At 66.6% G+C, this 54,879-nt stretch carries 57 protein-coding genes and 1 tRNA gene (1 of these 58 cut by a window edge); 25 read left to right on the plus strand and 33 right to left on the minus strand.

Translation table 11 applies throughout. The features are described 5' to 3' along the window. A protein-coding gene (locus tag GH815_RS05790) for a helix-turn-helix domain-containing protein (RefSeq protein ID WP_153747812.1) crosses the window boundary here: on the minus strand, positions 1–1,003 show its 5' portion. Its footprint begins 401 nt before the window's first position; 1,003 of the gene's 1,404 nt are visible here — the first part of the coding sequence; its start codon is at positions 1,001–1,003; its stop codon lies off the left edge, out of view. Positions 1,004–1,181: 178 nt separating this feature from the next. Here GH815_RS05790 and GH815_RS05795 point away from each other — a divergent pair, with 178 nt between their 5' ends. The 5 genes from GH815_RS05795 to GH815_RS05815 all read left to right on the plus strand — a co-directional run bounded on the left by GH815_RS05795 (position 1,182) and on the right by GH815_RS05815 (position 6,927). Beyond that, on the plus strand, positions 1,182–2,159 hold the full coding sequence (locus tag GH815_RS05795; protein ID WP_153747813.1) for a Bug family tripartite tricarboxylate transporter substrate binding protein: 978 nt from the start codon (positions 1,182–1,184) through the stop codon (positions 2,157–2,159). Between the two features lie 79 nt (positions 2,160–2,238). Continuing rightward, complete coding sequence (locus tag GH815_RS05800; RefSeq protein ID WP_153747814.1) at positions 2,239–2,730, plus strand: tripartite tricarboxylate transporter TctB family protein; 492 nt, start codon at positions 2,239–2,241, stop codon at positions 2,728–2,730. A gap of 12 nt (positions 2,731–2,742) precedes the next feature. Next, a complete protein-coding gene (locus tag GH815_RS05805) occupies positions 2,743–4,260 on the plus strand; it encodes a tripartite tricarboxylate transporter permease (protein ID WP_153747815.1) in 1,518 nt (505 codons plus the stop codon). 50 nt (positions 4,261–4,310) lie between these two features. Then, complete coding sequence (locus GH815_RS05810; RefSeq protein ID WP_343030675.1) at positions 4,311–5,843, plus strand: acyl--CoA ligase; 1,533 nt, start codon at positions 4,311–4,313, stop codon at positions 5,841–5,843. Between the two features lie 103 nt (positions 5,844–5,946). After that, positions 5,947–6,927 (plus strand): 2-dehydropantoate 2-reductase, encoded by a 981-nt coding sequence (locus tag GH815_RS05815; RefSeq protein ID WP_153747817.1) that lies wholly within the window; start codon positions 5,947–5,949, stop codon positions 6,925–6,927. A 63-nt stretch (positions 6,928–6,990) separates the two neighbouring features. On the opposite strand, the gene GH815_RS05820 is transcribed toward GH815_RS05815, so the two are convergent. The 7 genes from GH815_RS05820 to GH815_RS05850 form a co-directional block, all read right to left on the minus strand. Next, the gene (locus tag GH815_RS05820) at positions 6,991–8,469 is read right to left on the minus strand and encodes a DegQ family serine endoprotease (RefSeq protein ID WP_343030676.1); all 1,479 of its coding nucleotides are present in this window, start codon (positions 8,467–8,469) and stop codon (positions 6,991–6,993) included. A 149-nt stretch (positions 8,470–8,618) separates the two neighbouring features. Next, positions 8,619–8,813 carry a DUF2065 domain-containing protein gene (locus GH815_RS05825; RefSeq protein WP_153747819.1) on the minus strand — a complete coding sequence of 65 codons (195 nt, stop codon included), beginning with the start codon at positions 8,811–8,813 and terminating at the stop codon, positions 8,619–8,621. Further along, positions 8,810–9,718, minus strand: a complete 909-nt coding sequence (gene hflC / locus GH815_RS05830; RefSeq protein ID WP_153747820.1) for a protease modulator HflC — start codon at positions 9,716–9,718, stop codon at positions 8,810–8,812. Before hflC ends, GH815_RS05825 begins: the two co-directional genes overlap by 4 nt. A 2-nt stretch (positions 9,719–9,720) precedes the next feature. Then, a complete protein-coding gene (hflK, locus tag GH815_RS05835; RefSeq protein ID WP_153747821.1) occupies positions 9,721–10,845 on the minus strand; it encodes an FtsH protease activity modulator HflK in 1,125 nt (374 codons plus the stop codon). A 92-nt stretch (positions 10,846–10,937) separates the two neighbouring features. Continuing rightward, positions 10,938–12,296: a glutathione-disulfide reductase gene (gor, locus tag GH815_RS05840; protein WP_153747909.1), complete on the minus strand. Its 1,359-nt coding sequence runs from the start codon at positions 12,294–12,296 to the stop codon at positions 10,938–10,940. A 7-nt stretch (positions 12,297–12,303) separates the two neighbouring features. Then, on the minus strand, positions 12,304–13,086 hold the full coding sequence (gene rpiA, locus GH815_RS05845; RefSeq protein ID WP_153747822.1) for a ribose-5-phosphate isomerase RpiA: 783 nt from the start codon (positions 13,084–13,086) through the stop codon (positions 12,304–12,306). A 92-nt stretch (positions 13,087–13,178) separates the two neighbouring features. Beyond that, positions 13,179–13,610, minus strand: a complete 432-nt coding sequence (locus GH815_RS05850) for a MarR family winged helix-turn-helix transcriptional regulator (protein WP_153747823.1) — start codon at positions 13,608–13,610, stop codon at positions 13,179–13,181. A 241-nt stretch (positions 13,611–13,851) separates the two neighbouring features. On the opposite strand from GH815_RS05850, the gene GH815_RS19155 reads away from it, so the two are divergent. Further along, the gene (locus GH815_RS19155; protein WP_246176337.1) at positions 13,852–14,139 is read left to right on the plus strand and encodes a hypothetical protein; all 288 of its coding nucleotides are present in this window, start codon (positions 13,852–13,854) and stop codon (positions 14,137–14,139) included. A gap of 125 nt (positions 14,140–14,264) precedes the next feature. Continuing rightward, positions 14,265–15,641 (plus strand): L-serine ammonia-lyase, encoded by a 1,377-nt coding sequence (locus GH815_RS05860; protein WP_153747824.1) that lies wholly within the window; start codon positions 14,265–14,267, stop codon positions 15,639–15,641. 134 nt (positions 15,642–15,775) lie between these two features. Here the strand turns inward: GH815_RS05860 and GH815_RS05865 are convergent, their stop codons facing one another. The 11 genes from GH815_RS05865 to GH815_RS05915 all read right to left on the minus strand — a co-directional run bounded on the left by GH815_RS05865 (position 15,776) and on the right by GH815_RS05915 (position 24,832). Beyond that, on the minus strand, positions 15,776–17,107 hold the full coding sequence (locus tag GH815_RS05865; protein ID WP_153747825.1) for a glutamine synthetase family protein: 1,332 nt from the start codon (positions 17,105–17,107) through the stop codon (positions 15,776–15,778). After that, positions 17,104–17,943, minus strand: coding sequence for an ABC transporter permease (locus GH815_RS05870; RefSeq protein WP_153747826.1), 840 nt, complete (start codon positions 17,941–17,943; stop codon positions 17,104–17,106). Before GH815_RS05870 ends, GH815_RS05865 begins: the two co-directional genes overlap by 4 nt. Then, positions 17,940–18,821 carry an ABC transporter permease gene (locus tag GH815_RS05875; protein WP_153747827.1) on the minus strand — a complete coding sequence of 294 codons (882 nt, stop codon included), beginning with the start codon at positions 18,819–18,821 and terminating at the stop codon, positions 17,940–17,942. The genes GH815_RS05870 and GH815_RS05875 overlap by 4 nt, the downstream gene beginning before the upstream one ends. A 41-nt stretch (positions 18,822–18,862) precedes the next feature. Beyond that, on the minus strand, positions 18,863–19,582 hold the full coding sequence (locus GH815_RS05880; protein ID WP_153747828.1) for a transporter substrate-binding domain-containing protein: 720 nt from the start codon (positions 19,580–19,582) through the stop codon (positions 18,863–18,865). A 31-nt stretch (positions 19,583–19,613) separates the two neighbouring features. Further along, positions 19,614–20,393: an ABC transporter ATP-binding protein gene (locus tag GH815_RS05885; protein WP_343030678.1), complete on the minus strand. Its 780-nt coding sequence runs from the start codon at positions 20,391–20,393 to the stop codon at positions 19,614–19,616. 145 nt (positions 20,394–20,538) lie between these two features. Next, complete coding sequence (locus GH815_RS05890; RefSeq protein ID WP_153747829.1) at positions 20,539–20,985, minus strand: tellurite resistance TerB family protein; 447 nt, start codon at positions 20,983–20,985, stop codon at positions 20,539–20,541. A 41-nt stretch (positions 20,986–21,026) separates the two neighbouring features. Then, complete coding sequence (locus tag GH815_RS05895; RefSeq protein WP_153747830.1) at positions 21,027–21,320, minus strand: DUF1330 domain-containing protein; 294 nt, start codon at positions 21,318–21,320, stop codon at positions 21,027–21,029. Between the two features lie 5 nt (positions 21,321–21,325). Then, the gene (locus GH815_RS05900; protein WP_153747831.1) at positions 21,326–22,108 is read right to left on the minus strand and encodes a 23S rRNA (adenine(2030)-N(6))-methyltransferase RlmJ; all 783 of its coding nucleotides are present in this window, start codon (positions 22,106–22,108) and stop codon (positions 21,326–21,328) included. A 4-nt stretch (positions 22,109–22,112) separates the two neighbouring features. Continuing rightward, entirely contained in the window at positions 22,113–23,756 is a 1,644-nt protein-coding gene (locus tag GH815_RS05905; protein ID WP_153747832.1) for a CTP synthase, read from the minus strand. 208 nt (positions 23,757–23,964) lie between these two features. Then, the gene (secG, locus tag GH815_RS05910) at positions 23,965–24,348 is read right to left on the minus strand and encodes a preprotein translocase subunit SecG (RefSeq protein ID WP_153747833.1); all 384 of its coding nucleotides are present in this window, start codon (positions 24,346–24,348) and stop codon (positions 23,965–23,967) included. Between the two features lie 64 nt (positions 24,349–24,412). Then, positions 24,413–24,832 (minus strand): DUF6524 family protein, encoded by a 420-nt coding sequence (locus GH815_RS05915; protein ID WP_153747834.1) that lies wholly within the window; start codon positions 24,830–24,832, stop codon positions 24,413–24,415. Positions 24,833–25,093: 261 nt separating this feature from the next. Between GH815_RS05915 and GH815_RS05920 the strand changes: the two genes are divergently transcribed. Beyond that, a complete protein-coding gene (locus GH815_RS05920; protein WP_153747835.1) occupies positions 25,094–26,386 on the plus strand; it encodes an adenylosuccinate synthase in 1,293 nt (430 codons plus the stop codon). After that, positions 26,386–26,658 carry a DUF2842 domain-containing protein gene (locus tag GH815_RS05925; RefSeq protein WP_153747836.1) on the plus strand — a complete coding sequence of 91 codons (273 nt, stop codon included), beginning with the start codon at positions 26,386–26,388 and terminating at the stop codon, positions 26,656–26,658. The genes GH815_RS05920 and GH815_RS05925 overlap by 1 nt, the downstream gene beginning before the upstream one ends. Positions 26,659–26,699: 41 nt before the next feature. On the opposite strand, the gene GH815_RS05930 is transcribed toward GH815_RS05925, so the two are convergent. Beyond that, entirely contained in the window at positions 26,700–28,646 is a 1,947-nt protein-coding gene (locus GH815_RS05930; RefSeq protein WP_153747837.1) for a hypothetical protein, read from the minus strand. Positions 28,647–28,786: 140 nt separating this feature from the next. Here GH815_RS05930 and GH815_RS05935 point away from each other — a divergent pair, with 140 nt between their 5' ends. Then, the gene (locus GH815_RS05935; RefSeq protein WP_153747838.1) at positions 28,787–29,464 is read left to right on the plus strand and encodes a thiamine diphosphokinase; all 678 of its coding nucleotides are present in this window, start codon (positions 28,787–28,789) and stop codon (positions 29,462–29,464) included. Here the strand turns inward: GH815_RS05935 and GH815_RS05940 are convergent. Next, positions 29,436–30,350, minus strand: coding sequence for a DMT family transporter (locus GH815_RS05940; protein WP_153747839.1), 915 nt, complete (start codon positions 30,348–30,350; stop codon positions 29,436–29,438). The genes GH815_RS05935 and GH815_RS05940 overlap by 29 nt on opposite strands. Before the next feature lie 121 nt (positions 30,351–30,471). On the opposite strand from GH815_RS05940, the gene GH815_RS05945 reads away from it, so the two are divergent. The 4 genes from GH815_RS05945 to GH815_RS05960 all read left to right on the plus strand — a co-directional run bounded on the left by GH815_RS05945 (position 30,472) and on the right by GH815_RS05960 (position 35,090). Beyond that, positions 30,472–31,149 carry a type 1 glutamine amidotransferase gene (locus GH815_RS05945; protein ID WP_153747840.1) on the plus strand — a complete coding sequence of 226 codons (678 nt, stop codon included), beginning with the start codon at positions 30,472–30,474 and terminating at the stop codon, positions 31,147–31,149. Between the two features lie 4 nt (positions 31,150–31,153). Then, positions 31,154–32,509 (plus strand): glutamine synthetase family protein, encoded by a 1,356-nt coding sequence (locus GH815_RS05950; RefSeq protein ID WP_153747841.1) that lies wholly within the window; start codon positions 31,154–31,156, stop codon positions 32,507–32,509. Continuing rightward, a complete protein-coding gene (locus GH815_RS05955; protein WP_153747842.1) occupies positions 32,506–33,810 on the plus strand; it encodes an NAD(P)/FAD-dependent oxidoreductase in 1,305 nt (434 codons plus the stop codon). Before GH815_RS05950 ends, GH815_RS05955 begins: the two co-directional genes overlap by 4 nt. A gap of 77 nt (positions 33,811–33,887) precedes the next feature. After that, positions 33,888–35,090 carry a DegT/DnrJ/EryC1/StrS family aminotransferase gene (locus tag GH815_RS05960; protein ID WP_153747843.1) on the plus strand — a complete coding sequence of 401 codons (1,203 nt, stop codon included), beginning with the start codon at positions 33,888–33,890 and terminating at the stop codon, positions 35,088–35,090. Between the two features lie 6 nt (positions 35,091–35,096). On the opposite strand, the gene phaR is transcribed toward GH815_RS05960, so the two are convergent. From phaR to GH815_RS05975, 3 genes are all read right to left on the minus strand, one after another. Beyond that, positions 35,097–35,651: a polyhydroxyalkanoate synthesis repressor PhaR gene (gene phaR / locus GH815_RS05965; RefSeq protein WP_343030682.1), complete on the minus strand. Its 555-nt coding sequence runs from the start codon at positions 35,649–35,651 to the stop codon at positions 35,097–35,099. 145 nt (positions 35,652–35,796) lie between these two features. Beyond that, positions 35,797–36,246 carry a phasin family protein gene (locus GH815_RS05970; protein ID WP_153747845.1) on the minus strand — a complete coding sequence of 150 codons (450 nt, stop codon included), beginning with the start codon at positions 36,244–36,246 and terminating at the stop codon, positions 35,797–35,799. Between the two features lie 127 nt (positions 36,247–36,373). Beyond that, positions 36,374–38,173: a PHA/PHB synthase family protein gene (locus tag GH815_RS05975; protein ID WP_343030683.1), complete on the minus strand. Its 1,800-nt coding sequence runs from the start codon at positions 38,171–38,173 to the stop codon at positions 36,374–36,376. Positions 38,174–38,273: 100 nt separating this feature from the next. On the opposite strand from GH815_RS05975, the gene phaZ reads away from it, so the two are divergent. Next, entirely contained in the window at positions 38,274–39,542 is a 1,269-nt protein-coding gene (gene phaZ, locus GH815_RS05980; RefSeq protein ID WP_153747846.1) for a polyhydroxyalkanoate depolymerase, read from the plus strand. 75 nt (positions 39,543–39,617) lie between these two features. Here phaZ and GH815_RS05985 read toward each other — a convergent pair whose 3' ends face one another. After that, the gene (locus tag GH815_RS05985; protein ID WP_153747847.1) at positions 39,618–40,367 is read right to left on the minus strand and encodes an alpha/beta hydrolase; all 750 of its coding nucleotides are present in this window, start codon (positions 40,365–40,367) and stop codon (positions 39,618–39,620) included. A 97-nt stretch (positions 40,368–40,464) separates the two neighbouring features. On the opposite strand from GH815_RS05985, the gene GH815_RS05990 reads away from it, so the two are divergent. The 3 genes from GH815_RS05990 (at position 40,465) to GH815_RS06000 (ending at position 43,030) form a co-directional block, all read left to right on the plus strand. Beyond that, positions 40,465–41,583: a pyridoxal phosphate-dependent aminotransferase gene (locus GH815_RS05990; RefSeq protein WP_153747848.1), complete on the plus strand. Its 1,119-nt coding sequence runs from the start codon at positions 40,465–40,467 to the stop codon at positions 41,581–41,583. Positions 41,584–41,653: 70 nt separating this feature from the next. Then, positions 41,654–42,046 (plus strand): DUF6858 family protein, encoded by a 393-nt coding sequence (locus tag GH815_RS05995; protein WP_153747849.1) that lies wholly within the window; start codon positions 41,654–41,656, stop codon positions 42,044–42,046. 150 nt (positions 42,047–42,196) lie between these two features. Then, a complete protein-coding gene (locus GH815_RS06000; RefSeq protein ID WP_153747912.1) occupies positions 42,197–43,030 on the plus strand; it encodes a TIGR00282 family metallophosphoesterase in 834 nt (277 codons plus the stop codon). A gap of 272 nt (positions 43,031–43,302) precedes the next feature. Here the strand turns inward: GH815_RS06000 and GH815_RS06005 are convergent. Together GH815_RS06005 and GH815_RS06010 are read right to left on the minus strand one after the other, a co-directional pair. Further along, positions 43,303–43,379 (minus strand) — tRNA-Arg (locus tag GH815_RS06005). Positions 43,380–43,542: 163 nt separating this feature from the next. Next, the gene (locus tag GH815_RS06010; RefSeq protein WP_153747913.1) at positions 43,543–43,854 is read right to left on the minus strand and encodes an ETC complex I subunit; all 312 of its coding nucleotides are present in this window, start codon (positions 43,852–43,854) and stop codon (positions 43,543–43,545) included. 156 nt (positions 43,855–44,010) lie between these two features. Here GH815_RS06010 and uvrB point away from each other — a divergent pair, with 156 nt between their 5' ends. The 4 genes from uvrB to GH815_RS06030 all read left to right on the plus strand — a co-directional run bounded on the left by uvrB (position 44,011) and on the right by GH815_RS06030 (position 48,449). Then, the gene (uvrB, locus tag GH815_RS06015; protein WP_153747850.1) at positions 44,011–46,194 is read left to right on the plus strand and encodes an excinuclease ABC subunit UvrB; all 2,184 of its coding nucleotides are present in this window, start codon (positions 44,011–44,013) and stop codon (positions 46,192–46,194) included. A 489-nt stretch (positions 46,195–46,683) separates the two neighbouring features. Continuing rightward, positions 46,684–47,187 carry a hypothetical protein gene (locus GH815_RS06020; RefSeq protein ID WP_153747851.1) on the plus strand — a complete coding sequence of 168 codons (504 nt, stop codon included), beginning with the start codon at positions 46,684–46,686 and terminating at the stop codon, positions 47,185–47,187. A 268-nt stretch (positions 47,188–47,455) separates the two neighbouring features. Beyond that, positions 47,456–47,962 carry a hypothetical protein gene (locus tag GH815_RS06025; protein ID WP_153747852.1) on the plus strand — a complete coding sequence of 169 codons (507 nt, stop codon included), beginning with the start codon at positions 47,456–47,458 and terminating at the stop codon, positions 47,960–47,962. A 22-nt stretch (positions 47,963–47,984) separates the two neighbouring features. Further along, entirely contained in the window at positions 47,985–48,449 is a 465-nt protein-coding gene (locus GH815_RS06030; RefSeq protein ID WP_153747853.1) for a YdcF family protein, read from the plus strand. Here GH815_RS06030 and GH815_RS06035 read toward each other — a convergent pair. From GH815_RS06035 to parA, 4 genes are all read right to left on the minus strand, one after another. Continuing rightward, on the minus strand, positions 48,427–48,819 hold the full coding sequence (locus tag GH815_RS06035; protein ID WP_153747854.1) for a hypothetical protein: 393 nt from the start codon (positions 48,817–48,819) through the stop codon (positions 48,427–48,429). The genes GH815_RS06030 and GH815_RS06035 overlap by 23 nt on opposite strands. Before the next feature lie 82 nt (positions 48,820–48,901). Next, complete coding sequence (locus GH815_RS06040; RefSeq protein ID WP_153747855.1) at positions 48,902–49,222, minus strand: antibiotic biosynthesis monooxygenase family protein; 321 nt, start codon at positions 49,220–49,222, stop codon at positions 48,902–48,904. Between the two features lie 27 nt (positions 49,223–49,249). Further along, a complete protein-coding gene (locus GH815_RS06045; protein WP_153747856.1) occupies positions 49,250–49,657 on the minus strand; it encodes a universal stress protein in 408 nt (135 codons plus the stop codon). A 64-nt stretch (positions 49,658–49,721) separates the two neighbouring features. Continuing rightward, complete coding sequence (gene parA, locus GH815_RS06050; RefSeq protein WP_153747857.1) at positions 49,722–50,357, minus strand: ParA family partition ATPase; 636 nt, start codon at positions 50,355–50,357, stop codon at positions 49,722–49,724. A gap of 184 nt (positions 50,358–50,541) precedes the next feature. On the opposite strand from parA, the gene GH815_RS06055 reads away from it, so the two are divergent. Further along, a complete protein-coding gene (locus tag GH815_RS06055) occupies positions 50,542–51,261 on the plus strand; it encodes a hypothetical protein (RefSeq protein WP_153747858.1) in 720 nt (239 codons plus the stop codon). Positions 51,262–51,482: 221 nt separating this feature from the next. After that, positions 51,483–52,259 carry a Hint domain-containing protein gene (locus GH815_RS06060; protein ID WP_170290300.1) on the plus strand — a complete coding sequence of 259 codons (777 nt, stop codon included), beginning with the start codon at positions 51,483–51,485 and terminating at the stop codon, positions 52,257–52,259. Between the two features lie 9 nt (positions 52,260–52,268). Here GH815_RS06060 and GH815_RS06065 read toward each other — a convergent pair whose 3' ends face one another. Then, the gene (locus GH815_RS06065) at positions 52,269–52,769 is read right to left on the minus strand and encodes an Lrp/AsnC family transcriptional regulator (RefSeq protein WP_153747860.1); all 501 of its coding nucleotides are present in this window, start codon (positions 52,767–52,769) and stop codon (positions 52,269–52,271) included. A 196-nt stretch (positions 52,770–52,965) separates the two neighbouring features. On the opposite strand from GH815_RS06065, the gene trxB reads away from it, so the two are divergent. Beyond that, complete coding sequence (gene trxB / locus GH815_RS06070; RefSeq protein ID WP_153747861.1) at positions 52,966–53,907, plus strand: thioredoxin-disulfide reductase; 942 nt, start codon at positions 52,966–52,968, stop codon at positions 53,905–53,907. A gap of 48 nt (positions 53,908–53,955) precedes the next feature. On the opposite strand, the gene GH815_RS06075 is transcribed toward trxB, so the two are convergent. Continuing rightward, on the minus strand, positions 53,956–54,738 hold the full coding sequence (locus GH815_RS06075) for a histidine phosphatase family protein (RefSeq protein WP_153747914.1): 783 nt from the start codon (positions 54,736–54,738) through the stop codon (positions 53,956–53,958). Positions 54,739–54,879: the final 141 nt, after the last annotated feature.

The following is a 54,879-nucleotide window of genomic DNA, read 5'->3' on the forward strand; positions in this document are numbered from 1 at the left end:
TGACCCGCTTCGTGACATTGCCCGCCCGGTCGATGCGCAACAGGAAGAACCCGATCCCCCGCGCCCCGTCACGTTGCAGCGTGGTCAGCCGGTGGCAGACCTGCTCGAAGCTCATGCCGAAGGCGGCGGCCAGCCGGTCGATGTCATAGGCCGATTGCTCGGCCAGATCGAGGAAGGGCCGATAGGGCATCAGCAGCGCCGCGGCGAAGTAATTCGCCAGTTCCACCCGGCAGCGCGCGCGGGCAGGTTCGGTCGCGATACCGCTTTCGCCAACCAGTGCGTCCAGCAAGTCGGGCAGTTCGACCAGCGCCAGAACATGGGCGATCTGGAAGACCCGGTTGGGATGGTCCAGCGCCTCGGACAGCAGCACGCAGCCCGCGCGGTCGTCGAACAGCCGCAGCGTGTCGGGCATCTCGTCCAGGCCGACCTGGCGCACGTCGATCTGGAACTTCATCCGCAGGTAGCGCTTGAGCAGCGCATACATGTCGTCGGGCGCCCCCACGATCTGGCGACGGATGTCCTCGGCGGCGGTTTCGAGCGCGTCGAAATGATTGGCGTTGTCGCGAAAGAAGTCGTGAATCGCCGTCTCGGGCGAGGCACTCAGGATCTCGCCCGCCGAATCGCCCAGCCGCGACAGCCGCTCGACCGCGCTGCGATGGCCGCGGTAAAGCTGAAGGAACAGGTCCACCAGCCGCGGCGCATGATCGACCGCGGCCCGCAATTCCGCCAGATCGGGGCGGTCGCGGTCGAAGGCCGGATCGGCCACCGCGCTGCGCAACTCGGCCAGCCGCGCGGCATCGCGGTCGCTGAGCAACTCGCGCATGTCCACGCCATAGGCTTCGGTCAGGGCCATCAGCACCGGCACGGACAGCGCACGCTGGTTGTTCTCGAGCAGGTTCACATAGGCCGGGCTGACCTTCAGCCGCCGGGCCATCTCGGCCTGGGTGTGGCCGTGGTCGCGGCGAAGCTGCCGCAATTGCGATCCGATCAGGGCCTTCCGCATATTTACAACATTACAAGATGACACCTCTGTTACGTTCAGCTTTATCACAACAACCCTTTTCGGTGTGGAATTTTCCGCCCGCTCCGCGATTTTCAGGACCATGAGATGGCATCGGCCGAAGCGATCCAGGGAGGATCAGGCGCTGCGGACCGGGCCGTATCGATCAGGGAGGACAACAATGACCAACATCTTCACGCGCCGCGGCGCGATGGCTCTCATGGCGTCGGCAGCAATCGCGGTTGGCAGCCCGGGACTGGCCGACGAGTGGAAACCGATCAAGCCCGTCGAAATGGTCATCATGGCCGGCCAGGGCGGCGGTGCGGACCGGCTGGCGCGGCTGTTCCAGACCATCATCCAGAAGGAAAAGCTGGCACAGATGCCGTTCCTGCCCGTGAACAAGGGCGGCGGATCGGGCGCCGAGGCGCTACGCTATCTCAAGGACAAGCAGGGCGATGCCCATGTCATCATGGCGACGCTCAACAGCTATTACACCACCCCGATCCAGACCGAGATCGGCGTCAATATCGAGGAATTCACCCCACTGGCGCGGATGGCGGTGGATACCTTTGCGCTGTGGGTCAATGTCGACAGCGGCATCGAGACGATCGAGCAGTATGTCGAGGCGGCAAAGGCCGCGGGCGGGTCGTGGCGCATGGGCGGCACCGGCACCGGCCAGGAAGACAGCCTGGTGACGGCGCTGCTGGAACGCGAATTCGGCATCAGCCACACCTATGTCCCGATGGGCGGCGGCGGCGAGGTGGCGACCGCGCTGGTCGGCGGCCATATCGACGCCACGGTCAACAACCCCTCCGAGGCGATGAGCTTCTGGCAGGCTGGCCGGGTGCGCCCCATCGCGCTCCTGACGGCCGAGCGGCTGGACAGCATGCCCGGCGTGCCCACCTTCGCCGAACTTGGCCATGACCTGGAATACTACATGCAGCGCAGCTTTGTCGCCCCGGGCGGGCTGACCGAGGCGCAACAGGCCTATTACGTCAACCTTCTGCAAAGCCTGCATGAATCCGAAGAGTGGCAGACCTATGCCCGCGATCAGGCGCTGTTGACCGACTTCCTCGCGGGGGACGAGCTTCAGGCCTATTTCCTGTCCGAACGCGAAAAGCACCGCGAAATCCTGAAGGGTCTGGACACGCCGTCCTGATCCTTTCGCAGACCTTCGCAGGCGGGCGGGCCCAAGGGTCCGCCCGTGTCGTCGAACGCGCAACCGGATGGGAGGAACCATGCTCGCCGCGGACCGACTGATCGCCCTCGCGCTGATGGGGCTGTCGATTTACTTCATGTGGCATGCCAAGGCCCTGCCGATCGGCTGGGTTCCAAACGCGGGGCCCGGCGGCGGGGCGTTTCCGTTCTGGCTGTCGGCGATCATGCTGGCGGCCTCGACGCTGATCCTGTTGCGCAGTTTCGTCAGTCACCCGCATGAGGGCGAGAAGTTCTTTCCCGATGCCGACGCGATCCCGCAGATCGCGGGCGTGGTGGGGCTGTTCGTTGCGACCATCGCGGTCATTCCCTTCATCGGCACCTATCTGGCCTTGATGGCGTTCCTGTTCATCTACCTGAAATTCTTTGGCCATCACGGCTGGCTGCTGATCGGCATCCTGACGCTGGCCACCCCGGTCGTCGTGTTCTTCTTCTTCGAGGTGACGCTCAAGATCCTGCTGCCCAAGGGCTGGACCGAGCCGTTCTTCTTCCCGCTTTACGCGATGTTCTTCTGAGGAGGGCCGATCATGGAAGTTCTTGGCCTTCTTGCCGACGGTTTCGCGACCTCGCTGACACCGCTGAATATCCTGATCGTCATCCTTGGCGTGACCGCGGGCCTGTTCATCGGCGCGATGCCGGGGCTGGGGTCGGTCAACGGGGTGGCGCTGGTGCTGCCGCTGACCTTCATCGTGCCGCCGACCTCGGCGATCATCCTGCTGGCGGCAATCTATTACGGCGCGATGTATGGCGGCGCGGTCAGTTCGATCCTGCTGGGCATACCCGGCGCCTCGACCGCGGTGGCCACCACCTTCGACGGCAGGCCCATGGCGTTGCAGGGCAAGGCGGGGCTGGCGCTGATCGCGGCAGCGGTGGCGTCCTTCGTGGGCGGCACGATCTCGGTCCTGCTGTTCACTGCCTTTGCCGCACCGCTGGCCGAACTTGCGCTGAAATTCGGCCCGGCCGAGGAATTCGCGCTGGTGCTGCTGGCCTTCACGACCTTTGTCGGGTTGGGGGGCGATGACACGCTCAAGACCATCGTGATGATCTGTCTCGGGCTGGTGCTGTCCACCGTGGGGCTCGACATGATCTCGGGCCAGCCGCGGCTGGTATTCGGCGACATCCCGGGGTTCTATGCGGGCATCAGCTTTCTGGTGCTGGCCATCGGCGTCTATGGCGTGGGCGAGGTGCTTTACACCATCGAGACCGCGCGCACCTCGCCCGCCGTCTCGACCGCGCGGCTGCGCATGCGCGATCTGGTCGAGGGCATCCGCGAGATGAACAAGATGTGGAAGACCATGAGCTTCGGCTCGGTGCTGGGCTTCTTCGTCGGCATGCTGCCGGCGGCAGGTGCAACGCCTGCCTCGCTGATGAGCTATGGTCTGGCCCGGACCTTCTCGAAGAAGCCCGAGACCTTCGGCAAGGGCAATATCGAGGGCGTGGCCGCCCCCGAAACCGCCAACAACGCCGCCTCGACCGGCTCGCTGCTGCCGATGCTGACGCTGGGCATCCCCGGTTCGCCCACCACCGCGCTGCTGCTGGGCGGCATGGTGATGTGGGGGCTGATGCCCGGGCCGATGCTGTTCATCGAGCAGAAGGATTTCGTCTGGGGCCTGATCAGCTCGCTCTACACCGCCAATCTGGCCGCCGTGCTCATTAACATCGCGCTGATCCCGCTGTTCGTCTGGGCGCTGCGGATGCCGTTCTCGGTGCTCTGCGCGATGGTGCTGGTGCTCTGCATCCTGGGCGGCTTTGCCCCCAGCCAGAAGCTGCATGACGTGTGGCTGATCGCGGGCTTCGGGGTGGCGGGCTATCTGCTGCGCAAGGCCGATTATCCGCTGGCGCCGCTGGTTCTGGCGCTTGTGCTGGGCCCGCTGATGGAGAAAAGCTTCCGCCAGGCGCTGATCAGCACCCAGGGCGATCCGATGATCTTCTTCTCGCGGCCGCTTTCGGCAACCTTCATGGTGCTGGCGGCCATCTTCTTCGCGCTGCCGCTCCTGAAGATGCTGCGCCAGCGCCTGAGCAAACGTCCCGCCCCGGCCGAATGACCGGAAGGCTGCGCAGGGACAGGACACGGACCCAAGGAAAGGATTACGAGGTGACGACCATCAAGGCATTCCTTCAGGGACATGACGACACGAGCCCCGCCATCGGGGCGCCCGGCCGCGACTGGCTGAGCTATGGCGGGCTGCGCGCGCTGGGCGAGCGGGTCGCAGACCATCTGCACGCCGCGGGCGTGGGCCGCGGCGACCGGGTGGCCATCGTCCTGCCGAACGGGCCGGAAATGGCCACGGCCTTCGTGACGATCGCCCAGACCGCCACCACCGCGCCCCTGAACCCCGCCTATCGCGAGGATGAATATGCCTTTTACCTCGAGGATCTGAAGGCCAAGGCCATCGTTCTGGCCGAAGGCTATGACGGCCCCGCGCTGGCGGCCGCCAACCGCTTCGGGCTGACGGTGCTGCGCCTGCGCGTCGATCCGGCCGCGCCTGCGGGGGAATTCGACCTTGTGGCCGAAGGCGACGGCGGGGCCTGCGACAAGGGGGAACCGCAGTCCGGCGATGTCGCGCTGATCCTGCACACTTCGGGCACCACCTCGCGGCCCAAGATCGTGCCGCTGCTGCAATCGAATGTCGCCGCCTCGGCCGCGAATATCCGCGCCTCGCTGGACCTGACGCCTGCGGATCGCTGCCTGAACGTGATGCCGCTCTTTCATATCCACGGGCTTCTGGCCGCGGTCAGCGCGTCGCTTTCGGCGGGCGCCTCGATCTGGTGCGCGCCGGGCTTCGACGCGCTGAAATTCTTCGGCTGGCTCAAGGACGCGGATCCGACCTGGTATACCGCGGTACCGACCATGCATCAGGCGATCCTGTCGCGCGCCAGCCGCAACCGCGACGTGATCGACGCCGCGCGGCTGCGCTTCCTGCGCTCCTCCTCGGCCTCGCTGCCTGCGCAGGTGATGATGGAACTGGCAGAGACCTTCGGCGCGCCGGTGATCGAGGGCTATGGCATGACCGAAGCCACCCACCAGATGTGTTCCAACCCGCTGCCGCCGCGCGCGCAGAAACCGGGCTCGGTCGGGGTCGAGGCGGGGCCGATGGTGCGCATCGCCCACGAGATCGAGGACCGGCTGGTTGACGGCACGGGCGAGGTGGTGATCTCGGGGCCCAACGTGACCCCGGGCTATGAGGGCAACCCCGAGGCAAACGCGAAAAGCTTCTTCGAGGCGGAAGGCCAGCGCTGGTTCCGCACCGGCGATCAGGGCGCGTTCGACGAGGACGGCTATCTGCACCTCACCGGGCGGCTGAAGGAGATCATCAATCGCGGCGGCGAAAAGGTCAGCCCGCTGGAGGTGGATGGCGTGCTGATGGAGCATCCCGCGATCGCGCAATGCGTGACCTTCGCCCTGCCCCATCCCAAGCTTGGCGAGGAAGTCGCGGCCGCCGTGGTGCTGCGCGAGGGCGCGAGTGCCACCGAGCGCGAGATCCGCGAATTCGCCGCCGCGCGCATGGCCGATTTCAAGGTGCCGCGCAAGGTGGTCATCCTTGACGAGATCCCGAAAGGCGCGACCGGCAAGCTGCAACGCATCGGCCTGGCCGAGAAGCTGGGACTGGCGGAAAGCGCGGCCTGAAAGGGAGCCCGGCCCCTGGCCGGGCTGCCTCCGGCGGGGATATTTGGGGCCAGAAGAAGACAGGGCGGCGGGCGCGGGTCCGCGGCAAGACGAGGGATTGTGCATGAAGATCTGTGTGTTCGGTGCGGGGGCCATCGGCGGCTATATGGGGGCAAAGCTTGCGCAGGCGGGCGCCGAGGTCAGCCTGGTGGCGCGCGGCCCGCATCTGGCGGCGATGAAGGACCGGGGCCTGCGGCTGATCGAGGAAGAAACCGGGACGGATGTGACCGTGCCGGTCACTGCCTCGGACAATGCGGCCGATCTGGGGGTGCAGGACTATGTCGTGGTCACGCTCAAGGCCCATTCGGTGCCGCCGGTGGTGGACCGGATGACGCCCCTGATCGGTGAACACACGACCATCGTTTCCGGCGTCAACGGGGTGCCGTGGTGGTATTTCCACAAGATCGGCGGCCCGCTGGAAGGCACGCGGCTGGCCTCGGTCGATCCGGGCAACGCACAATGGAACGGGTTCGGGCCCGACCGGGTGCTGGGCTGCGTCGTCTATCCGGCGGCCGAGGTGATCGAGCCAGGCGTGGTCAAGCATATCGAGGGCAACCGCTTTTCGCTGGGCGAACCCGACGGGTCGAAATCCGAGCGCGCGGTGCGGCTGTCCGAGGCGCTGGCGGCGGCGGGGCTGAAGGCGCCGGTGCGGCCCAAGCTGCGCGACGAGATCTGGGTCAAGCTGTGGGGGAACCTGTCGTTCAACCCGATCTCGGCGCTGACCCATGCGACGCTGGATGTGCTGTGTACCGATCCGGGGACGCGGGCGGTGGCGCGCAACATGATGCTGGAAGCGCAGGAGATCGCCGAAAAGCTGGGGGTGAAATTCCCCATCGATGTCGACCGCCGGATCGAGGGCGGCGCGGCGGTGGGGGCGCATCGCACCTCGATGTTGCAGGATCTGGACATGGGCCGGCCGATGGAGATCGACGCGCTGGTGGGTTCGGTGCAGGAACTGGGCCGGGTGACCGGCACGCCCACCCCCACCATCGACGCGGTTCTAGCACTGGTGACGCTGCGCGCGCGGGTGGCCAGGCTTTACTGACCGGGCATCGTCCGGACGAAAACGGGGCGCCCGAAAACGGGCGCCCTTTTTGCTTTCGGCGGCTCAGTCGGCAGCGACCGACAGCGCCACGAAACGCGGTTCGCCCTGGCGGCGCACCAGCAGCAGAAGCGACTTGCGCCCGGCATCGCGCGCTTCGGCGATGCGGGCCTCGAGATCGGCGATGCTCAGCACCTTGCGCTGGCCCGCCTCGGTGATCAGATCACCCGCGCGCAGGCCCTTTTCAAAGGCTTCGCCCGTCTCGTCGATGTCCTGAACCACCAGCCCCTCGGCGCCCGCGGCCAGATCGAGCTGTTCGCGCAGCGCGTCGGTCATCGGGGCCAGGGTCATGCCCAGCATCTCGCGCGTTTCGGGTTCGGCGGGGGTATCGGGCGAGGCGACGGCGGGCACGGCGCCCTCGGCGGTTTCGCGGCGACCCAGCACCACGTCCAGCGTTTCCATCTCGCCGCCGCGGAACACGGTCAGTTCCACCGTCTTGCCGACAGCGGTGTTGCCCACCTGGCGCACAAGCCCGCGGGTGTCGTCCACCTTGATCCCGTCGAAGCTGAGGATCACGTCGCCCTGTTCCATGCCCGCCTCGGCGGCCGGCCCCTCGGGCACATCGGTCACCAGCGCGCCGCGCGCCTCTTTCAGGCCCAGCGCCTCGGCCATGTCGGGGGTCACGTCCTGGATGCGCACGCCCAGCCAGCCGCGCCTTGTCTCTCCGAATTCCTGCAACTGCTCGATGACATTCGTCACCACCGCAGAGGACATCGCGAAGCCTATCCCGATCGAACCGCCATTGGGCGAGAGGATGGCGGTATTCACGCCCACCACCTCGCCCGCCATGTTGAACAGCGGGCCGCCCGAATTGCCGCGGTTGATCGCGGCATCGGTTTGCAGGTAATCGTCATAGCTGCCCGACAGCGCCCGGCCGCGCGCCGAGACGATCCCGGCCGAGACCGAGAAGCCCTGGCCCAGCGGGTTGCCCATGGCCATCACCCAGTCGCCCACCCGCACCGTGTCGGAGTCGCCGAAGGGCACGAAGGCCAGCGGCTTGTCGCTGTCGACCTTGAGAAGCGCGATGTCGGTATTGGGGTCGGTGCCGATCACGCTGGCCTTGAGGGTGGTGCCCGAGAAGAACTCGATCGTGATCTCGTCGGCCTGTTCGATGACGTGGTTGTTGGTGACGATGTAGCCGTCGGCCGAAATCACGAATCCCGAACCCAGCGCCTGGCTGCGACGCGGCGGGCGGGCGCCGTCGCGGTCGGGATTCATGAAGTCGCGGAAGAATTCCTCGAAGGGGGAGCCGGGGGGCACCATCGGCGTCGAGCCGGTATGGCCCGCGATGCTTGTCGAGGTGGTGATGTTGACCACCGCCGGGCTGACCTGCTCGGCCAGATCGGCAAAGCTTTCGGGCGCGGCACGGGCCAGCGCGCCCGATGCCTGCCCCAGCGCAAGGGCGGCGGCAAGCGCCAGCGCGCGGGCCGGGCCTGTCCAGCTCGGCGCGCGGCGGGCGGGGGTGGAAATGACCTGCGATGTCACGCGTGGATCCTCCTGCGTTCGGTCCCGAAGGGCCCCGGCATGCCCTGAGGCATGCGGACCCCGCTTTTCCTGCGATATGTCCCTGGTGCCGGACTGTGCAACACAATGCCCGTCGCGGCGCGTCAACAGGCCGTGATGGGCGCAGTCTTTCACCCTGCAAGCCGTTGGGCAAGCCAGATGAGCGCGGTGCCCAGCGCGACGGCGGCCAGTCCGATGATCCGCCGCGTCTCGGGCGGGATGCGGCGGATCAGCTCTACCACCTCGTCAAGACGCGAAGGGGCCAGTGCGAACACCAGCCCCTCCACAACCAGAACCAGCCCGATGGCCAGAACCAGAAAGCTCATTGCGCCGCCGCACGCCCCGGCGCTGCCGGTTGCGGCCGCTCGGCCTGCTTGAGGTATTCGAAGAACTCGCTGTCGGGCGTCATGACCATGAACGAATTACCCTGCATCAGCGCGTTCTCGTAGGCCCTGAGCGAACGCAGGAAGGCGAAGAACTCGGGATCGGCACCGAACGCCTCGGCAAAGATCGCGTTGCGCTCGGCATCGGCCTCGCCTCGGGTGATCTGCGCCTCGCGCTCGGCATCCGAGACAAGCTCGACCACGGTCCGGTCGGCCAGCGCGCGCACCCGCTGCGCGGCCTCGTTCCCGCGGGCGATCTCGTCGGCGGCCTCGCGCTCGCGCTCGGCGCGCATCCGGGCAAAGGTCGCTTCCAGGTTCTGGGCGGGCAGGTTGGTCTGTTTCAGCCGCACGTCCACCACCTCGATGCCAAGGCTGCGGGCCAGATCGCGCGACTGGTTGCGGATACGGGTCATCAGCACGCGCCGGTCCTCGGACAGGATCGTGTCGGATGTCACCTGATCGGCACCCAGCACGGCCCGGATCTGGGCGTTCAGGATCGAGGACAGACGATCCTCGGCCGCGCGCAGGCCGCCAACGCCGACCGCCTGACGGAACTGCACCGCATCCGAGATGCGATAGCGGGCGAAGGCGTCGACCACCAGACGGCGGTCATCCGAAGGCGTGACCTCGATCGTGTCGGTGTCCAGAGAAAGGATCCGGTCGTCGTATTTGACGACTTCCTGGATGAACGGGATCTTGAAGGCGAGCCCGGGCTCTTCCTTGACCGCCTTGATCTGGCCGAATTGCAGCACCAGCGCCTTTTCGCGCTCGTCCACCACGAAGATCGAGGAAAGACCCAGGATCAGCACCAGAAACAGGATCGGAACGATCATGATCGTCTTGCGCATCGTCAGTTCCCTCCCGTGCCGGTCGTGCGGCGCAGCTCGTTGAGCGGCAGATAGGGCACCACGCCCTGACCGGCCTCGCCGCCGATGATCGCGGGATCAAGAATGGTCTTGTCCACCTCGCCCAACACCTTTTCCATGGTTTCCAGATACAGCCGCTTGCGCGTGACATCGGGCGCCTTCAGATACTCGGCCAGCACCGCCGAGAAGCGGCTGGCCTCACCCAGCGCCTCGTTGGTGACGCGGGCGCGATAGCCTTCGGCCTGCTCGATGATCTGCGCCGCCTCGCCTCGGGCCTGGGCCACCACGCGGTTGGCATAGGCATCGGCCTGGCGTTGCAGACGGTCGCGTTCCTGTTCGGCGGCCTGAACCTCGCGGAAGCTGTTGATCACCTCGGCGGGCGGGTCGGCCTTGTCGAGGTTGATCCGGACGATGGTGATGCCGCTTTCGTACTCGTCCAGCGTCTCCTGGATGTTCTGGCGCGCCCGGTCGGCGATGATGCCACGGTCGCGGTTCAGGATCGGCGACAGCGGCGAGGCGGCGATGATCTCGCGCATCACGGATTCCGACACCGCCTGCACGGTCAGTTGCGGATCGCGGATGTTGAACAGCACCTTGGCGGGATCGTTGATGTTCCACACCACCTGGAAGTCGATATCGACGATATTGGCATCCGTGGTCAGCATCAGCCCGCCTTCGACATTGCCGCGGCGGATGCCGATATCCTCGGTGCGTTCGCTGGTGACATTGACCACCTCGGCGGTGATCACCGGCCAGGGGGCAAAGTTCAGACCGGGCTGGCCGGTCGCGTAATACTTGCCCAGGAACAGCTCGACCGATTGTTCCTCGGGCTTGACGGTATAGAGCGAGGCGAACAGCCAGACGACAAAGGCGCCGATCACGCCCAGCGCGATGCCGCCCCTGGTCAGTTTCGGCCCGGGGCCACGCCCGCCGCGCCCGCCCATCAGGACGCGCAGCTGTTCCTGCCCGCGGCGCATCAGTTCGTCGATCTCGGGGATCTGGGGCGGCTCGCCGCCCGGACCGCGGCCGCCGCCGCCTCCCCCGCCACCGCGGTTGCCGCCGCCGCCCTGGCCTCCGCCCCCCCAGGGACCGCCACTATGTCCAGCCATCCAGGTCTTACCTCTTTGCTGTTTCTCTTCTCGCTCGCGTCGCAAACACGTGTGACCTAACTGGTCGCTCAGGGCCGGAATTCAACCCGGATTCACCAGGTCCTGACCGGCGCCTTGAGCGTCACAAGCTCTTCGGCGATGGTCGGATGGACCGCGACGGTCCGGTCGAAATCCTCCTTGGTCGCGCCCATCCGGATCGCTATGGCGGCCAGCTGGATCATCTCGCCGGCATGGTCCGCGACGATATGACAACCCAGCACCCTGCGGGTCGTGGCGCAGACGATCAGCTTCATCAGCACCCGTTCCTCGCGCCCGGCAAAGCCCGACTGCATCGGCCGGAACGCGGTGGCATAGATCTCGACCCCGCCACGGGCGCGGGCCTCCTCCTCGCTGAGCCCGACCGTACCGAATTCCGGCCTGGTAAAGACCGCGCCGGGCACCAGATCGTGATCGGCGCGCGTGGGCCTGCCCTTGAATACCGTCTCGACAAAGGCAGCGCCCTCGCGGATCGCCACGGGGGTCAGGTTGATCCGGTCGGTCACATCGCCCACCGCATAGATCGAGGGCACCGCGGTCTGGGAATAGCCGTCAACCTCGATCGCGCCGTTCGGCTTCAGGCCCACGCCCAGGCCATCAAGCCCCAGCCCCGCGCTGTTGGGCACCCGGCCCGTGGCATACAGCACCGCGTCATAGACGCCGTCATGCCCGTCGGTGGATTTCACCCACAGCCCGTCCGCCACCCGGTCGATCCGCTGCACGTTGCAGCCCAGCCGCAGGTCGATGCCCTGGTCGCACATTGCCCCGGCGATATGGCCGCGCGCCTCCTCGTCAAAGCCGCGCAGGATCTGGGCGCCGCGGTAATACTGCGTCACCGCCACACCCAACCCGTTCAGGATGCAGGCAAACTCGCAGGCGATATAGCCGCCGCCGACGATCAGGACCCGGCGCGGCAGCGCGTCCAGCCGGAACACCTCGTTCGAGGTGATGACATGTTCTGCGCCCGGAAACTCGGGCACAAAGGGCCGCCCGCCGGTCGCGACCAGGATATGGCGCGCGGTCTTTTCGGTGCCATCGGCCAGCCGGACGGTATGCGCATCGGCCAGCACGGCGCGGGCATCGAAGATCTCGACCCCGGCCCTTTGCAGATTGCCGCGATAGATGCCCTCCAGCCGGTCAAGCTCGGCATCCAGCTTCGCCCGGAACGCGGTCCAGTCGAAGCCGCCCGCCGCCACATCCCAGCCATAAGCCCGCGCATCCGCCATCGCGACCGGATAGCCCGAGGCAAAGACCATCAGCTTCTTGGGCACGCAGCCGCGGATCACGCAGGTTCCGCCCATGCGATATTCCTCGGCCAGACCGACCCGCACGCCCGCCTCGGCCGCCGCCAGCCGCGCCGCCCTGACCCCGCCAGAGCCGCCACCGATGACGAAAAGATCGTAGTCGAAGGCCATGCCGCGCTCAGACATCCCGGAACAGGTTTTCGCTTTCGCCGAATTCCACGCGCCCCTCCTCGAGCGTGCCCTCGGTCACGTCGCGCAACTCCACCCGGCCATCGCCATGGCCGATCACAACCGTGTCGCAGATGTCGATGAACAGCCCGTTCTCGACCACGCCGGGGATCTGGTTCAGCACCAGCGCCAGTTGGCGCGGATTGCCGATGCGCATCAGGTGCAGGTCCAGGATGTGGTTGCCCTCATCCGTGCGATAGGGCGCCTCGCCGCTCATCCGCAGGCCGACCTCGCGGCCCAGAACGTCCATCCCCTCCAGCATCTCCTCGACCAGGTTGCGCGTCGTCTTCCAGCCGAAGGGGATCACCTCGATCGGCAGCGGAAAGGCCCCCAGATGCGCCACTTCCTTGGCCGGATCGGCGATCACCACCATCCGGTCGGACGCGGTCGCCACGATCTTTTCCTGAAGCAGCGCGCCGCCGCCGCCCTTGATGAGGTTCAGTTCGGCATCGAATTCGTCCGCCCCGTCTATGGTCAGGTCAAGCCAACCGGCCTCGTCCAGCGCGATCACCTCTATCCCCACCTCGCGCGCAAGCTCTGCCGTGCGCGTCGAGGTCGGAACGCCCCGGATCTTCAGACCCTCCCGGCGCACACGCTCGCCCAGGCAGCGCACCATCCAGGCCGCGGTCGAGCCGGTGCCCAGCCCCACCTTCATCCCGCTTTCCACCATGTCGCTGGCGCGCTTTGCGGCGGCGAACTTGGCCTTCTCGATGGGCGAAAGCTCTGCGGGCATTTGCGGTCTCCTTGGTCCGGTCGCAGCCCTTATAGGCAAGATGGCCCAAGGCTGCGAGGGGCAATTCGCGGGCAATGCGGGCCGGTTCGGTCCTATCCGCGCCGCATCGTGGCAATCACCTTGGCGGCGATCGCGATCAGCGCGGCGCGCTCGGCTTCGGTCAGCCCCGCCAGTGCCGCCGCGTTCTGCGCCGCGGCCGCCTCGGTCGCCGGACCCTCAAGCGCTCGGCCGCGTTCCGTCAGGTGGTTGCGCCTTGCCCGGCGATCCTCGGCATCGACGCTGCGCGTGATCAGCCCGTCCCGCTCCATCCGGGCCAGTGTGTTGGCCATCGTGGCCTGCTCGACATCCAGCCGCTCGGCCAGATCACGCTGGGTCAGCCCGTCCTCGCGCCACAGCACCAGCAGCACCATGAACTGCGCCGGGGCAAGGCCCAGCGGCACCAGACGGCGGGCCAGCCCCTTTTCGAAAAGCCGGGCCATGTGATTGGCCAGATAACCGGCCGAGGCTTCGCGGGAAAACGGCATGAACGGCCCGTATCACTTGCATAGCATGCTATTCAACAGGATAATCCATAGCATGCTATATGATTCGGAGGACATCATGTCATAGAAACCCCACGCCATCGCCGGAACCCTCGGGCTCGGGCTCATCGCCTGTTTCTGGAGCGCAACGCTCTGGTCCGAACTGTTCGGCACCCAGGACCAGATCATCGCCGTCAAGCAGGGCATCCTCTACGGCCTTGTCCTGCTTGTCCCCGCGCTGGCGATGGCGGGCGCGGGCGGTGCCGCGCTGGCCCGCACCCGCCGCGGCCCGGTAATCGCGCGCAAGACACAGCGGATGCGGCTTGCCGCGCTCAACGGGGTGCTGATCCTCGTGCCCTCGGCGATCTTCCTGGCGCAAAAGGCCGGGGCCGGGCAGTTCGACGCCGCCTTCTACAGCGTGCAGGTGCTGGAACTGGCCGCGGGCGCGCTGAACGTGAAACTGCTGGGCGCCAATCTGCGCGACGGCATCGCGATGGCGCAGGCACTCAGCAGAACGCAGGCCGCGCGCTGAGCAAGGACCATGCGCCACGGTCGGACGGGCGCATGGTCGCGCATCCCGCCCCCTGTCCCGTCGCTTTCGCGCAGGACAGCCGCGCCGCCGCGCCTATATCTGCGATAACAGGGGGCGGAGGGCGCATGTATCTTTCGGTTTTCGACATCTTCAAGATCGGCATCGGGCCGTCCTCCTCGCACACGATGGGGCCGATGGTGGCGGCGGCGCGGTTTCTCGACCTGCTGCGCGCCTCGCCCTTCCATGCACATGGGTTGCGCGCCTCGCTGCATGGCTCGCTGGCCTTCACGGGTGTCGGCCATGCGACCGACCGGGCGGTGATCCTGGGCCTCGACGGGATCAGCCCCGAAAGCTACGACGCAAGCGCCGCCGACTCCGCCCACGCCCGCATCCATGCCGAAGGCCGCGTCACGCCCCCGGGGCTCGGCCCGCTCGCCTTCGCGCCCGCCCGCGATCTGGTCTTCGACTATGACCGCGCGCTGCCGGGCCATGCCAATGGCATGATCCTGTCGGCCACCGACGCGCAGGGCGACGTGATCCTGACCGAAACCTATTATTCCATCGGCGGCGGCTTCGTGCGGACCGCGGCCGAACTTGCCTCGGGCGACCCCCCGGACACCACCGGCGCCCCCGTCCCCTACCCCTTTCGCAACGCCACCGAGATGCTGGACATGGCCTGTCGCGCGGGCCTGAGCATCGCGCAGATGAAGCGCCGGAACGAACTGACCCGGCGCAGCGCAAGCGCGCTCGATGACGGGCTTGCCGCGATCTGGGCGGCGATGGCCGCATGCATCGACCGCGGGCTGGCCACCGACGGCACCCTGCCCGGCGGGCTGAACATCCGCCGACGGGCGCATGACATCCATCAGGCGCTGCTCGCCGAACGCGGGCTGAACCTGACCGCACCGCACACGATCAACGACTGGATGAGCGTCTATGCCATGGCCGTGAACGAGGAAAACGCCGCCGGCGGCCGGGTGGTCACTGCGCCGACCAACGGCGCGGCGGGCGTGGTGCCCGCCACGATCCGCTACTGGCTCGACCATGTGCCCGGCGCGCAACCCTCGAAGGTGGGGGATTTCCTTCTGACGGCGGCCGCCATCGGCGGGATCATCAAGCGCAACGCCTCGATCTCGGGCGCCGAATGCGGCTGCCAGGCCGAGGTCGGCTCAGCCGCCGCCATGGCCGCCGCGGGGCTGGCCGCGGTGCTGGGCGGCAGCCCGGAACAGGTCGAAAACGCCGCCGAAATCGCGCTGGAACATCATCTTGGCATGACCTGCGACCCGGTAAAGGGGCTGGTGCAGGTGCCCTGCATCGAACGCAACGGGCTTGGCGCGATCAAGGCCGTCTCGGCCGCCTCGCTTGCGCTGCGTGGCGACGGGCAGCATTTCGTCCCGCTCGATGCCTGCATCGAGACCATGCGCCAGACCGGCCATGACATGAGCGAGAAATACAAGGAAACCGCGCTGGGCGGGCTGGCCGTCAACGTGCCCAACTGCTGAGAGCCTGCACGCGGCCCCGGCTGGTCGAGCGGATGTTTGCGGCCGACAGAAACCCCATTTTCTTCTGGCCTGAAATATCCCGGGGGAGGCCGAAGGACGGGGGGCAGCGCCCCCCTTTCCCCGGCCCGCCGCCCTCAGACCGTGTCGAGGTAAAGCGCAAGCCGGGCGTCGGCGTCCAGCTCGGCGATCCGGCGCGCTTCCTGGCGCTTGGTCATGGCAAGGTTGCGGATCAGGCCGGGCAGAAAGATGCGGGCGATCAGCGGGCTGGCCTCGAACGCGTCGATCGCGCCGGACCAGCAGGCCGGGATCTGGGGCAGATCCTGCAAATAGGCGTTGCCGCTGACCGGCGGGGGCGGGGTCAGGCCGTCCTCGATGCCGATCAGCGCCGCGCCCAGCACCGCAGCGATCATCAGATAGGGGTTGATGTCGCCACCTGCCACGCGATGCTCGATCCGCCGTGCGCGCGGGCTGCCGCCGGGGATGCGCAGCGCCGCGGTGCGGTTTTCCTGCGCCCAGCAGATCCGCGTCGGCGCATGCGCCCCGGGCACGAGCCGGTCATAGCTGTTGGCATGCGGCGCCAGCACCAGCGTCATGTCGGGCAGCGCCGCAAGGCAGCCCGCCACAGCCGCACCCAGAAGCCGCGGCCCGTCGGGGCGGGCATCGTCGAACAGGTTCGCGCCCGCATCGTCGAGCACCGAGAAATGCATGTGCAGCCCGTTGCCCGCATGATCGGGATAGGGCTTGGCCATGAAGCTGCCCGCCATGCCGTGCCGCCGCGCCAGCCCCTTGACCAGCAGCTTGAACAGCCACGCATCGTCCGCGGCCTTCATCGCGGAACCATGCATCAGGTTGACCTCGAACTGGCCCATTCCGGCTTCGGAGATTGCCGCATCCGCGGGAATGTCCATCGCCTCGCAGGCATCGTAAAGATCGGTGAAGAACCCGTCGAATGCGTCGAGCGTGCGCAAACTCAGGATCTCGGCCGCGGCCCGCCGCTTGCCCGAGCGCGGCGAGCGGGGCGGTTGCAGCACGCTCTCGCTGTCGTCGACCAGGTAGAATTCCAGCTCTGTCGCCACCTGCGGGCGCCAGCCCCGCGCGGCATAGGCGTCCAGCACACGCGCCAGCGCCTGACGCGGGCAGCCGTCGAACGGCGCGCCGTCCTCGGTGAACATCCACATCGGCAACAGCGCGGTCGGCGCCTCGAGCCAGGGCATCGGCACGAAGCCGCGCCCGGTCGGGTGCAGCACGCCATCGGCATCGCCGGAGTCGAAGACCAGCGGGCTGTCCTCGATATCCTCGCCCCAGATGTCGAGGTTGAGCACCGAAAGCGGAAAGCGCGCGCCCTCCTCGGCGGCCTTGGCGGCAAAGCGGGCAGGCAGCCGCTTGCCGCGGGCCTGCCCGTTCAGATCGCAGGCGCCGATGCGGATCGTGCGCACCTCGGGATGGGTGTCGAGCCAGGCGATCATCGGATCACCTGCGGACGGATGCGCAGCCGCGGTCGCGCCTCGCGCGGCAGATGGCGGTTCAGGCGGCGGTTGATCAGCCCGAAGACCGCGATCACGATCAGGGTCAGAAGGACGAAATACGCGGCCACGATCGGATAGGCGACGAAGGGGTTGAAGGTCTTGTCGGCGAAATATTTCGCGTAGTAGAGCGCGTCGCCCTTCTGTTGCCAGGCCGGAAAGCCCGAGAAGAAGACCAGCGTCGTGGCGTGGAACAGAAAGATCGCCTCATTCGTATAGGCGGGCCAGGCAAGCCGCAGCATCGTGGGCCAGACCACGCGGCGGAACTTGGCCCAGCCCGACAGGCCATAGGCATCGGCGGCCTCCAGATCGCCCCGGGGGATCGCGCGCAGCGCGCCATAGAATATCTCGGCCGAGTAGGCGGCGGTGTTCAGGAACAGCACGATCAGCGCCCCCGCCCAGGCCCGCGTCAGCCAGCGCGTTTCGGCGGTGATCTCGACGAAGATCAGGTTCAGCGTGATGCCCGCCTTGGGCAGCAGCACGAACGCCTCGTAGGCAAGGAAGAACTGGATGAAAAGCGGCGAGCCGCGGAACAGGAAGATGAACCATTCGGCGGGCTTGCGGACCGGGGCCAGCGGGCTGAGCCGCGCCAGGGCCACCGCCGTTGCAAGGAAGAAGCCGCCGAGCAGCGCGAGAAGGCCGAAATAGACGTTCCAGATCATCCCCGATCCGATCAGGGTGATCTGTTCGCACAGCGTGAAGCCCGAGCGCGGCAACAGCCGCTCGCCGATGCCGACCGAGCGCAGCGCGTAATCCTGGATGGTCTGAAGACAGCTCATGCGGCAGCCTTGCGCTGGGCCTCGCCCGCAAGCGTTGCCTGGCCATGCGACAGCCGCGCCGTCAGGCGGCCCAGCACCATCTCGGAGATCCTGGTCAGCCCCAGATAGAACACCAGAAGCCCGAGGAAGTAATAGATCCGCCAATCGGGATGCGGATAGGCATAGATCGAGGTCTTGACCCCGCCCAGTTCCCGCGCCCAGTAGACGATGTCCTGCACCCCCAGCAGGAACAGCAGCGGCGTGGCCTTGATCAGGATCATCCACAGATTGGACAGGCCGGGCAGCGCATAGACCCACATCTGCGGCACGAGGATGCGCCAGAACGCCTGGGACTGGGTCATGCCATAGGCCTCGGCGGTCTCGATCTGGGCACGGGGAACGGCCCGCATCGCGCCATGCAGCACATTGGCGGCAAAGGCGCCAAAGACCACGGCAAAGGCGATGACCGCCAGCGTGAAGGCATAGGTGTCATGCACCCATGGCGGGCTGGTCGAGAGCGGCAGCTTGGCCTCGGCACAGACCACGAAATCGCTGCCGCGGCGCACGGGTTCGGTCCAGTCGGGGCATTTCGTCTTGTGCCGGACCCATTCCAACGCCTGGTCCATCGCGATCGGCACGAACAGGAAAAAGATGATGTCGGGCACGCCGCGCACCATCGCGGTATAGCCCCGGCCCAGCCATTGCACCGGCCAGAGCCGCGAGCGCGTTGCCACCGCCCCGGCAAAGCCGAAGGCCAGCGCAATGGGTGCGGTGATCGCCAGCAGCGCCATCACCGTGCCGAACGAGGCATAGAAGGCCATGTGCTTGCCGCTGGTCAGGTAGCAGGCAAGCCAGTGTAGCCCTTCGAGGCTGGACGGATCGGCGCAGGACGCGAACATCGGCGGTCAGGGGCGGCGCGGCGGCCGCCCCGCTCATCGCATCAGAACAGCGGCGACTCGGCGCCGAGCCATTTGGCGATCAGTTCGTTCAGCGTGCCGTCATCCTTCATCGACTGGATCGCCGCATCGAACTTGTCGCGCAGTTCGGGGTCGGACTTGCGGAACGCTGCCCCGATGCCGCCGCCAAGCTGCACATCCTCGCCGACAAAGACCAGATCGCTTTCGGCCACATAGGGCGCCAGGAAATCCTTGTCCGCCAGCGCCGCATCGGCCTCGCCCTTCCGCACGGCGGCGATCGTGTCTTCGGGATTGGCGAATTCCATCAGCGTCGCGCCGGTATCGACGACGTGATTGGCCTGGATCGTGCCGGTCTGGGCCGCGACCACGCCGCCCTCGATATCGGCATCCTCGGACAGCCCGGCATAGGCCGAGACCGAGGGGGGCGTGTATTCCTGTGCGAAATCGACGACTTCCTTGCGCTCGTCCGTGATGCTCATGCCGGCGATGATGACATCGTAATTGCCCGAGACGAGGTTGGGGATGATCGAATCCCAGTCATTCGTCACCCAGACGCAGTTCAGTCCGGCGCGCGCGCAAAGCTCGTCGCCAAGCTCGCGCTCGAACCCGTCGACCTGGCCGTTGTCGTTGATGAAATTGTAGGGAGGATATGCGCCTTCGGTGCCAAGGCGGACGACATCCTGCGCAAAGGCAAGCCCCGCCGAAAGCGCAAGCGCGGCGGTGCCGAGGATCAGGGTCTTCATGGGTACTCTCCCGTTGGTCTGGTTGGGCGGTTCAGGCCGCCACGGTTGCACTTAGAAACTGTTGCAGGCGCTCGGACCTTGGCGCGCCGAACAGGGCGTCGGGCGGGCCTTCTTCCTCGATCAGGCCCTGATGCAGGAAGATGACATGGTCCGACACATCCGCCGCAAGCCGCATGTCATGGGTGACGATGATCATCGTGCGCCCCTCCTCGGCCAGCGCCTTGATGACGCGCACCACCTCCTGTTCCAGTTCCGGATCAAGCGCCGAGGTCGGCTCGTCGAACAGAAGCGCGCGGGGCTGCATCGCCAGCGCGCGGGCAATCGCGGCGCGCTGCTGCTGGCCGCCCGAAAGCTGCGCGGGCCAGGCATCGGCCTTGTCGCCGATCCCCACCTTGTCGAGCAGCGCGCGGGCGCGGGTCTCGACCTCGGCGCGATCCTCGCCCAGCACGGAGACGGGGGCCTCCATCACGTTCTGGAGAATGGTCATGTGCGCCCAGAGATTGAACTGCTGGAACACCATCGACAGGTTGGTGCGGATGCGGGTCACCTGTTTGCGGTCGGCGGGCTGGCGGTTGGGGCCAATGCCGCGCCAGGACACGGGCTCGCCCTCGAACAGGATGTCGCCCTGCTGGCTGTCCTCCAGCAGGTTGGCACAGCGCAGGAGCGTCGACTTGCCCGACCCGGACGAGCCGATCAGCGAGACGACATCGCCCTTTTGCGCGGCAAGGCTCACGCCCTTCAGAACCTCCAGCGCGCCGTAGCTCTTGTGGAGATCGCGGATTTCAAGAACGGGCGGCGTTGGATCTGTCACGAAGCTGGCTGTTGTTGCTTGACGGCCCAGAAGTAGGGCGCGATTCCGCTGCGATTGCAACGGGGAACTGGCAGAGGGCGCCGCAGACGCCTGGGATTCGGGCAGTTGCGCCCGATCCGCTCGCCCCTGGGTTTTGCGGGATCGCTCAGGCGTTGCGCCGGGTCTCGGCGCGGTGGCGGGCCAGCGCGCTGTCGCGGTCCGAGACGCCCAGCAGGTTCGCCACCAGCCGCAACAGCCCGTCCTCGGCCTCGTCCCGCACGCCATCGGCCAGAACGACCTCCCATAGCGCCTCGATCACGCCCTCGCGGTCCTCGTAGGGCACGGCGTCCTTGATCGCGCGGGTAAAGCGCACGGTATCGGGCGCCTCGGCCTCCAGCGCCTCGGCCCGCAGGCGCAGGGCGTGTGCGTCGGCGGGGGACAGGCCATAGCGGGCGGCAAGGATGCGGTCGATCCGCTCGGCCTCTTCATGGGCGTACTCGCCATCGGCGCGCGCGAGGCGCACCAGAAGCGCGCCGAGCGCGAGGCGCGCATCGTCATCGGGCAGGCGGCCGGGGTCGGGCCGGAACAGCCGGCTCAGGAAATCTGCGAACATGGGGATGATATACGATGCCTGCGCGCGCCGGAAAAGCCGGTTCAGCCCTCGTAGCCCGCCACGATCACCAGATCGCCCTCGGACACGGGGTCGCGGAGCGCCCGGGCGGCCTGATAGGCGGGGCTGTCATAGCAGGCAAGCGCAGCCTCGATGCTGGGAAACTCGATCACCACGGTCCGCCGCCGCGCCTGCCCCTCGCGCACCTGCTGGTCGCCGCCACGGACCAGGAAGCGCGCGCCATATTCGGCGAAGGGGGCGGCATTGGCGGCCTTGTAGCGTTCATAGGCCTCCGCGTCGTGAACATCGACATGGGCGACCCAGTATCCCTTGGGCATGGCATCTATCCTTTCAGGCTGGCGAAAAGGGCGGTCAGGCGCGCGGCCTCGTCGGCCATGCCCCAGGGTGGGTTCACGATGAACATGCCCGAACCGATCAGCCCATGCCCCGCGCGCGCCGGGGGGAAGCGGACCTGATGATCCAGCGCGTCCGGGAAGGTTTCATGCAACGCGGCGATCATCGGGGCATGCGGCGCGGCGGGCAGGATCGGATACCACAAGGCCAGCGTGCCCACCGCCCATTTGCGATGGATCGCGGCCATGTGGCCGGGGATGGCGGCGTAATCGGCCTTCACCTCGAAGCTGGGGTCGATCAGCATCAGCCCGCGCCGGGGCGTGGGGGGCACCAGCGCGCGAGCGGCGCGAAATCCGTCCTCGGGGCGCAGATGCGCGCCGAACGGGGCCATGACCCGGGCCAGCGCCTGATATTCCTGCGGATGCAGCTCGGCCAGGTGCATCACGTCGCCCTTGCGCAGCGACAGCGCGGCCAGCAGCGGCGAGCCGGGATAGGCGGTGGCGCCGAAACGCGCACGCACCTCGGCCAACCGGCGCCGATAGGGGTGATCCGCGGGCAAGCGCCCCTCCAGCACGCCGATGCCCGCCGCCGCCTCGCCGGTCCGGACCGCCTCGGGCGCGGCAAGGTCGTACAGGCCGCGGCCGGCATGCGTCTCGATATAGGTGAGCGGCTTGTCCTTGCGGGTCAGGTAGTCGAGCATCGCGCATGAAAGCGCATGCTTGTGCACATCGGCCAGGTTTCCCGCGTGATAGATATGCTGGTAGGAGAGCATCGCCCTAGACCAGCCGCGACACCTCGACCGCGGCGCGCACGAAATCGGCGAACAGGGGATGCGGGGCGAAGGGTTTGGATTTCAGTTCGGGGTGGAACTGCACGCCGATGAACCAGGGGTGATCCTTCCACTCGACGATCTCGGGCAGGCGGCCATCGGGGGACATTCCCGAAAAGACCAGCCCGCAGGCCTCAAGCTGGTCGCGATACTTGATGTCCACCTCGTAGCGGTGGCGGTGGCGTTCCTCGATCACGGTGGCGCCGTAGATCCCGGCCACTTTCGAGCCTGCGGCCAGATGGGCGGTATAGCTGCCCAGCCGCATCGTGCCGCCCTTGGCGTCATCGGCCTTGCGGGTGACGGTGGCATTGCCCTGCACCCATTCCTTGAGGTGATAGACGACGGGCGTGAACCGCTTGCGGCCCGCCTCGTGGTCGAACTCCTCGGAGCCCGCATCGGCCAGTTGCGCGACATTGCGCGCCGCCTCGATCACCGCCATCTGCATGCCCAGACAGATCCCCAGATAGGGGATCCGGCGGGTGCGGGCGAATTGCGCGGCCTTGATCTTGCCCTCGGTCCCGCGTTCGCCGAACCCCCCGGGCACGAGGATCGCGTGGAAGCCTTCGAGCCAGGGCGAGGGGTCCTCGCGCTCGAAGATCTCGGCGTCGATCCATTCGGCCTTGACGCGCACCCGGTTGGCCATGCCGCCATGGGTCAGCGCCTCGGCGATGGATTTGTAGGCATCCTCAAGCTGGGTGTATTTCCCGACAATGGCCACCCGCACCTCGCCCTCGGCGTTGAAGATGCGGTCCGACACATCCTCCCATTTGGTCAGGTCGGGCTTCGGCGCCGGGCTGATCTGAAAGGCATCCAGAACCGCCTGGTCCAGCCCTTCGCGGTGATAGGCCAGCGGCGCCTCGTAGATCGACTTCAGATCCTGCGCGGCGATCACGGCGTCGGGGCGGACATTGCAGAACAGCGCCAGCTTGGCGCGTTCCTTTTCCGGGATCGGCCCTTCGGAGCGGCAGACCAGAACATCGGGCGCAATGCCGATCGAGCGCAGTTCCTTGACCGAATGCTGGGTCGGCTTGGTCTTCAGCTCGCCCGAGGCGCGGATATAGGGCAGCAGCGTCAGATGCATGAAGATGCATTGCCCGCGCGGCTTGTCCTGACTGAACTGGCGGATCGCCTCGAAGAAGGGCAGCCCCTCGATATCGCCCACCGTGCCGCCGATCTCGCACAGCATGAAATCGACCTCGTCCTCGCAGATGGAGATGAAGTCCTTGATCTCGTTGGTGACATGCGGGATCACCTGGATCGTCTTGCCCAGATAGTCGCCCCGGCGTTCCTTTTCCAGCACGTTGGAATAGATGCGGCCCGACGAGATCGAGTCGGTCGCGCGCGCCGAAACGCCGGTGAAGCGTTCGTAATGGCCCAGATCCAGATCGGTCTCGGCACCATCATCGGTGACGAAGACCTCGCCATGCTCGAACGGGCTCATCGTGCCGGGATCGACATTCAGGTAGGGGTCCAGCTTCCTGAGCCGGACGGTGAAGCCGCGCGCCTGCAACAGCGCCCCCAGGGCCGCCGAGGCCAACCCCTTGCCCAGAGACGAGACCACGCCGCCCGTGATGAAGATGAATCGTGCCATAGGCTGGCGCCCCCGTGATGTTGCTGTCTCGACCGTCCGATTCGGCGCTCGGGCGCCGCAGTATCACGGGAGTCGAGATATAGCGGATTCGGTGCGTGGCCGCAACCGGACCGCTAGATACTGTTAAGGATTATGATTACGCCTCAATCCCTTGTGGGACAGATGCTGCGGCTGCGGCACGGCGCTGAACCGGCCGCGCCTGAAGGGCCTAATCCGCGCGGGGCGGCAGCAAGGGCGTGGCACCGCCGGGCGTGACGGGCGGCGGCGGCAGCAGATCGTCGCCCCCGGGCAGGCCCGGCGCGACGGTTTCAGGCGTGGCTTCCTGGACCGGAGCCGAAGAACCGCGGATGCGGTCAACCACCGAGGTTCCGGCGGCATTCTGCGCGGCAAGGATTGTCAGGGTGATCGAGGTGCCGATGAAGCAGATGGCAAAGAACCATGTCAGCTTGCCGAGCGGCGTGGAGGGCGTGCGGCCGGTGATCGCGCCGCCGCCTCCCATTCCGAGGCCACCCCCTTCGTTCCTTTGCAGTAGCACGATGCCGATCAGGCAAAGCGCCAGGATCAGGTGGACGATGAGGATGACATTTTCCATGCGAGGCGGCCCCGGACTCGGTCTGGCGGTCTACCTAAGCCCAACGGGCCGCCCCCGCAACCCCTCAGGCCTGCGCCGTTTTGGGCTCTGCCTTCTTGGCGGGCGTGCTCTTCTTGGCCGGAGCCTTGGTGCCGCTACGCCAGCTCATCGCCGCGGCGAGGATCAGCGACAGCACCGCGATGCCGCCCCAGATGTTCGTCGCGCTCACGTCAAGCTCGATGATGCCCTTGTCGACCATGATGTAGCCCAGCAGGCCGAAGATGATGATGACAAGGAACAGGCCCACCACACCCAGCGCGCGCAGCGTGCCGATGATGTAGACCAGGAACGCGATCGCCAGCATCGCGCCGAGCCCGATTACCAGAGGTCTCTGGTCGGTCTCGAAATTGGCCTGGGCCCAAGTGTAGTAGTTGTATTGGGTCGGATTGTAGGCGGCCGCCAGAAGGATGGCGGCAATCGCCCAACGAAGCAGAAATCCGGACATTTCTCGTCCTCCGTGGTTGTACCTCGACAGATGCCGACTCGCGGCAGAGTCTACCTCTGGATAGCCTTGTTGCGGCGAAAAATGGCCTGCCTCATCGTCGCAGGGATCGCCGACCGGCGATGTGCCGCGCGGCCGCGGGCCTTTCCGAAGCCGGGATGCCCCGCCCCGCGGCGTCGGTCGGCGGCGAAAAGCGCTTGCCTCGGCGACCGGGGCCGATATACCTCCGCGGGTTTGCAGCCAGCTACGCAAGGAAGGACAGCCATGGCCAATGTCGTCGTCGTCGGCGCCCAGTGGGGCGACGAGGGGAAGGGCAAGATCGTCGACTGGCTGTCCGAGCGCGCCGATGTGGTCGCGCGCTTTCAGGGCGGGCACAATGCCGGCCATACGCTGGTGATCGACGGGGTCATCTACAAGCTGAACGCGCTGCCCTCGGGCGTCGTGCGGGGCGGCAAGCTGTCGGTCATCGGCAATGGCGTGGTGCTGGACCCCTGGCATCTGCTGAAGGAAATCGAGGCGATCCGCACGCAGGGGGTCGAGATCAGCCCCGAGACGCTGATGGTGGCCGAGAATACGCCCCTGATCCTGCCCTTCCATGGCGAACTTGACCGCGCGCGCGAGGCGCAGATTTCGGTCGCGCGTATCGGCACGACCGGCAGGGGGATCGGCCCCTGCTACGAGGACAAGGTCGGCCGCCGGGTGATCCGGGTCGCCGATCTGGCCGACGATGCGACGCTGGAACTGCGGGTGGACCGCGCGCTGATCCACCATAACGCGCTGCGCGCGGGGCTGGGCCTGCCCGAGATCGACCGCGCCGCCCTGCTGGCCGATCTGCGCGCCATCGCGCCCGAACTGCTGCGATATGCCGCGCCGGTCTGGAAGGTGATGACCGAGGCACGGCGCGCTGGCAAGCGCATCCTGTTCGAAGGCGCGCAGGGGGCGCTGCTGGATATCGACTTCGGCACCTATCCCTTCGTCACCTCGTCGAACACCATCGCAGGCCAGGCCGCGACCGGCACCGGCATGGGGCCAGGCGCGATCGACTTCGTGCTGGGCATCGTCAAGGCCTATACGACCCGCGTGGGCGAGGGGCCGTTTCCAACCGAACTGACCGATGCCGATGGCGAGCGGCTGGGCGAGCGCGGCCGGGAATTCGGCACCGTGACGGGGCGCAAGCGGCGCTGCGGCTGGTTCGATGCCGTCCTGGTGCGCCAGACCTGCGCCACCTCGGGGGTCAGCGGGATCGCGCTGACCAAGCTCGACGTGCTCGACGGGTTCGAGACGCTGCGGATCTGCGTGGGCTACGAGCTGGACGGCGCGCGGCTTGACTATCTGCCGACCGCGGCCGACCAGCAGGCGCGGTGTACGCCGGTCTACGAGGAAATGCCCGGCTGGTCCGAGTCGACCGAGGGCGCGCGCAGCTGGGCCGACCTGCCCGCGAATGCGATCAAGTATGTCCGCCGGGTCGAGGAGTTGATCCAGTGCCCGGTCGCGCTACTCTCCACCTCGCCCGAACGCGACGACACCATCCTTGTAACCGACCCCTTCGCAGACTGATGGCCCTGTCCTGGAAAGCCCGCCGCCGCTGGTCGCTCGTCATCCTGCTGATCGGGCTTCCGGCCTATGTGGTTGCGGCCGTGACGGTGGTGGGCCTGTTCGACCGCCCGCCCTTCTGGGCAGAACTGGCGATCTATGTCGCGCTGGGCATCGTCTGGGCCCTGCCCTTCCGCTTCGTGTTTCGCGGCATCGGCAAGCCCGACCCTGACGCGCCCCAACCCGGCCCCGCGGATGGACCGCGGCACGGCGGGGACCAATCGGCCAGAAAGTGACCCAACGATCGCGCCGGATTCTGCCGCGGCGGCGCCCGGGCTCAGGCGTGGCGCAGTTCTGCCTCGGGCGTGTCAGCCTCCGGCGCTGGCACAGACAGCACGTACTCGCCCCGCCGGACCTTGCGGAAGGTGCCGCAGCGCAAGAGGTTGGCAAAGGCGTTCAGCAGTTCTTCGCGAGAGGTTTCCGGAGCGAGATGCCCGACCGCGAGGCGCAGCACCTCGGGGCGAGCGAACTGTTCCTGGCCGCGTTCGGTCCGAAGATAGGCAGCGGCCGTCACAAGCATGCCTTCGACGCCGTCGGTCTCGCGCTCGGCCAGATAGAGGGCAAAGCCCAGATCGGTGACAGAATCGCGCCCCGGATCCATGCCCTGCGGACCACCCAGGTCATCCTCAGCGCTGACCCGGCGCGGGCGGATAGCGGTGGTGTCCTTGCCCGGATCCGGCAGGATCATGTCTACGCGCTGTTCCGAGACCAGTATCAGCGGCGCCAGACGCGGCGTTTCGTCGGCAGCGGTATCGGCCGTGTTGTCGCGATTGCCCCGCACGACCTTGGCCAGAACCTGACGATAGGGCCGACGGGCATGCTCGTCCTCGGCTCCGGCGGAACGCCCGCCGCCGGATTTCAGGTCGGCAAAGGTAGCCGCCACCGCGGCCTTGAAATGCGCGATCGAGGCACGGCGGCGGGTCAACTCGACGCCGTCGAGTTTGGTATTGGTCTCGTCCCAGAGCCGTTGAAGCGCGATTTCCACCTGCGTCGGGGCGGCCGGGGGCAGCAGATCCTGCTGCGCTGCGTCCGTTTCGCCGGGCGCGGGCTCGTCCGGGTGCACCTCTGCAGGGCTGGCGGGCGACAGGGCCTCGGCTGTCTCTGGCTCCAGTGGCCTGTCCAGCACCAAGGGTCCATCGGTGGCCAGCGGCATGTCCGGCACATCGTCAACGGTGTTTTCGGGAGCCGCGGCGATGGCGGGCGGGGGCAGGGTTTCCTGCGCCTCGGGCAAATCAGTTTCCACGGGCGACTCTGCGGGCGGCGCGTCGGGGGCGGACCCGAACTCGGCCCAGACCGCGGCAAGTTCGGCCTGCAATTCGGCTTCGAGCGCATCGGGCAGGCGCGCCTCGTCCTTGGCCGGTACCGGCGGTTTGTCCGGCATGCTGGCGGTTTGGGCAGACATCGCGGGCCAATGCACGGCCAGGTCTTCGCGCTTGAGCTTGAGGACCCGAGCACGGGCACGCAAAGGCGCGGCATCGGTTCCGGGCACCGCCGCGACCGGGCGGCCAAGCGCAGCCAGAAGCCGCGCCCGCGCCGCGTCGCCGCCGCCGGGCTCAGCCGTCGCTGCGGCTTCGGGCTCGGGACCGCCATCGGCCACGATCACGGGGGCCAGGGAGTCGGCATCAACGGCGGTGTCGTCCACCGTGTCGGCGCACAATTCCGCGGCCGACTCGGCAAGGGAAGGGTCCGGCGCTTCTGCGGCCGGATCAGGCGACTTTGGGCCGGGGTGGCCCTCCGTCCAGGGGGTGGGCGGCGCATCGGGCTCGAACTCGATCCCGGCAAATGGCGCGCCATATTCGGCCGGGGCGGTGGCGCGGGCGTTTTCGACAACGGCGCGGATGCGCGCAAGCTTGGCCGCAACGGTTTCCGGTTCCTCGGCCGCGCGCGTGCCATGGTTGGGCGGGGCGGGATGGGCGTCCGCTCGGGCCGATGTCTCGGCAAAGACAGGCGGATGGTCGGCGCCGGACAGCACGGCGGGGCGCAGCACGATGCCATCCTCGCCCACCCGCGCCTCGACCCGGCTGCGGATCTCCCGCTCGGCTATGCGTTTCAGCATCCCGGCATCCGGGTTGGGCGGTTCTGCACCGAAATAACGATCCTCGGCGGCAAGATCACGGAAGTATTCGGCAATCGCCTTCATCATGCCAAAGGAATCCTCGAACCCCTCGAGGGTGCACGAGAAGGTGCCGTAGGACACCGTCAGAATCTTGCTTGCACCGACCATGGTCGCTCGCTCTCTCCCCCCGCCACACAGGACGAGTATTTACCATAGGCTCCTTCTCAAAGATGAACAGAAAGTGTTTTTTCATGGATTTTTCGGTGTTTCGATTGCGTTGACCCCGATCCTGACCCATTGCTGCAAGGATGCCGCCTCATTTGCTCCAGAGTCCCGCCCCAATCGCAATCCTCGGGGGAGGTTTCGTTAACCCGAATCACCTGACGCGTGTGCTGCGGCTCGTCGCCGAGGTGGTGGCCGCCGATGGCGGGGCCGATCACGCGCTGGCCGCCGGGCTGCTGCCGCGGCTGGTGATCGGCGATTTCGACTCGATTTCCGACCACGCGCGCGCCGCCTTGCCACCCGACCGGCTGCATCATGTGGCCGAACAGGACAGCACCGATTTCGAGAAATGCCTGCGCGCCGTCTCGGCGCCGCTGATCCTGGGGCTGGGGTTCATGGGGGCGCGGATCGACCATGCGCTGGCGGCGATGAACGCGCTGGCGCGCTATCCCGACCGGCGCTGCCTGCTGGTGGGCGAGGCGGATATCTGCTTCCTCTGCCCGTCCGAGTTGCACCTTGCCCCGCCCCCCGGATCGCGGCTGTCGCTGTTCCCGCTGGGTCCGGTACGGGGCGAAAGCACGGGGCTGCGCTGGCCGATCGCGGGGCTCGACTTCGCGCCGGGCGGACGGATCGGCACCTCGAACGAGGTCACGGGTCCGGTGCATCTGCGCATCGAAAGCGGCGCAATGGTCGCGATCCTGCCCGAAACGGAACTGGAAATGACGGCCGAGGCGCTCAGGGCGCAGGCGGCGGTGGGCGGTTGAGATCGCGCTCGCGCAAAAAGACGTATAGCCCCGAGGCCATGATGATCGCGATGCCCGCCAGCGCCTGCGCGTCGGGCAGATCGTCGAAGATCAGCAGGCCCAGAACGGCGGCGGCCACGATTTCCAGATATTGCAGGGGCGCGATAACCGCGGTCGGCGCGCGACGCAGCGCGGCGCTGAGGAACAGATGCGCAACGGTGGCAGCCAGCCCCACCCCGGCCAGCCAGAGCCAGAAGACGCCCTGCGGCATCACCGGATCAAGCGGCGCCACCCCCGAGCCCTCGAAGATCACCAGCAGCGGCAAAACCAGCACACAGGCGCCCAGCGCCGTCCAGGCCTGCAACGCCACCGGATGGGTATGGCGCGCGACCTGCCGCGTCGTCACCATGTAGCAGGCAAAGAAGAAGGCCGTCATCAGCGGCAAGAGCGCCACTGCCCCGAAGGCGGCAAAGCTGGGCCGGATCACCAGAAGCGCGCCGACAAAGCCGACGATGCAGGCCAGAACCCGCCGCCAGCCCACGGTTTCGCCCAGCAGAACGGCGCCCAGCAGCGTCAGGATGAAAGGCTCGACAAAGAAGACCGCGATGGCATCGGCCAGCGGCATCACCCGCAGCGCGGCGAAAAAGGCCGTGGTGGCGGCAAGGATCAGGATGGCGCGCAACAGGTGCAGCCCCGCTTCGCGCAGCGTCGGGCGGACCAGCGCGCCCAAGAGCGCGGCCAGCGGAATCAGGATCGCCGCCTGCACGGCAAAGCGCGCGGCCGCGATCTGGGCAACGGGGATCTCGGCCGAGGCGAGCTTGGCAAAGCTGTCCATCACCGGCGCGGTGACGGTGAAGCCGATCATCAGCAGGATGCCGGGAAGGATGCGGTCGGGCGCGGGGCTCATGGGGCAGTGATGCACCGGCCCGGGCATCCCGTCCAGCGTTCAGCGGCACGGGCGCCATCGAGGGGGCTTGCCGGTCCGCGGGCCGCTGACTAGGTTGGCCGCACACAACCCAGAGACCCCCATGCGGATCGGCATATTGCAGACCGGCCATGCGCCCGACGCGCTTCGGGCGGAGCATGGCGACTACCCCGACATGTTCACGCGCCTGCTTGCGGGCCAGGGCTTCGATTTCGTCACCCATGACGTCGAGGCGATGGAGTTTCCCGCCTCGCCCCATGACGCCGGGGGCTGGTTGATCACCGGCTCGCGCCATGGCGTCTACGAGGACCATCCCTTCATCCCGCCGCTGGAGGGGTTCATCCGCGCCGCAGTTGATGCCGCGGTGCCGGTCGTGGGCATCTGTTTCGGCCACCAGATCATCGCCCGGGCGCTGGGCGGACAGGTCGAGAAGTTCGTCGGCGGCTGGTCGGTCGGGGCTTGCGACTACCGGATCGAGGGGCGGCCCTTCCGGCTGAACGCCTGGCATCAGGACCAGGTGATCCGCCCCCCCGACGGGGCCGAAACCATCGGCAGCAACGATTTCTGCGCCCATGCCGCGCTGATCTATGGCGACAGGGCGTTTTCGGTTCAGTCCCATCCCGAATTCGACAGCGGTTTCATCGCGGGGCTGATGCAGACCCGCGGGGCGGGGCTGGTGCCCGACGACCTGCTGGATGCAGCGCGCGCGCGGCTGGACCTGCCCACCGATTCAGATGCCATGGCCGCGCGCATCGCGCGGTTCTTCACCGAAAGGCGCTAATCCGATGTCAAACTGGCTCGACCAGCTTCCCGAGGCCGCGACGGCCTATCTTGGCGGGCGCAAACCCGACGAGGTGGAATGCATCGTTGCCGATCTTGCCGGCGTTGCCCGCGGCAAGGCGATGCCCGCCTCGAAATTCGCCACGCAGGCGCGGTTCTACCTGCCGAACTCGATCTTCCTTCAGACGATCACCGGCGACTGGGCCGACATTCCGGGTCAGGCATTCACCGAACCCGACATGATCCTGACGCCGGATTTCACCACCGCGACGGCCGCACCCTGGACGGCCGACCTGACATTGCAGGTGATCCACGACATTTCCGATCAGGCGGGCAACCCGGTGTCGATTGCGCCGCGCAACGTGCTGAAACGGGTGGTCGGCCTTTACAACGCGCGCGGCTGGAAGCCCATCGTCGCGCCCGAGATGGAATTCTTCCTTGTCGCGCGCAACACCAACCCGGCCGAGCCGGTCGAGGCACCGATCGGCCGGTCGGGACGCAAGGCCGCCGCGCGGCAGGCCTATTCGATGAGCGCGGTGGACGAATACGGTCCGGTGATCGACGACATCTACGATTTCGCCGAGGCGCAGGGGCTGGAGATCGACGGCATCCTGCAAGAGGGCGGCGCGGGTCAGGTCGAACTGAACCTGCGCCATGGCGATCCGGTGCGGCTGGCCGACGAGATCTTCTTCTTCAAGCGGCTGATCCGTGAGGCGGCGCTGCGGCATGACTGCTACGCCACCTTCATGGCCAAGCCGATCGAGGACGAACCCGGTTCCGCCATGCATATCCACCATTCCGTGGTCGAGACGGTGACGGGCCGCAACATCTTCTCGGAACCCGATGGCGGCGAAAGCCCGGCCTTCATGCATTTCATCGCCGGGCTTCAGACCCACATGCCGTCCGTGGTGGCGCTGCTTGCGCCCTATGTGAACAGCTATCGCCGCTACGTTCCCGATTTCGCCGCGCCGATCAATCTGGAATGGGGGCGCGACAACCGCACCACCGGGCTGCGCGTGCCGGTCGCTGAACCCGAGGCGCGCCGGGTCGAGAACCGGCTGGCCGGGATGGATTGCAACCCCTATCTGGGTATCGCCGCCTCGCTGGCCTGCGGTTATCTGGGCCTGATCGAGGGGGCGCAACCCAAACCCGAATACAAGGGCGATGCCTATTCCGGCGACGAGTCGATCCCGCGCAACGTGTCCGAGGCGCTGGACCTTTTCGGCGCGTCCCCGTCCATGCGCTCGGTTCTGGGCGAGGAATTCTGCGCCGTTTATGAAAGCGTCAAGACGCTGGAATACAAGGAGTTCCTGCAAGTCATCAGTCCGTGGGAGCGTGAGCATCTGCTGCTGAACGTATGAACCTGCTGTTTGCCAACGACCGCCGCGGCGCCTGGCCGGCAAGCTGGTATGCCGAGGTCACGCCGCCGCTGGACCCGTTCCCGCCGCTTCAGGGCGACATGCGGGCGGATATCTGCATCGTGGGCGGCGGCTATACCGGGCTGTCGGCGGCGCTGCATGCGGCGCAGGCCGGGGCCGATGTCGTTCTGGTCGAGGCGCATCGCGTGGGCTTCGGCGCGTCTGGGCGCAATGGCGGTCAGGTCGGATCGGGCCAGCGGCTGCATCAGGACGCGCTGGAGCGGATGCTGGGCGATGATAGTGCCACCCGGCTCTGGCATCTGGCCGAGGATGCGCGCGCGCTGGTCGCCGATCTGATCGCGCAACACGCCATCGGCTGCGACTATCGCCCCGGCGTGGCCTATGCAGAATGGACCGCGCGCGGCGTGGCGCACGCGCATGCCTATGCCGAAAAGCTGCGCCGCGACTATGGCTACGATCTGGTCGAACCGCTGAACCAGGACGAGATGCGCGCGCTGGTGGGATCGCCCGCCTATCGCGGCGGGGTGGTGGATTGGGGTGCCGGGCATCTGAACCCGCTGGCCTATGCGCTGGGGCTGGCGCGGGCCGCCGCTGCCGCCGGGGCGCATCTGCACGAGGGCACGCTGGTCACCCGCATCGAACCGGGCACGCGCCCCGTCGTTGTGACCGAAACCGGCCGCGTGACCGCCGACAGGGTGATCCTGGCGGCGAACGGCTATCTGGGCGGGCTGGACCGCCATGTGGCGGCCCGGGTCATGCCAATCAACAATTTCATCGTCGCGACCGAGCCGCTGGGCGCGCGCGCGACAACGGTTCTGGCGCGCGACATCGCGGTGGCCGACAGCCGCTTTGTGGTCAACTATTTCCGCCTGACGCCCGACCGGCGGCTGCTGTTCGGCGGCGGTGAAAGCTATGGCTACCGCTTCCCCGCCGACATCCGCGCCAAGGTGCGCAAGCCGATGCTTCAGGTCTTTCCGCATCTGGCGGATGTGGCCCTGACCCATGCCTGGGGCGGCACGCTTGCCATCACGCGCACCCGCCTGCCCCATCTTGCCGCACCTGCGCCGGGCGTGCTGTCGGCCGGGGGCTATTCCGGTCATGGCGTGGCACTGGCCACCCTTGCGGGCCGATTGCTGGCCGAGGCCGCGCAAGGCCCGAGCGCGGGCTTCGACACGCTGGCCCGCCTGCCCTGCCCCGCCTTTCCCGGCGGCCCCGCGCTGCGCAGCCCGCTGCTGGCGCTGGCCATGGCGTGGTACGGCCTGCGCGACCGGCTGGGCATCTGAGTACCGTCGCGGCATTGTCCGCGGCCGGGCTTTCCTTTACAGGAAATCCGAAAGTGCTGTTCAGGAAAGGCGAAACCATGTCCCTCGCCCCCAATGTCCACGACGCCGAGCCGATCCCCGAGGCCGCCCGTGCCGAGATCGACAGGCTGCTCGCCTCGGGCGATCTGTTCCGCTACACCGCCGCCGCCGATGCCCCCGTGACGCTGCTGGAACGCGAATTCGCGGCATTCATGGGGACGCGCTTTGCGGTCGCCGTCTCGTCCTGTTCGGCGGCGCTGTTCCTCTCGCTCAAGGCGCTGGATCTGCCGCGCGGCGCGCGCGTGCTGATTCCCGCCTTCACCTTTGCCGCCGTGCCGTCGGCCGTGATCCATGCCGATTGCCAGCCGGTGCTGGCCGAGGTGGGTTCGAACTACCGGATCGACATCGACGATTTCGCCGCAAAGCTCGACACGGGCATCGACGCCGTCCTTATCAGCCACATGCGCGGCCATACCTCGGACATGGACGCGATCCTTGCACTGTGCGACGCGCGCGGCATCCCCGTGATCGAGGACGCGGCGCATTCGCTAGGCACGCTCTGGCATGACCGCAGGATCGGCACGCTGGGCGCCATCGGCTGTTTCAGCTTCCAGTCCTACAAGCTGGTCAATGCGGGCGAAGGCGGCATGCTGATTACCGACAATCCCGACCTTGCCGCGCGCGCGATCATCATGTCGGGCGCCTATGAACATAACTGGAAGAAGCATGACGGGCTGTTGAACAGCTTTGCCCGCTGGCAGAATCGGCTGCCGCTTTACAACATGCGGATGCAGAACCTGTCGGCCGCGGTGATCCGCCCGCAATTGCCCGAGATCGACCGCCGGGTGCGTGACGGGCGGGCGAACCACGATCACGTCGCGGCGCGGCTGAATGCCTGTCCCTGGTTCGACGTGCCGCCCCCCCTGCCCGCCGAAACCCGCGCGCCCGACTCGATCCAGTTCAACCTGGCGGGCTTCGACAGCGATGCCGACGCGATCGCCTTTCAGGACGAGGCCGCGGCACGCGGCGTGGCGGTGCAGGTCTTCGGGCTGAGCCGGGACAATGCGCGCGCCTTCTGGAACTGGCAATTCATCGAGGGACCGGTGCCCGACCTGTCCAGGACCCGCGCCATGCTGATGCGCGCCTGCGACACGCGGCTGCCCGCGCGGCTGACGCGCGAAGACCTGGATTTCGTCGCGGATGCACTGGTTGCCGCCGCCGAGGCGGTCAAGCGGCCCGAAACGCGCGCCTACGGCACCTGAGCCGGATCATCCGTTCAGCTTGGACAGCTTGCGCTGCAACTCGGCCAGTTCGCGGCGGATATCCTCCAGCTCGCTGCGGTCGGCGCCCGCTTCGTCCTCGTCGCGGCCCGGCGTCGAACCGACTGCCCAGCCCGCGGTCATCGCCTTGAGGAACGCTTCCTGCTGGGCCTTCAACGCCTCGAAGCCGGGCATGGCGGCCATCGGGTTCATCCGGCCCATGTTCTGCATCATCTTCGCCTGGCTCTCGCGCAGCATGTCGAAGCTTTGCGCCAGGAATTGCGGCACGATGCTGTGGGCCGAGGTCGTGTAGCTGCGCACCAGATCGGTCAGCACGTTGATCGGCAAGACGCTCTCGCCCTTGCTTTCATGCTCGGCGATGATCTGAAGCAGGTATTGCCGGGTCAGGTCGTCGCCGCTTTTCAGATCGACGATCTTCACCTCGCGGCCCTCGCGGATCACCTTGGCGATATCTTCCAGCGTGACGTAATCGCTCGTCTCGGTGTTGTAGAGACGGCGGCTGGCATAGCGCTTGATCAGCAACGGCTCTTTCGCGTCGGTCACGGGCGGCCCTCCCTCGATGGCAATGCCGCAAAGCGGCGCAGGCAAGCTTATGCGCTGCAATCGCAAAAAGAAAGGGCGGGCACGAGGCCCGCCCAGTATTGACCTATCGACAGGGAGGAGGAGTCGAGGCCAACTCGTAATTCGCTCAGGCGGCCGGGGTCGTGACCTTCTTGACGGTCTTGGTCGCGGTGGTGGTCGCCTTTTTCATTGCGGTGGTGGCGTCCTGGCTGAAATCCTTGCCAGCGGCCAGCATCAGCTCGACGGTTTCCATCTGGACCTTCTTGGCCACTTCGGCAAAGGCGGCCATGTTCTCGGCAGCCATCTCGGCCGTGGACGACGCGAAATCGGTCAGCGACTTGGTGTAGTCGGTGGGCTCGTCCTTGACGGTGGTCACCTCGCCCAGCTTGGCCAGCGTGTCCTTGGTCCATTTGGCGGAAATCTCGGTCGATTTCTCGGCCGCTTCCAGCGCGACGCGCGACATTTTCTCGGCCAGCGCGGCCTGGGTCTTGAACGCGTCCTGCATGGCGGTCGGGTCCATCGAGAACGCCGACATCATGTCCTGCATGATCTTGGTGAAGTCTTGCGTGTCAGCCATTGGGGGTCTCCTGTCGCGGGCGGGCCGCCCGTCTCTGCTGTGTTCCTGACAAACAAGATACGTGCTGCGGCGCAGCATTTCAAGTTTTTTCGCTGCACCGCAGCACAAAAGCAGCAAGGCGCTGGAATCAGGTGGTTTTACCGGCCAGAACATAGGTGCCGGGGGCATCGCAAAGCGCCCCGAGCGGGCCTTCGCCGGGGATTCGGGCGGCAACCCGCCTGCCCGAACGGCGGCTCAGCCAGTCCGACCAGCGCGGCCACCAGGACCCGTCGTGGAACTCTGCCCCCTCGCGCCAGGCATCGGCGGGCGTGTCCTTGATGTCGGCATCGCTGACGTAATGGCCGTATTTCCGCTTGGCGGGCGGGTTCACGATCCCCGCGATATGGCCCGATTCCGACAGGATGAAGGTCTTGTCCCGGCTGCCCATCCGCCGCACGCCCTGATAGGACGAGGACCAGGCCGCGATATGATCGGTCTCGCAGGCAATGGCACAGACCGGCACCTTGACATCGCCGATATGCACCGTCTCGCCGCAGATCTCGAACCCGGTGCTGGCGAACCGGTCCTGCTGGCAGAGCCCGCGCAGATATTCCACCACCATCCGCGCCGGAAGGTTGGTCGAATCGCCGTTCCAATAAAGCAGGTCAAAGGCGGGGGGGCGTTCGCCCATCATGTAGTTGCGGATCGCGGGCCGGTAGATCAGGTCGTTCGATCGCAGGAACGAGAAGGTCCGCGACATGAAGAAGCTGTCCAGATAGCCGTTCGCTGTCACCTCGCGCACGATCCCGTCCACGAAATCGTCGTCAAGGAACACCCCCACCTCGCCCTGATCCGAGAAATCGGTCAGCGTGGTGAAGAAGGTGGCCGAGCGCACGGACTTGTCCTTGCGCTTTTCCATCAGCGCCAGCGTCAAGGACAGCGTGGTGCCCGCGATGCAATAGCCGATGACATTGACCTTGTCCTCGCCGGTGATCGCCTTCACCTGCGCGATGGTGTCCAGATAGCCCTCCTCGACATAGGTATCCATGCCGACATCGGCATAGGACGCATCGGGGTTCACCCAGGACACAACGAACAGCGTATAGCCCTGATCGACGATCCACTTGATCAGCGAATTCTTCGGCGTCAGATCGAGGATGTAGAACTTGTTGATCCAGGGCGGAAAGATGATCAGCGGCGTCGCATGCACCGTTTCGGTTGACGGCGCGTACTGGATCAGTTCCAGCAGGCGATTGCGATAGATCACCTTGCCCGGCGTCGTCGCCAGGTTCTCGCCCACGGTGAATGCCTGGCGGTCGGCCAGCGTGACGAGGATCTCGCCCTCGTTGGCCTCGATGTCGCGCACCAGGTTTTCCAGCCCGTCCACCAGCGACTGCCCGTCGGTCGCGACCGCACGTTCCAGCGCCTCGGGGTTGGTGCCCAGGAAATTCGCGGGCGACATCAGGTCGACGATCTGCTGGGTGAAATATTCCAGCCGCTTGGCATCCTTGGGCGAAAGCCCCTCGACGCCGCGCACCGCATTCGCGATCGCCTCGGCGTTCATCAGGTATTGCTGCTTGACGAAGTTGAAATAGGGATGCGTCTGCCAGAGCGGGTTGGAAAAGCGCGGATCGGACGGCGTGCGATCCTCGGGCGCCTGAAGCCGTCCGCGGGCCAGCGCCTCCTGCGCCTCGACGAAATGTTTCAGCGACTTGCCCCAATAGGCGACCTGATGCTCGATCAGTTTCGAGGGGTTGCGCATCATCTCGACCATATAGGCCGCGGCCGCCTTCATGTAGAGGTCATGCCCCGGCCCCTGAAGGTTCGGATCTATCCTGCGCTTGCGCGACACCGCCGCCATCAGACGCTCGGTCAGCCCCTCCAGCTTGGCGAGGTTCTCGTTCAACCGTTCGAGATTCGTGCCCGGCGCATCTTCTTCAGTTGTCACGACGAAATTTCCCCCTTATTTTTCGCGTTCGCAGCATTGCCGCCTCCCCGGCTTCCGCTGCCCCTGCATCTCCGATATCCTATCGGAAAAGGAGTGGCGAATGAAATACATGGCGACCTACGACCTGATGGAGACGGCGCGTACCACCAGCCAGTGGCTGGGGGCAACGGCGCAGGCCATCGGCTCTTATCCTGCCGTCAGCATGGTGCCCAACCCGTTCTTCAGGATGGTCGCTGCCTGGGGCGAGGTGACGGAACGCACCTTCGCCCGCATGATCGCCAAGCCCGACTGGAACATCAACACGGTGGTCGCCGGCGACGGTCGCGACCATATCGTGTCGGTCGAGAAGGTGGTTCAGCGCCCCTTTGGCGACCTGATCCAGTTCCAGGTCCATGGCCGCCCGCCGAAACCGCGCCGCGTGCTGCTGGTCGCGCCGATGTCGGGCCATTATGCCACGCTGCTGCGTTCGACCGTGGCCAGCCTTCTGCCCGATTGCGAGGTTTTCGTCACCGACTGGCACAATGCCCGTGACATCCCCGTTTCGGCGGGCAAGTTCGATGTCGAGGATTACACCCTCTACCTTGTCGATTTCATGCGCTTTCTCGGGCCGGATACCCATGTGATCGCGGTCTGCCAGCCCGCTCCGCTGACGCTGGCGGCAACCGCCTATCTGGCCGCCGAAGACCCCGATGCCCAGCCCCGCTCGCTGACGCTGATCGGCGGGCCGATCGACCCGGACGCGGCCAAGACCGATGTCACCGATTTCGGCCGCCGGGTGACGATGGGGCAGCTCGAACAGATCGCGATCCAGCGCGTCGGGTTCAAATATGCGGGCGTCGGGCGGCTGGTCTATCCGGGGCTGCTGCAACTTGCCTCGTTCATGTCGATGAATGGCGACCGCCATTCCCGCGCCTTTTCCGAACAGGTGCTGCGCGTGACCAAGGGCGAGGCGTCCGACCACGACAAGCACAACCGCTTCTATGACGAGTATCTGGCGGTGATGGACATGACCGCCGAATTCTACCTGTCGACGGTCGAGCGCGTCTTCAAGCGCCGCGAGATCGCGCGCAACGTCTTCAAGGTGGCGGGCCGGCAGGTCGATATCGCCTCGATCACCGATGTCGCGGTCAAGACCGTCGAGGGCGCGAATGACGACATCTCGGCACCGGGCCAGTGCATCGCGGCGCTCGACCTGCTGACCGGGCTGCCCGATTCGAAAAAGGCAAGCCATCTGGAACCCGGTGCGGGCCATTACGGCATCTTCGCGGGCAAGAGCTGGCGCAACAATATCCGCCCGCTGGTGCTGGACTTCATCGACGCGAATTCCGGCGCACCGCAACCGGGCCGCGTGCATCTGCGCACCGTCTGAGGCCGCGCCCGCCGGGCGCGGGCGCCTTCGGCGCGTGGGTATTTGGACCAAGAAGAAGACAGAGGGCGCGGCGGATCAGACCGCCGTCACCGCTGCAATCGCGGCTTCGATCAGGGCCAGGTTGTCCGGTTCCGAGAACCGGTGATCCGCCCCCTTGACCAGAATCAGCTGCGCATCGGCGCAGTCCATGTGATCGAGCAGACGCAGCGCGACCGGCACCGGCACATCCTCGTCCGCCGTCCCCTGCAACAGCCGGACCGGGAAGGGCAGATGCAGCGGCGTGCGCAGCACCAGATTGTCGCGCCCGTTCTCGATCAGGCGGCGGGTGATCGTGTAGGGGCTGTCGGCATAGGCGGAGGGGATCTCGATCCGGCCCTCGGCCATGATCCGGGCGCGCTGGGTGTCGGTGAACCCCGCCCACAGGCTGTCTTCGGTGAAATCCGGCGCGGCGGCGATGCCCACAAGCCCCGCCACCTGTTCGGGCATGGCGCGCGCCAGCAACAGCGCGATCCAGCCGCCCATGGACGAGCCGACCAGCACCTGCGGCCCCGTGCTCAGCGCGGCGATGGCAGCCGCCGCATCCGCCGCCCAGTCGCCGATGCAGCCATCGGCAAAGGCGCCCGAGCTTTGCCCATGACCGGAATAGTCGAAACGCAGGAAGGCGCGGCCCTGCGCCTGTGCCCAGGCTTCCAGATGCGTGGCCTTGGTGCCGGTCATGTCGGACATGAAACCGCCAAGGAAGACGACCCCCGGCCCCGCGCCCGGCATGCGGTGATGGGCAAGGCGGCGGCCTTGGGGCGTGATCAGGACATCGGGTGCGGGCATCGGGCTCTCTCCTGGTGCGGGGCGAGCCTAGGCAGGCGGGCGGTTGCCCGCAACCCCGCCCCTTGCCCGGCCTTGGCTTTTCCGCTTTGCTCGCCCCATGACCGGACCCCGTTTCACCGATCTCGTGGCCTGCCTGCCCGCCACCGTGCCCTTTGTCGGGCCCGAGACGCAGGAGCGTGCCCGTGGCCGCCCCTTCCGCGCGCGGCTGGGCGCGAATGAAAGCCTGTTCGGCCCCTCGCCCCGCGCCGTCGCCGCGATGCAGGAGGCGGCGCGCGAAGCGTGGAAATACGGTGATTCCACCAATCACGATCTGCGAGAGGCGCTGGCCGCCGATCTGGGCGTGGCGCCTGAAAACGTGATGATCGGCGAGGGGATCGACGGTCTGCTGGGCTATCTGGTGCGGATGCTGGTCGAGCCCGGCGATCCGGTCGTGACCTCGGCAGGGGCCTATCCGACCTTCAACTACCATGTCGCAGGCTTCGGCGGCGCGTTGCAGATGGTGCCCTTTGCCGACGATCACGAAGACCCGGACGCGCTGATCGACCGGGCGCGGGCGGTGGGGGCGAAGCTTGTCTATCTTTCGAACCCGAACAACCCGATGGGCAGCTGGCACCCGGCCGCGCGCGTGCAGGCGATGATCGAGGCGGTGCCCGAGGGCACGCTGATGGTGCTGGACGAGGCCTATATCGAATTCGCCCCCGAGGGCACCGCGCCCCCCATCGACCCCCACGACCCGCGCGTGATCCGGTTCCGCACATTCTCCAAGGCGCATGGGCTGGCAGGTGCCCGGGTGGGCTATGCCATAGGCGCCGCGCCCCTGATCGCCGCCTTCGACAAGGTGCGCAATCATTTCGGGATGTGCCGGATCAGCCAGGCGGGCGCGCTGGCCTCGTTGGGCGACCGGGCCTGGCTGGCCCAGGTGTGCGCGCAGGTGGCCGCCGCGCACGACCGGATCGAGGCCATCGCGCGCGACAACGGGCTGGTGGCGCTGCCCTCTGCCACCAATTTCGTCACCGTCGATTGCGGCGGGGATGGCGCCCTGGCGCGCGCGGTGCTGGCCGGTCTGGCCGAACGGGATGTCTTCGTGCGGATGCCGGGGGTGGCGCCCATGAATCGCTGCATCCGGATTTCCGCGGGCCCCGAGGATCAACTGGATGTGCTGGCCGCGGCGCTGCCCGAGGCACTGGCCGCTGCACGGGATGCAGCCGCCCGGTGATCTGGTCACTGACCGCGCAGGGCGGATCCGTCAGGATGGCACGAGATCAACCCTCAGCCCCGGAGCGGCGATGAAACAGACCCTTCTGATGGAGAGATACCCCGTCTTCGGCATGGACCTGCCCAAGTCCGAGACCTCTTGCGAGAGCGTCGATGACATCATGGCGGCCCTCAAGGCACGGATCGACGCCCATCCCAAGGTGGCCTTCATCGCCATCTTCGACCATTTCGCGCATACCACCGCCATCGGCGGCACCATCGGCGAAGGGATCCGCGACGCGCGCAACATCGTCTTCTGTTTCGGTATCGCGCTGCCGAACGCCCATGTGCTGGCGGTACGGCCGCGGTCGATCGGCGTGGCCGATCTGGGCGATCGCTTCCACATCGCCTTCATGGAACCGCCTATGGAAATCGCGACGCGCGAAATGGAAGCTTGGTGCAAGGCACTGGCCGACCGGGCCTGAGCAAAGATCGCACGGCGCGCAGGGGGGCGCTGCCCCCCGTCCTTGCGGACTCCCCCCGGGATATTTGCAGCCAGAAGAAGGACAGGGGCGCGCGGGCGGGGTGTCGGAACGGCTTGCCCTTTGGCGTGGCGCGGCCTAGGGCTGTTGACCATGAAAATTCTGTTCCTTGGGGATGTCATGGGCCGGGCCGGGCGCGATGCGGTGATCGCGCGGCTGCCCGTGTTGCGCGCCGACTGGGCGCTTGATTTCGTCGTGGTCAATGGCGAGAACGCGACCTCGGGCGCGGGGATCAGCCCGGCGCATGCGCGCGAGTTGCTGGAGGCCGGGGCCGATTGTCTGACGCTGGGCGATCATGCCTTCGACCAGAAGGACATGATGACTTTCGTCGAGCAGGAGCCGCGCATCCTGCGGCCGCTGAACTATGCCAAGGGGGCGCCCGGCAAGGGCGCGCGGCTGTTCGAGGCACGCGGCGGGCGCAAGGTTCTGGTCGCGCAGGCGCTGGGGCAGGTTTTCATGAAGCGGCCCTTCGACGATCCGTTCTCGGCCATCGAGCCGGTCCTGAAGGCGCATCCGCTGGGGGGGCTGGCGCAGGCAGTGCTGGTCGACATGCATTGCGAGGCCACCTCGGAAAAGATGGCGATGGGCCATTTTTGCGATGGCAGGGCAAGCCTGGTGGTGGGCACCCATACCCATGTGCCCACCGCGGATGCGCAGGTTCTGCCCGGCGGCACCGGCTATCTGTCCGATGCGGGCATGTGCGGCGACTATGATTCGGTCATCGGCATGGAAAAGGACGAGCCGATGCGCCGTTTCATCACCGGGATGGCCAAGGGGCGGTTCAACCCGGCCGCGGGCGAGGCGACGGTTTCGGGCGTCTATGTCGAGACCGACGACCGCACAGGAAAGGCCACGCGCATCGAGATGGTGCGTCAGGGCGGGCGGCTTGCTCAGGCAGGCCCCCAAGGCGGAACGCGACCAGAGTGACTCTCCGGGCTTCACACTGTGGCCCCGATATCCGGTTCATGCTGACAAAGTTCGGCATGGCTGGCCAGTGAAACCGCATGAGATTTGTTGCCGTGCTGGATGACGGCATGTCGGTGATCGCACCGGTGAAAGCTGCCGCTATTCCATGCCGTTCGGGCTGATCCGCCAGGGGATGGATCCCGCATCTGCGGCGGAACCTTCGAGATCATATAAGGGCCAACAGGCTGCCAGCCATGCCCGCAATCCCGAACGGCACGACACGGGACAAGGAATGGCGACCCCGGGACGACTCGAACGCCCAACATCCTGATTAGAAGTCAGGTGCTCTATCCAGTTGAGCTACGGGGCCCTGTTCATTGTGATACCGGTTCGGACCGCGGTTCGCAAGCGCGTTCCGATTCCGCATCCCATTGCTTTCACTAAACTTTATCGCCAACACGCATCCCACGCCCCCACTATCCTTGGCCGGGTCGGGGAGCGTTCGGCGCCAAGGGCACGGATTGACACGACCCTCAGTGGGTCCACGCCCCACGGCGGTTGACGGCGAAGTTCTCGGCATAGCCCATCGGCCGAACGACCGGCTTGCGGCTTTTCGGGCGGATCACGACCGCGTCGATGCCGTGGCGGCGCGCGTAATCCTCGGCGGCCTCGCGGCTGTCAAAGCGCAGCCGGACCTGTGCCTGGGTGTCGGCGGAACTGGTCCAGCCCATCAGGGGGTCGATCGCGCGCGGGCTGGCGGGAGCGAAATCCAGAACCCAGTGATGGGTCTTGGCCTGGCCGGATTGCATGGCGGTTTTCGCAGGCTGGTAGATGCGGGCGCGCATGGGCATTCTGTCCTCCGCTATTGTCCTTCCCGCCTTTATGGGGGCTTGAGCCCGGGGCTTCAAGCCCCGGCATACCGCAGGATACAGAGATGCATCCCTCTTGAACGCCGCGCCCCGCGGGTCAAGTCTGCACCACGCTTCCGAGGAATCGCCGCCATGTCGCAAACGACCGAAACGATCGCCCCCGACGCCTTTTCCGGTCTTGCCCGCCCGCGCGAAAAGCTGGAAGGCGGTCGGCGCTTCGTGATGCGCACCGAATTCCAGCCCGCAGGCGACCAGCCCGCCGCCATCGCCGCGCTGGCCGGGGGTGTGACGGCCGGCGACCGCGATCAGGTGCTGCTGGGCGCGACCGGCACGGGCAAGACCTTCACCATGGCCAAGGTGATCGAGGAAACCCAGCGCCCGGCGATCATCCTTGCCCCCAACAAGACGCTGGCCGCGCAATTGTATGGCGAGTTCAAGGGCTTTTTCCCCGAGAACGCGGTCGAGTATTTCGTCAGCTATTACGACTATTACCAGCCCGAAGCCTACGTGCCGCGTTCGGACACCTACATAGAAAAGGAATCCCAGATCAACGAACAGATCGACCGGATGCGCCATTCCGCGACGCGCGCGCTTCTGGAACGGGATGACGTGATCATCGTGGCCTCGGTCTCGTGCATCTACGGTATCGGCAGCGTCGAGACCTATGGCGCGATGACCCAGGATCTGAAGGTCGGGGAAAGCTATGACCAGCGCAAGGTGATCGGCGATCTGGTCGCCCAGCAATACCGACGCAACGATCAGGGGTTTCAGCGCGGCAGTTTCCGGGTGCGCGGTGACGTTCTGGAACTGTGGCCCGCCCACCTCGAGGATCGCGCCTGGCGGATGTCGTTCTTCGGCGAGGAACTGGAAAGCATCACAGAATTCGACCCGCTGACGGGACAGAAGACCGACAGTTTCGAGCGCATCCGGATCTACGCCAATTCCCACTACGTCACGCCCCGGCCGACGATGCAGCAGGCGATCCACGCGATCCGCAAGGAGTTGCGCCAGCGGCTGGACCAGTTCGTGCAGGAGGGCAAGTTGCTGGAAGCGCAAAGGCTGGAACAGCGAACGAATTTCGATCTGGAAATGCTGGAAGCCACCGGGGTCTGCAACGGCATCGAGAATTATTCGCGCTATCTGACGGGCCGCGCACCGGGCGAGCCGCCCCCCACGCTGTTCGAGTTCATCCCAGACAATGCCATTGTTTTCGCGGATGAATCCCATGTCACCGTGCCCCAGATCGGCGGCATGTATCGCGGCGACTTCCGGCGCAAGTTCACGCTGGCCGAGCACGGGTTCCGGCTGCCCTCCTGCACCGACAACCGCCCGCTGAAGTTCGAGGAATGGGACGCGATGCGGCCGCAATCGGTCTTTGTCTCGGCGACCCCGGCCGGCTGGGAACTGGAACAGACCGGCGGCGTCTTTGTCGAGCAGGTGATCCGGCCCACCGGGCTGCTGGATCCGCAGGTGGAAATCCGGCCGGTCGAGATGCAGGTGGATGATCTGCTGGACGAGGTGCGCAAGGTCGCGGCGCGCGGCTTCCGCACGCTTTGCACCACGCTGACAAAACGCATGGCCGAGGATCTGACCGAGTACCTGCATGAACAGGGCATTCGCGTGCGCTATATGCATTCGGATATCGACACCATCGAGCGGATCGAGATCCTGCGCGATTTGCGGCTTGGGGCATTCGATGTTCTGGTCGGGATCAACCTGCTGCGCGAGGGGCTGGATATTCCCGAATGCGGACTCGTTGCCATTCTGGATGCCGACAAGGAGGGGTTCCTGCGCTCCGAAACCTCGCTGATCCAGACCATCGGTCGTGCGGCGCGCAATGCCGAGGGACGGGTCATCATGTATGCCGACCGGATCACCGGCAGCATGGAACGCGCGTTGCGCGAGACGGAGCGGCGGCGGGAAAAGCAGATTGCCTATAACATTGCGCACGGAATCACGCCCGAGACGGTGAAGAAGAATGTCGATGATATTCTTGCCGGGCTTTATCAGGGCGATACCGACATGGCGCGCGTCACCGCAAGGGTGGACAAGCCGATGCACGGCGCCAATCTCGAAGCGCATCTGGACGGGTTGCGGGCGGCGATGCGCAAGGCCGCCGAGAACCTGGAATTCGAGGAAGCGGCGCGCTTGCGCGACGAGATCAAGCGGCTGGAAGCGGTCGATCTGGTGCTGTCCGACGACCCGCTGGCCCGGCAATCGGCCGTAGACGAGGCGGTAGAGGCCGCCGTGGGGACCAAGGGGCGGTCGACGGCGGGGCGGGCGGGACAACGCGGCGGGAAACGGGGACGCCGTTAGGCACGGCAGGGTCGGCCGCGCGGCGCGAATCGTGCCTGACAGCCATGTTGCCCAAGGCCGAGGCGACCGGGGTTGCCCCTAGAATGCCTTGGTCGCCATCGGGCCCGAAAGGGGGGACAACGCGGCCCCAAGGGACGGACGAGGGGAACAGGGTCCAGCCTCGCCACGACGCTGTGTCTTTTCTGCGACAGCCAGACCCAAGGCGCCCACCTCGGGTCGGTGGGCAGCCCTGCAATCGGGCCTTGATTCCTAGACATTATTTCTGGAATTCATAAAGCTTAACAACCCTGAATACCGAAAAAGACAGGTTGAGTCGCCCCTGACGCGACCATATAGGCGAAAAACGGCTTATTCAGAGGGCGGACAATGCCGCCCCGCCTTAGCAAGTAACAGAACGAGGGGTTGGGCATGTCTGCGCAGAACGCGAGCCCGGTCGGCCAAGATACGTTTTCACCAAACCATCCCGTGTCCGGTGGCAGGGGACGGGGCTTGCAATCCCTGATCCTGGACTACGGGTATTTCGAGCAGCTTTGCGCCGAAGCTCTTGAAGAACAATCGGAAATGGGCCGCCGGATCTCGCGCCGGACTGCCACCGCCCGCCCGACCGAAGGGACCACCACCAGCCTTTTTCCCGGCGCGGCCGAGGCCGCCCCGGCGGGGACCGGACCGCTTTCGCCGGACCGCGTCGCCCGACGCAGCATGCTGGCCCGCAACACCTTTGGCAGCGCCCTGCCCCTGCACGGCAAAAGCGTGGTGATGAACGGATCGGATCGCGATATTCGCGAACTGGATGCCATCGAGAGCCGGATCATGCTGCTGAAATACCAGATGCAGGAACTGGAAAATGCAATCCTTGAAACGCGGCCGACGAATGCACGGGATGCGTCGACAAAACTGAAATTCATGGTCGCGCTGCTGATGAGCGCAACGCATTTCGAGAAGGACTATTTCGCCTATCTCGTCGAGGAATGCGCCGAAGTGGTGGCGGCCTGACAAGAGGCGCAGGGTGGATGCCAACCCACCGATCCGACCGCCATTGCCCGCACCGGAGGGTTTCACCCACCCTACGCCAGCCCGCAGACGATTGGCCACGGGCATGCATCCGTTTGCGGGATTGACGACGGTCAATGTGGCCCGGCAGGGTTGCTTCAGTATGACATCGGGGAGTGGGGCGCCTTGGGCGCGGGATGGCTGGATGGCGGTCCGCGGTCGTGTGGGCTTTCGCCCCGCCCCGCAGCGGCCATATCCGGGGAGAGAAAAGATGCCGTCTGTCCGCCTGTCTTCCGCGCTTGTCGCGCTCTGTCTTGTCGCCCCGCCCGCCGCGGCGCAGTTCACCGAAGAGGTGCTGCTGCGTCAGGGGGCTTGGCACGTTTCCTATGTGCGCAATGACTTCACCGGCGCGGACTGGTGCGAGGCGGCAACCGTCAACCGAGAGGGCACCTCGTTCGACATCACGCTGTTCTCGGACGGGGCGGCGGCGATGTATATCATGGATGATGGCTGGGATTTCGGCGGACATGCCTATTTCCCCATCGTGATCGACATCGACCGCTCGCGCTGGACGATCGAGGCGACGGCGGGCGGAACCGCGATCTCGTTCTTCTTCAGCGAGGATCTTGCGACGCGGCGCTTCCTGCGGGAATTGCAGGCGGGCAATGCGGTGGCGGTCTATGAACAGGGCATGTCGCGACCCTTTGCCCGGTTCTCGCTCAGCGGTTCGCGCGTGGCCATCAACGCGGTGTTCCAGTGCTGGGGCATGATCCAGTAGGGACGGCGCGGGCGCCTGGCGCATGGGACATGCGATCCTGATCCTGGGCGCGGCGATGCGGCCCGACGGCACGCCCGGCGCGGCGCTGGTACGGCGTGCCCGTCATGGGGCGGCGCTGTGGCGGGCGGCACCGGGGGCGATGGTGCTGGCCAGCGGCGCGCAGGGCGAGGCGCAGGCGATCGCCGCGATCTGCCGCGCCGAAGGGGTGCCCGAAGACCGGATCGTGCTGGAACAGTCCGCCCGCAACACCGCCGAGAACATTGCCTTTTCGGCCGAGATTCTGGCCGGGTTGGGCATCGTCCGGGTGACGCTGGTCAGCGATTACTACCATCTGCCGCGGGCGCGTCTTCTGGCGGCGCGGGCCGGGTTGCGCGTGGTCCCGGCGGCGCCGCGCCACGGCATCGGACGGCCGCATCGCCATGCCTGGCTGGTACTGCGCGAAGCGGCGGCGCTGGTCGCGGCGCTCAGCGCCAGACGTCGACGGTGACGTAGTCGCCGCGTCCGCCCTGCCCCCAGATCCGCACCACGACCATCGCACCGCCTGCAAGGATGGCACGCGCGGCAGCCGGGTCGATCCGGCCACCTATCAGCATCCGTTCCATTGCCGCACGATTGTTCGCGTCTGCGAAGAACGGATCGCCCTCGTCGCCCGGATCGCGCCGCCCGAAGCGGTGGAAATTGGCGCGGTCCTGGCGCAGGATCTGCCAAGGCTCGGTCAACCGCTCGCCGCGCGAATTGTACAGATCCTGCGGGCCGATGACGGCGACATATTCACCGACAAGCTGCTGCGCGGCGGCGGCAACGGGGGCAAGCGCCACCGCCAGGGCAAGGGCTGCGGAACGGGCAAGCGACGGCATCGGCGGAACCTCCGGGTCTGGCATGGCCTGCGGATTGTCTGTTCGGGCGCGGGCCGGCGCATTGACGCCGGTCACGCCGCCGTCAGTTGAAGCTGTCGAACACCTCATACATCACCGGCTCGAAATTCTTGCACAGTTCGGCAAAGCGGCGATTGCGCGCGCGCATCTCGTCCGAGCGCAGCATCGCCTGGAAATCGTCGCGCCGCTGCCATTGCGAATAATTGGCGATCCGGGTCTGCGCATCGTTCACATGCAGCCCTGCGCCGATGAAGCCCGGCTGTTTCGAGATGAAGTTCCGATAGGCGTCCTGCAACTCGTCCAGCAGATCCTGGCAGGTGCCGGGGGTCACCTCGAAGGTGGTGATGACGGTCTGCAACTCGGCATCGCGCGAAATGGTGGGCATGGAAACCTCTCCTTGGGCCTCTTGGAACTAGCGCAGCACATGCACCGAGCAGGGCGCGTGGCGCACCACCCGGGCGGCAGTCGAGCCGAGGAAGTAATCCTTCAGCCCCGGACGGTGCGACTGCATCACGATGCAGTCGATGTCATGATGCTCGGCATAATCGACGATGGTGATGCCGGCATGGCCCGTGACCACGCGGGTCTCGACATCGGGGGCGTCCTGAAGATCGCCGGCCAGATCGGCGCGGATCGCCTCGCGGGTCTGGGCCTCCTGATCCTCGGCAAGATATTGCGCCACATAGGGCGGGATCGCCTCGGCCACGGTCAGGACGGTGATCCGGCCATCGGCCGCGCGCAACCTGCGCGCCAGTGCGATCACCTCGTCGAGATTCGGGCCGTGATCGACGGCTACGGGAACGAGTATGTTGTTGTACATTGGGTCTGCCCTCTCTCTGCCCATCTAGAATGGCAAAGGCGGGAAGATGCAACCTTGACGCAAATCATCCCCGCGCGAAGGCCAGCACCTCGTCGGCCAGCGCGGCTATCTCGGCGGCGGCCGGGCCGCGCCGCGCGGCTTCCTGCACACCCTGGCCATGGCCCAGCGTCTCGGCATAGACGACGCGGTTGGCCAACCGTGCCTCGGCCAGCGTGGCGGCAAGCCCTGCCGCAGTCTCGGCGACCTCGGCGGCCAGCCGCGTGCCCGCCTTGATCCGGTTCAGCACCACCAGCGCCGCCTTGTCCTCGCGCCGGGCCAGATCGAGAACGCCTTCGGTCGCCCACAGGTCCACATGGCTGACCGCCACGGGGACAAGCACCAGATCGGCGGCGCGCAGCGCGGGGCGCAGATCGCTGTCGGCCTTGGGGGGCGTGTCGATCAGCACGATGTCATGGGCACGGGCAAGCTTGGCGCATTCATATTCCACGCCCCAGGCCGAGGCGGTGGAAAACTCCATGTCGGACATCTCGCGCCCCTTGATCCGGGCCATGAACCAGCGTCCCAGACTGCCCTGCGGATCGGTGTCGATCAGCGCAACACCCAGCCCCCGGCTGGCATAGGCCACGGCAAGATTGGCCGCGAGCGTGGTCTTGCCCGAGCCGCCCTTCTGCTGCGCGATGGTGATGATCGTGCCGGTCATGTCCGCCCCCCGCACCTTTCCGCTGCGCCGCAGCATAGGGCGCGCGGCGCAGATTGCCCAGCCCAAAACGGCGCACGCCCCTGTGGCCGCCGCACCGCGCGCGCGGCAGAAATCGCACCCGGGGCTATCGGTCAACGGCAGGGCGATTATTCTGGCGCGGACCTCGCCCCTCAGGGAATCCCGGATGCGCCGCAGCGCCCTTTTGGCCCTGACATTCTGGCCGCTCGCCGCACCGATGGCCACGGCCGGGGCGTGGCTGCGCGACGAGGGCGCGGCGATGCTGGCCTTCGCGCATGAGATCACCGAGGCAGGCGGGTCGCGGGCGGGCTATACTTCGGTCTATGGCGAATACGGGCTCACCCCGCGGCTGACGCTGGGGCTGGACGCGGGCAAGGGCGAGGCGGCCGATGACTGGAAGGCGGTGGTCTTCCTGCGCATGGGGCGCGAATTCGACTGGCTGCCGGGCCGCGTGGCCGCCGAGTTCGGGATCGGCGCAGCGGGCACGCCCGGCGGCGAGGTCGGGGCCGTCCTGCAACCGGGGCTGAGCTGGGGGCACAGTTTCGAAACCGGGCTGGGCTGGGCCTGGGTCAATCTGGACGCCAGGGGGATCTTCGGACTTTCCGCCGCCTCCGACACCGCACCGCCCGCCTTTGCGGGCCTGCCCGTTACGCTGACCGAGGGTTACAAGCTGGACCTGACACTGGGGCTGAACCTGAGCGAGCGCACGCAGATCAGCCTCCAGATGCGCTTCGAGGATCCGGCCGAAGGCGATCAGACGCTACGCCTTGTTCCCGCCGTCGCGCGGCGTGTGGGCGATCGGGGCTGGCTCACCCTCAGCGGCATTGTCGGGCTGGAAAGGGACGGCGCATTGGGTCTGGCGCTGGGTAGCCACATAGAGTTCTGAGCGCGGCATCGCCGATTCGCACGCGGCCGGGCCGGTCCTGTCCCACCGCTCCCCTGCCCCGGACAATCACCGCTCCGCCCCCCGCATTGTCCGGGGACACCCGCGCAATGGGCAGCCCGGCTTTGACAGACAGGGCAGGATCTGGGCAGTCTCGGCGATCGTCTGTCTGCATAACGGGTGGGGGCTCTTGCAGATGTGACCAGACCGGAAGGACTGATCGCATGGGACTCCACGACCGCCACACGCCCATGGTTCGCCCGGGCGTTCCACCCGGCTATACCGCACATCTGGACCCGCGCCAGAACGGATCGCTGATGCGCCGCTACGAGGTCAACGGGCTTTGCCCTGACGGCTATCCGCAGCATTTCATCCGCGCCCTGCCCGCCGAGCCGCATATCGACGAGGCATTCGCCGCCTTCGCCCACGGGACGCTGATCGCGACACCCTCCGGGCCGGTCGCGGTCGAGGATCTGGAACCGGGGATGACCCTCAGCACGGCCGATGCCGGGGCGCGGCGGCTGATGTGGGTGGGCTCGACCGTGCTTATGCCGATGGCGGGCGCCCTGAACCGCGATCTACCGACGCTGACGCGGGTGACGGCGGACAGTCTGGGGCTTGGGCGGCCAATGGCGGATCTGATCCTGGGGCCGCGCGCGCGAATGCTGTTCCGTCACCCCGGCTGTCACGACATCCTGGGCACCGGACAGGCATTCGGCCCGGCCTCGGCCTTTGCTGACGGCATGGCCATGATCGGGCTGAAGGTGACGCGCCCGACGCGGGTCTTTCATCTGGCGCTGGAAGCGCAGCACATCCTGATGGCCAATGGCATCGAGGTCGAAAGCTATCACCCGGGCGATAATGCTGCCGACCTGATGGATCCGGCCGCGAGGCTGCGCTTTCTGGCGCTTTTCCCGCATCTGTGCGGATTCGAGGGATTCGGGCCGATGTCCCTGCCCCGGCTGACCGCCTTCGAGATGGAGCGCATGCGCGCCGCCTGAACCGCCGCCTCAGGCCTTGCGGGCAAGGCGTTCCTCGAGCACGTCAAAGGGAACGCCGGGCTCGTCCTTGGCGCCGCGGATCACCAGCGAGGTCTTGACCGAGGCGACATTCTCGGCCGCCGTCAGTTCCTCGGTCAGGAAGCTCTGAAAGGTCGAGAGGTCGGGGGCGACGCATTTCAGGATGAAATCCACCTCGCCATTCAGCATGTGGCACTCGCGCACCAGGGGCCATGCCCGGCAGCGGTTCTCGAATTTCGTCAGATCGGCCTCGGCCTGGCTTTGCAGCCCGACCATCGCAAAGACCTGCACCTCGAAGCCCAGCGCGCGGCTGTCCACATTGGCATGATAGCCGCGGATGAAGCCCGCCTCCTCCAGCGTGCGCACCCGGCGCAGACAGGGCGGCGCCGAGATGCCGACGCGGCGGGCCAGTTCCACATTGGTCATGCGCCCATCGGCCTGCAACTCGGCCAGTATCATGCGGTCGATCGCGTCGAGCTTCGCTCCGGGCATGCTGCTCCCCTCGAATTTTTGCGGATCATAGGTTCGGGACGCGTCCTGCGCAATAATGTTTCACCATTGCGCAAGATTTTAACCACCCCGCATCCGGCGCAACGCTGCGGCGGATCGGCACGGCAGGGCTTCCATGGGGCGGGGGCGCTGGCTATACCGGCCCGGCGCGGAACACCGCAAGACAGGAGAATGGCCGATGGGCGAGACGCGGCACAGCAAGGTTCTGATCATCGGCTCGGGTCCGGCGGGCTATACCGCCGCCGTCTATGCCAGCCGCGCGATGCTGGAACCGCTGCTGATCCAGGGCATCCAGCCCGGCGGACAGTTGACCATCACCACCGAGGTCGAGAACTGGCCCGGCGAGGTGGAAATCCAGGGCCCCGAGCTGATGCAGAAGATGGAGGCCCATGCCCGCGCCATGGGCACCGAGATCGTGGCCGACATCATCACCGCGCTGGACCTGTCGAAACGCCCCTTCACCGCCACGGGTGACAGCGGCACCACCTATACCTGCGACGCGCTGATCCTGGCCACGGGGGCGCAGGCGAAATGGCTGGGCCTGCCGTCCGAGGAGAAGTTCAAGGGCTTCGGCGTCTCCGCCTGCGCCACCTGCGACGGGTTCTTCTATCGCGGACAGGATGTGGCGGTGATCGGCGGCGGCAATGCGGCGGTCGAGGAGGCCCTGTTCCTGACGCGCTTCGCGTCCAAGGTGACGCTGGTGCATCGCCGGGACGAGTTGCGCGCCGAAAAGGTGTTGCAGCACCGGCTGTTCAACAATCCCAAGGTGGAAATCCTGTGGGACCATTCGCTGGACGAGATTGTCGGCACCGACACCCCGCCCGGCGTCGAAGGCATCCGCGTGCGCCATGTCCATACCGGCGCCGTGACCGAGATCCCGTGCAAGGGCGTCTTCATCGCGATCGGCCATGCGCCCGCCTCGGAACTGGTCCTGGGCCAGTTGGAAACCCATATGGGCGGCTATGTCGTGACCCAGCCCGATTCCACCGCCACCTCGATCCCCGGCGTCTTTGCCGCAGGGGATCTGACCGATCACAAGTATCGCCAGGCCGTCACCTCGGCGGGCATGGGCTGTATGGCCGCGCTGGAAGTCGAGCGCTGGCTGGCCGAACAGGGCTGAACGGGCACGCTGCCGGGAAAAGCGCCCCGGCAGCGTCAAGCCTTGCGATCAGGCCGCGCGGACGCGACGGCGAAGCGCACCGATGCCACCCAGCGCCGCCAGCAGCATCACCCCGCTTGCCGGCAACGGCACCGGCGTCGGCTCCTCGATCTCAAACGCGATGCCGTCCCAGTTTGCGACCACGGGCCGACCTGCGCTGTCCATCCGGACCTCGACGATGCCGGTATTGCGCAGGTTGTTCGCCAACGCAAACAGAAGCGGAACATTCTCGGCGAAATAGGGCATGGCCCAACCGATCGACCCGCCATGGCCGACAATGGCCACCACGCCATCCTCATCCTTGTGCGCATCGAAGATCGACCGGTAGGCAGGAACGACACGCCCCGCCAAGTCATCGAGCGACTCGGAATCCGGCACGCCTGCGATCCGGGCGGCCGTGTTCCCGCTGATCCATTCGCCGAACATCGCAAACACCGCGGCATTGTCGAGCGGCGTCGTCCCGTCGCCAAAGCTCCATTCCCGGATCGCGGGTTCGGCAACCGGCGTCAGACCAAATCGGGCCGCCGTCGGCGCGATGGTCTGCACCGCACTCTGATAGCTGCTGACATAGATCGCGGTCAGGTCCAGATCCTTCAGCGCATCGGCCAGTTCCAGCGCCTGCTGCGCACCCGCTGCTGTCAGCGGCGGGTTCACGAGATCCTCTGGCGTAGTGGCTTGACCGATATTCGCGATGGTTTGCGCGTCGCGGATGAAAAGGAACGTGGCTGCATCGGCAGCGGTCGAGAAGACGATACCGACAAGTGTGGCGGCAAGAGTGACACGCATGTTCATTCAAAACTCCCTCTGTATGTTCGAAACGGTTAACAGGCCGACATGACAGCGGCATTGCCTGAGCATGGCGACAGCGGCCTGAAGCCGCCCTCGGCAATACAGGAACGCCAGACCCGACAAGCTGGAGAGAGCATGGACAAT

Origin of the sequence: Rhodovulum strictum (assembly GCF_009649175.1) — a bacterium.
Taxonomy (GTDB): domain Bacteria; phylum Pseudomonadota; class Alphaproteobacteria; order Rhodobacterales; family Rhodobacteraceae; genus Rhodovulum; species Rhodovulum strictum.

Coding starts and splice junctions, on each gene's coding strand:
- GH815_RS05795 (WP_153747813.1), top strand. CDS start 1,182: ATGACCAACATCTTCACGCGCCGCGGCGCGATGGCTCTCATGGCGTCG.
- GH815_RS05800 (WP_153747814.1), top strand. CDS start 2,239: ATGCTCGCCGCGGACCGACTGATCGCCCTCGCGCTGATGGGGCTGTCG.
- GH815_RS05805 (WP_153747815.1), top strand. CDS start 2,743: ATGGAAGTTCTTGGCCTTCTTGCCGACGGTTTCGCGACCTCGCTGACA.
- GH815_RS05815 (WP_153747817.1), top strand. CDS start 5,947: ATGAAGATCTGTGTGTTCGGTGCGGGGGCCATCGGCGGCTATATGGGG.
- GH815_RS05825 (WP_153747819.1), bottom strand. CDS start 8,813: ATGAGCTTTCTGGTTCTGGCCATCGGGCTGGTTCTGGTTGTGGAGGGG.
- hflC (WP_153747820.1), bottom strand. CDS start 9,718: ATGCGCAAGACGATCATGATCGTTCCGATCCTGTTTCTGGTGCTGATC.
- hflK (WP_153747821.1), bottom strand. CDS start 10,845: ATGGCTGGACATAGTGGCGGTCCCTGGGGGGGCGGAGGCCAGGGCGGC.
- gor (WP_153747909.1), bottom strand. CDS start 12,296: ATGGCCTTCGACTACGATCTTTTCGTCATCGGTGGCGGCTCTGGCGGG.
- rpiA (WP_153747822.1), bottom strand. CDS start 13,086: ATGCCCGCAGAGCTTTCGCCCATCGAGAAGGCCAAGTTCGCCGCCGCA.
- GH815_RS05850 (WP_153747823.1), bottom strand. CDS start 13,610: ATGCCGTTTTCCCGCGAAGCCTCGGCCGGTTATCTGGCCAATCACATG.
- GH815_RS19155 (WP_246176337.1), top strand. CDS start 13,852: ATGGCGGGCGCGGGCGGTGCCGCGCTGGCCCGCACCCGCCGCGGCCCG.
- GH815_RS05860 (WP_153747824.1), top strand. CDS start 14,265: ATGTATCTTTCGGTTTTCGACATCTTCAAGATCGGCATCGGGCCGTCC.
- GH815_RS05865 (WP_153747825.1), bottom strand. CDS start 17,107: ATGATCGCCTGGCTCGACACCCATCCCGAGGTGCGCACGATCCGCATC.
- GH815_RS05870 (WP_153747826.1), bottom strand. CDS start 17,943: ATGAGCTGTCTTCAGACCATCCAGGATTACGCGCTGCGCTCGGTCGGC.
- GH815_RS05875 (WP_153747827.1), bottom strand. CDS start 18,821: ATGTTCGCGTCCTGCGCCGATCCGTCCAGCCTCGAAGGGCTACACTGG.
- GH815_RS05880 (WP_153747828.1), bottom strand. CDS start 19,582: ATGAAGACCCTGATCCTCGGCACCGCCGCGCTTGCGCTTTCGGCGGGG.
- GH815_RS05890 (WP_153747829.1), bottom strand. CDS start 20,985: ATGTTCGCAGATTTCCTGAGCCGGCTGTTCCGGCCCGACCCCGGCCGC.
- GH815_RS05895 (WP_153747830.1), bottom strand. CDS start 21,320: ATGCCCAAGGGATACTGGGTCGCCCATGTCGATGTTCACGACGCGGAG.
- GH815_RS05900 (WP_153747831.1), bottom strand. CDS start 22,108: ATGCTCTCCTACCAGCATATCTATCACGCGGGAAACCTGGCCGATGTG.
- GH815_RS05905 (WP_153747832.1), bottom strand. CDS start 23,756: ATGGCACGATTCATCTTCATCACGGGCGGCGTGGTCTCGTCTCTGGGC.
- secG (WP_153747833.1), bottom strand. CDS start 24,348: ATGGAAAATGTCATCCTCATCGTCCACCTGATCCTGGCGCTTTGCCTG.
- GH815_RS05915 (WP_153747834.1), bottom strand. CDS start 24,832: ATGTCCGGATTTCTGCTTCGTTGGGCGATTGCCGCCATCCTTCTGGCG.
- GH815_RS05920 (WP_153747835.1), top strand. CDS start 25,094: ATGGCCAATGTCGTCGTCGTCGGCGCCCAGTGGGGCGACGAGGGGAAG.
- GH815_RS05925 (WP_153747836.1), top strand. CDS start 26,386: ATGGCCCTGTCCTGGAAAGCCCGCCGCCGCTGGTCGCTCGTCATCCTG.
- GH815_RS05930 (WP_153747837.1), bottom strand. CDS start 28,646: ATGGTCGGTGCAAGCAAGATTCTGACGGTGTCCTACGGCACCTTCTCG.
- GH815_RS05935 (WP_153747838.1), top strand. CDS start 28,787: ATGCCGCCTCATTTGCTCCAGAGTCCCGCCCCAATCGCAATCCTCGGG.
- GH815_RS05940 (WP_153747839.1), bottom strand. CDS start 30,350: ATGAGCCCCGCGCCCGACCGCATCCTTCCCGGCATCCTGCTGATGATC.
- GH815_RS05945 (WP_153747840.1), top strand. CDS start 30,472: ATGCGGATCGGCATATTGCAGACCGGCCATGCGCCCGACGCGCTTCGG.
- GH815_RS05950 (WP_153747841.1), top strand. CDS start 31,154: ATGTCAAACTGGCTCGACCAGCTTCCCGAGGCCGCGACGGCCTATCTT.
- GH815_RS05955 (WP_153747842.1), top strand. CDS start 32,506: ATGAACCTGCTGTTTGCCAACGACCGCCGCGGCGCCTGGCCGGCAAGC.
- GH815_RS05960 (WP_153747843.1), top strand. CDS start 33,888: ATGTCCCTCGCCCCCAATGTCCACGACGCCGAGCCGATCCCCGAGGCC.
- GH815_RS05970 (WP_153747845.1), bottom strand. CDS start 36,246: ATGGCTGACACGCAAGACTTCACCAAGATCATGCAGGACATGATGTCG.
- phaZ (WP_153747846.1), top strand. CDS start 38,274: ATGAAATACATGGCGACCTACGACCTGATGGAGACGGCGCGTACCACC.
- GH815_RS05985 (WP_153747847.1), bottom strand. CDS start 40,367: ATGCCCGCACCCGATGTCCTGATCACGCCCCAAGGCCGCCGCCTTGCC.
- GH815_RS05990 (WP_153747848.1), top strand. CDS start 40,465: ATGACCGGACCCCGTTTCACCGATCTCGTGGCCTGCCTGCCCGCCACC.
- GH815_RS05995 (WP_153747849.1), top strand. CDS start 41,654: ATGAAACAGACCCTTCTGATGGAGAGATACCCCGTCTTCGGCATGGAC.
- GH815_RS06000 (WP_153747912.1), top strand. CDS start 42,197: ATGAAAATTCTGTTCCTTGGGGATGTCATGGGCCGGGCCGGGCGCGAT.
- GH815_RS06010 (WP_153747913.1), bottom strand. CDS start 43,854: ATGCGCGCCCGCATCTACCAGCCTGCGAAAACCGCCATGCAATCCGGC.
- uvrB (WP_153747850.1), top strand. CDS start 44,011: ATGTCGCAAACGACCGAAACGATCGCCCCCGACGCCTTTTCCGGTCTT.
- GH815_RS06025 (WP_153747852.1), top strand. CDS start 47,456: ATGCCGTCTGTCCGCCTGTCTTCCGCGCTTGTCGCGCTCTGTCTTGTC.
- GH815_RS06030 (WP_153747853.1), top strand. CDS start 47,985: ATGGGACATGCGATCCTGATCCTGGGCGCGGCGATGCGGCCCGACGGC.
- GH815_RS06035 (WP_153747854.1), bottom strand. CDS start 48,819: ATGCCGTCGCTTGCCCGTTCCGCAGCCCTTGCCCTGGCGGTGGCGCTT.
- GH815_RS06040 (WP_153747855.1), bottom strand. CDS start 49,222: ATGCCCACCATTTCGCGCGATGCCGAGTTGCAGACCGTCATCACCACC.
- GH815_RS06045 (WP_153747856.1), bottom strand. CDS start 49,657: ATGTACAACAACATACTCGTTCCCGTAGCCGTCGATCACGGCCCGAAT.
- parA (WP_153747857.1), bottom strand. CDS start 50,357: ATGACCGGCACGATCATCACCATCGCGCAGCAGAAGGGCGGCTCGGGC.
- GH815_RS06055 (WP_153747858.1), top strand. CDS start 50,542: ATGCGCCGCAGCGCCCTTTTGGCCCTGACATTCTGGCCGCTCGCCGCA.
- GH815_RS06060 (WP_170290300.1), top strand. CDS start 51,483: ATGGGACTCCACGACCGCCACACGCCCATGGTTCGCCCGGGCGTTCCA.
- GH815_RS06065 (WP_153747860.1), bottom strand. CDS start 52,769: ATGCCCGGAGCGAAGCTCGACGCGATCGACCGCATGATACTGGCCGAG.
- trxB (WP_153747861.1), top strand. CDS start 52,966: ATGGGCGAGACGCGGCACAGCAAGGTTCTGATCATCGGCTCGGGTCCG.
- GH815_RS06075 (WP_153747914.1), bottom strand. CDS start 54,738: ATGAACATGCGTGTCACTCTTGCCGCCACACTTGTCGGTATCGTCTTC.